The 56,421-nt window shown below is 71.2% G+C and carries 52 protein-coding genes, 1 tRNA gene and 2 pseudogenes (2 of these 55 running past the window's edge); 33 read left to right on the top strand and 22 right to left on the bottom strand.

Going from position 1 to position 56,421, the window contains the following annotated elements; all coding sequences use genetic code 11:
• Window positions 1–602: the 5' portion of an FCD domain-containing protein gene (locus tag AB0H84_RS13875; RefSeq protein WP_357602993.1), read on the bottom strand. 106 nt of this gene lie to the left of the window's left edge; 602 of the gene's 708 nt are visible here — the first part of the coding sequence; it begins with the start codon at window positions 600–602; the stop codon falls past the left edge of the window.
• 201 nt (window positions 603–803) lie between these two features.
• Here AB0H84_RS13875 and AB0H84_RS13870 point away from each other — a divergent pair, with 201 nt between their 5' ends.
• The 5 genes from AB0H84_RS13870 to AB0H84_RS13850 are packed head-to-tail and all read left to right on the top strand — an operon-like array spanning window position 804 to window position 7,176.
• On the top strand, window positions 804–2,408 hold the full coding sequence (locus AB0H84_RS13870; protein ID WP_357602991.1) for an ABC transporter substrate-binding protein: 1,605 nt from the start codon (window positions 804–806) through the stop codon (window positions 2,406–2,408).
• Window positions 2,405–3,364, top strand: coding sequence for an ABC transporter permease (locus AB0H84_RS13865; protein ID WP_357602988.1), 960 nt, complete (start codon window positions 2,405–2,407; stop codon window positions 3,362–3,364). Before AB0H84_RS13870 ends, AB0H84_RS13865 begins: the two co-directional genes overlap by 4 nt.
• Window positions 3,361–5,292 (top strand): dipeptide/oligopeptide/nickel ABC transporter permease/ATP-binding protein, encoded by a 1,932-nt coding sequence (locus AB0H84_RS13860; RefSeq protein WP_357602984.1) that lies wholly within the window; start codon window positions 3,361–3,363, stop codon window positions 5,290–5,292. Before AB0H84_RS13865 ends, AB0H84_RS13860 begins: the two co-directional genes overlap by 4 nt.
• Entirely contained in the window at window positions 5,285–6,274 is a 990-nt protein-coding gene (locus tag AB0H84_RS13855) for an ABC transporter ATP-binding protein (RefSeq protein ID WP_357602981.1), read from the top strand. Before AB0H84_RS13860 ends, AB0H84_RS13855 begins: the two co-directional genes overlap by 8 nt.
• Window positions 6,271–7,176, top strand: a complete 906-nt coding sequence (locus AB0H84_RS13850; protein ID WP_357602979.1) for a dihydrodipicolinate synthase family protein — start codon at window positions 6,271–6,273, stop codon at window positions 7,174–7,176. Before AB0H84_RS13855 ends, AB0H84_RS13850 begins: the two co-directional genes overlap by 4 nt.
• 1 nt (window position 7,177) lies before the next feature.
• Here the strand turns inward: AB0H84_RS13850 and AB0H84_RS13845 are convergent, their stop codons facing one another.
• Window positions 7,178–7,435: a DUF1876 domain-containing protein gene (locus tag AB0H84_RS13845; RefSeq protein ID WP_357602975.1), complete on the bottom strand. Its 258-nt coding sequence runs from the start codon at window positions 7,433–7,435 to the stop codon at window positions 7,178–7,180.
• Between the two features lie 128 nt (window positions 7,436–7,563).
• Between AB0H84_RS13845 and AB0H84_RS13840 the strand changes: the two genes are divergently transcribed.
• The 7 genes and pseudogenes from AB0H84_RS13840 to AB0H84_RS13810 all read left to right on the top strand — a co-directional run.
• Window positions 7,564–8,436 carry a DUF4429 domain-containing protein gene (locus tag AB0H84_RS13840; protein ID WP_357602973.1) on the top strand — a complete coding sequence of 291 codons (873 nt, stop codon included), beginning with the start codon at window positions 7,564–7,566 and terminating at the stop codon, window positions 8,434–8,436.
• A gap of 112 nt (window positions 8,437–8,548) precedes the next feature.
• Entirely contained in the window at window positions 8,549–8,977 is a 429-nt protein-coding gene (locus AB0H84_RS13835; RefSeq protein WP_357602970.1) for a nucleoside deaminase, read from the top strand.
• Window positions 8,978–9,035: 58 nt separating this feature from the next.
• Window positions 9,036–9,752, top strand: coding sequence for an ABC transporter ATP-binding protein (locus tag AB0H84_RS13830; protein WP_357602967.1), 717 nt, complete (start codon window positions 9,036–9,038; stop codon window positions 9,750–9,752).
• A complete protein-coding gene (locus AB0H84_RS13825; protein ID WP_357602964.1) occupies window positions 9,749–10,471 on the top strand; it encodes an ABC transporter permease in 723 nt (240 codons plus the stop codon). Before AB0H84_RS13830 ends, AB0H84_RS13825 begins: the two co-directional genes overlap by 4 nt.
• Window positions 10,468–11,658 carry a sensor histidine kinase gene (locus AB0H84_RS13820; RefSeq protein WP_357602961.1) on the top strand — a complete coding sequence of 397 codons (1,191 nt, stop codon included), beginning with the start codon at window positions 10,468–10,470 and terminating at the stop codon, window positions 11,656–11,658. The genes AB0H84_RS13825 and AB0H84_RS13820 overlap by 4 nt, the downstream gene beginning before the upstream one ends.
• Before the next feature lie 3 nt (window positions 11,659–11,661).
• Window positions 11,662–12,291, top strand: coding sequence for a response regulator transcription factor (locus AB0H84_RS13815; RefSeq protein WP_357602959.1), 630 nt, complete (start codon window positions 11,662–11,664; stop codon window positions 12,289–12,291).
• A gap of 16 nt (window positions 12,292–12,307) precedes the next feature.
• Window positions 12,308–12,589: pseudogene (locus AB0H84_RS13810) on the top strand (Fic family protein); the annotation flags it as partial.
• A 121-nt stretch (window positions 12,590–12,710) separates the two neighbouring features.
• On the opposite strand, the gene AB0H84_RS13805 reads toward AB0H84_RS13810, so the two are convergent.
• A complete protein-coding gene (locus AB0H84_RS13805) occupies window positions 12,711–13,826 on the bottom strand; it encodes a HAMP domain-containing sensor histidine kinase (protein WP_357602956.1) in 1,116 nt (371 codons plus the stop codon).
• The gene (locus tag AB0H84_RS13800; protein ID WP_357602953.1) at window positions 13,823–14,488 is read right to left on the bottom strand and encodes a response regulator transcription factor; all 666 of its coding nucleotides are present in this window, start codon (window positions 14,486–14,488) and stop codon (window positions 13,823–13,825) included. The genes AB0H84_RS13805 and AB0H84_RS13800 overlap by 4 nt, the downstream gene beginning before the upstream one ends.
• Window positions 14,489–14,691: 203 nt before the next feature.
• Here AB0H84_RS13800 and AB0H84_RS13795 point away from each other — a divergent pair, with 203 nt between their 5' ends.
• The gene (locus tag AB0H84_RS13795) at window positions 14,692–15,834 is read left to right on the top strand and encodes a hypothetical protein (protein ID WP_357602951.1); all 1,143 of its coding nucleotides are present in this window, start codon (window positions 14,692–14,694) and stop codon (window positions 15,832–15,834) included.
• Between the two features lie 90 nt (window positions 15,835–15,924).
• On the opposite strand, the gene AB0H84_RS13790 is transcribed toward AB0H84_RS13795, so the two are convergent.
• The gene (locus AB0H84_RS13790) at window positions 15,925–18,798 is read right to left on the bottom strand and encodes a poly(A) polymerase (protein WP_357602948.1); all 2,874 of its coding nucleotides are present in this window, start codon (window positions 18,796–18,798) and stop codon (window positions 15,925–15,927) included.
• Window positions 18,798–19,592 (bottom strand): AAA family ATPase, encoded by a 795-nt coding sequence (locus tag AB0H84_RS13785; protein ID WP_357603061.1) that lies wholly within the window; start codon window positions 19,590–19,592, stop codon window positions 18,798–18,800. The genes AB0H84_RS13790 and AB0H84_RS13785 overlap by 1 nt, the downstream gene beginning before the upstream one ends.
• Between AB0H84_RS13785 and AB0H84_RS13780 the strand changes: the two genes are divergently transcribed.
• Window positions 19,591–20,121: a pentapeptide repeat-containing protein gene (locus AB0H84_RS13780; RefSeq protein ID WP_357603059.1), complete on the top strand. Its 531-nt coding sequence runs from the start codon at window positions 19,591–19,593 to the stop codon at window positions 20,119–20,121. The two genes, AB0H84_RS13785 and AB0H84_RS13780, sit on opposite strands and share 2 nt — an antisense overlap.
• Here the strand turns inward: AB0H84_RS13780 and AB0H84_RS13775 are convergent.
• From AB0H84_RS13775 to AB0H84_RS13760, 4 genes and pseudogenes are all read right to left on the bottom strand, one after another.
• Window positions 20,067–20,600, bottom strand: a pseudogene (locus AB0H84_RS13775) (RNA ligase family protein); the annotation flags it as partial. The gene AB0H84_RS13780 and the pseudogene AB0H84_RS13775 sit on opposite strands and share 55 nt — an antisense overlap.
• 141 nt (window positions 20,601–20,741) lie before the next feature.
• Window positions 20,742–20,815, bottom strand: a tRNA-Lys gene (locus AB0H84_RS13770).
• A gap of 41 nt (window positions 20,816–20,856) precedes the next feature.
• On the bottom strand, window positions 20,857–21,783 hold the full coding sequence (locus AB0H84_RS13765) for a nucleoside hydrolase (protein WP_357602946.1): 927 nt from the start codon (window positions 21,781–21,783) through the stop codon (window positions 20,857–20,859).
• 239 nt (window positions 21,784–22,022) lie between these two features.
• Window positions 22,023–22,415, bottom strand: coding sequence for an OsmC family protein (locus AB0H84_RS13760; protein WP_344991294.1), 393 nt, complete (start codon window positions 22,413–22,415; stop codon window positions 22,023–22,025).
• A 52-nt stretch (window positions 22,416–22,467) separates the two neighbouring features.
• On the opposite strand from AB0H84_RS13760, the gene AB0H84_RS13755 reads away from it, so the two are divergent.
• Both AB0H84_RS13755 and AB0H84_RS13750 read left to right on the top strand, forming a co-directional pair.
• Window positions 22,468–23,169, top strand: a complete 702-nt coding sequence (locus tag AB0H84_RS13755) for a hypothetical protein (protein ID WP_357602943.1) — start codon at window positions 22,468–22,470, stop codon at window positions 23,167–23,169.
• A gap of 50 nt (window positions 23,170–23,219) precedes the next feature.
• A complete protein-coding gene (locus AB0H84_RS13750; RefSeq protein WP_357602940.1) occupies window positions 23,220–23,996 on the top strand; it encodes an FAD:protein FMN transferase in 777 nt (258 codons plus the stop codon).
• An 89-nt stretch (window positions 23,997–24,085) separates the two neighbouring features.
• Here AB0H84_RS13750 and AB0H84_RS13745 read toward each other — a convergent pair whose 3' ends face one another.
• A complete protein-coding gene (locus AB0H84_RS13745; protein WP_344991303.1) occupies window positions 24,086–24,361 on the bottom strand; it encodes a hypothetical protein in 276 nt (91 codons plus the stop codon).
• Between the two features lie 133 nt (window positions 24,362–24,494).
• Here AB0H84_RS13745 and AB0H84_RS13740 point away from each other — a divergent pair, with 133 nt between their 5' ends.
• The 3 genes from AB0H84_RS13740 to AB0H84_RS13730 all read left to right on the top strand — a co-directional run bounded on the left by AB0H84_RS13740 (window position 24,495) and on the right by AB0H84_RS13730 (window position 27,854).
• Window positions 24,495–24,875, top strand: coding sequence for a phage holin family protein (locus AB0H84_RS13740; RefSeq protein ID WP_357602938.1), 381 nt, complete (start codon window positions 24,495–24,497; stop codon window positions 24,873–24,875).
• A gap of 8 nt (window positions 24,876–24,883) precedes the next feature.
• Window positions 24,884–26,212: an aromatic amino acid lyase gene (locus tag AB0H84_RS13735; protein ID WP_357602935.1), complete on the top strand. Its 1,329-nt coding sequence runs from the start codon at window positions 24,884–24,886 to the stop codon at window positions 26,210–26,212.
• Window positions 26,213–26,348: 136 nt separating this feature from the next.
• Window positions 26,349–27,854, top strand: coding sequence for a serine hydrolase domain-containing protein (locus AB0H84_RS13730; RefSeq protein ID WP_357602933.1), 1,506 nt, complete (start codon window positions 26,349–26,351; stop codon window positions 27,852–27,854).
• 32 nt (window positions 27,855–27,886) lie between these two features.
• On the opposite strand, the gene AB0H84_RS13725 is transcribed toward AB0H84_RS13730, so the two are convergent.
• Window positions 27,887–28,876: a LacI family DNA-binding transcriptional regulator gene (locus AB0H84_RS13725; RefSeq protein WP_357602932.1), complete on the bottom strand. Its 990-nt coding sequence runs from the start codon at window positions 28,874–28,876 to the stop codon at window positions 27,887–27,889.
• 201 nt (window positions 28,877–29,077) lie between these two features.
• On the opposite strand from AB0H84_RS13725, the gene AB0H84_RS13720 reads away from it, so the two are divergent.
• Together AB0H84_RS13720 and AB0H84_RS13715 are read left to right on the top strand one after the other, a co-directional pair.
• Complete coding sequence (locus AB0H84_RS13720) at window positions 29,078–29,932, top strand: amidohydrolase (protein WP_357602929.1); 855 nt, start codon at window positions 29,078–29,080, stop codon at window positions 29,930–29,932.
• The gene (locus AB0H84_RS13715) at window positions 29,929–30,462 is read left to right on the top strand and encodes a cysteine dioxygenase family protein (protein WP_357602926.1); all 534 of its coding nucleotides are present in this window, start codon (window positions 29,929–29,931) and stop codon (window positions 30,460–30,462) included. The genes AB0H84_RS13720 and AB0H84_RS13715 overlap by 4 nt, the downstream gene beginning before the upstream one ends.
• 13 nt (window positions 30,463–30,475) lie before the next feature.
• Here the strand turns inward: AB0H84_RS13715 and AB0H84_RS13710 are convergent, their stop codons facing one another.
• Both AB0H84_RS13710 and AB0H84_RS13705 read right to left on the bottom strand, forming a co-directional pair.
• Complete coding sequence (locus tag AB0H84_RS13710; RefSeq protein WP_357602923.1) at window positions 30,476–31,144, bottom strand: hypothetical protein; 669 nt, start codon at window positions 31,142–31,144, stop codon at window positions 30,476–30,478.
• A gap of 12 nt (window positions 31,145–31,156) precedes the next feature.
• Window positions 31,157–32,329, bottom strand: coding sequence for an MFS transporter (locus AB0H84_RS13705; protein WP_357602920.1), 1,173 nt, complete (start codon window positions 32,327–32,329; stop codon window positions 31,157–31,159).
• A gap of 80 nt (window positions 32,330–32,409) precedes the next feature.
• Here AB0H84_RS13705 and AB0H84_RS13700 point away from each other — a divergent pair, with 80 nt between their 5' ends.
• Window positions 32,410–33,384: a LacI family DNA-binding transcriptional regulator gene (locus AB0H84_RS13700; RefSeq protein ID WP_357603056.1), complete on the top strand. Its 975-nt coding sequence runs from the start codon at window positions 32,410–32,412 to the stop codon at window positions 33,382–33,384.
• A gap of 3 nt (window positions 33,385–33,387) precedes the next feature.
• Here the strand turns inward: AB0H84_RS13700 and AB0H84_RS13695 are convergent, their stop codons facing one another.
• Window positions 33,388–33,699 (bottom strand): hypothetical protein, encoded by a 312-nt coding sequence (locus AB0H84_RS13695; protein ID WP_357602917.1) that lies wholly within the window; start codon window positions 33,697–33,699, stop codon window positions 33,388–33,390.
• A 149-nt stretch (window positions 33,700–33,848) separates the two neighbouring features.
• Between AB0H84_RS13695 and AB0H84_RS13690 the strand changes: the two genes are divergently transcribed.
• From AB0H84_RS13690 to AB0H84_RS13655, 8 genes are all read left to right on the top strand, one after another.
• Window positions 33,849–34,814: a sugar-binding domain-containing protein gene (locus tag AB0H84_RS13690; RefSeq protein WP_357602914.1), complete on the top strand. Its 966-nt coding sequence runs from the start codon at window positions 33,849–33,851 to the stop codon at window positions 34,812–34,814.
• A gap of 134 nt (window positions 34,815–34,948) precedes the next feature.
• On the top strand, window positions 34,949–36,043 hold the full coding sequence (locus AB0H84_RS13685) for a sugar ABC transporter substrate-binding protein (protein ID WP_357602911.1): 1,095 nt from the start codon (window positions 34,949–34,951) through the stop codon (window positions 36,041–36,043).
• 10 nt (window positions 36,044–36,053) lie between these two features.
• On the top strand, window positions 36,054–36,815 hold the full coding sequence (locus AB0H84_RS13680; RefSeq protein ID WP_357602909.1) for an ATP-binding cassette domain-containing protein: 762 nt from the start codon (window positions 36,054–36,056) through the stop codon (window positions 36,813–36,815).
• Complete coding sequence (locus AB0H84_RS13675) at window positions 36,812–38,044, top strand: sugar ABC transporter permease (RefSeq protein WP_357602907.1); 1,233 nt, start codon at window positions 36,812–36,814, stop codon at window positions 38,042–38,044. The genes AB0H84_RS13680 and AB0H84_RS13675 overlap by 4 nt, the downstream gene beginning before the upstream one ends.
• On the top strand, window positions 38,044–39,531 hold the full coding sequence (locus tag AB0H84_RS13670; RefSeq protein ID WP_357602904.1) for an FGGY-family carbohydrate kinase: 1,488 nt from the start codon (window positions 38,044–38,046) through the stop codon (window positions 39,529–39,531). Before AB0H84_RS13675 ends, AB0H84_RS13670 begins: the two co-directional genes overlap by 1 nt.
• 67 nt (window positions 39,532–39,598) lie before the next feature.
• The gene (locus AB0H84_RS13665; protein ID WP_357602901.1) at window positions 39,599–41,023 is read left to right on the top strand and encodes an FGGY family carbohydrate kinase; all 1,425 of its coding nucleotides are present in this window, start codon (window positions 39,599–39,601) and stop codon (window positions 41,021–41,023) included.
• Complete coding sequence (locus tag AB0H84_RS13660; RefSeq protein WP_357602898.1) at window positions 41,020–41,637, top strand: histidine phosphatase family protein; 618 nt, start codon at window positions 41,020–41,022, stop codon at window positions 41,635–41,637. The genes AB0H84_RS13665 and AB0H84_RS13660 overlap by 4 nt, the downstream gene beginning before the upstream one ends.
• Entirely contained in the window at window positions 41,634–42,638 is a 1,005-nt protein-coding gene (locus tag AB0H84_RS13655) for a 2-hydroxyacid dehydrogenase (protein ID WP_357602895.1), read from the top strand. The genes AB0H84_RS13660 and AB0H84_RS13655 overlap by 4 nt, the downstream gene beginning before the upstream one ends.
• A gap of 18 nt (window positions 42,639–42,656) precedes the next feature.
• Here the strand turns inward: AB0H84_RS13655 and AB0H84_RS13650 are convergent, their stop codons facing one another.
• From AB0H84_RS13650 to AB0H84_RS13630, 5 genes are all read right to left on the bottom strand, one after another.
• Window positions 42,657–43,430: an AMP-binding protein gene (locus tag AB0H84_RS13650; RefSeq protein ID WP_357602892.1), complete on the bottom strand. Its 774-nt coding sequence runs from the start codon at window positions 43,428–43,430 to the stop codon at window positions 42,657–42,659.
• A 312-nt stretch (window positions 43,431–43,742) separates the two neighbouring features.
• Window positions 43,743–46,109, bottom strand: a complete 2,367-nt coding sequence (locus AB0H84_RS13645) for a LuxR C-terminal-related transcriptional regulator (protein WP_357602890.1) — start codon at window positions 46,107–46,109, stop codon at window positions 43,743–43,745.
• A gap of 75 nt (window positions 46,110–46,184) precedes the next feature.
• Window positions 46,185–47,627 carry a penicillin-binding transpeptidase domain-containing protein gene (locus tag AB0H84_RS13640; protein WP_357602888.1) on the bottom strand — a complete coding sequence of 481 codons (1,443 nt, stop codon included), beginning with the start codon at window positions 47,625–47,627 and terminating at the stop codon, window positions 46,185–46,187.
• 36 nt (window positions 47,628–47,663) lie between these two features.
• Window positions 47,664–48,023, bottom strand: a complete 360-nt coding sequence (locus tag AB0H84_RS13635) for a MerR family transcriptional regulator (RefSeq protein WP_357602885.1) — start codon at window positions 48,021–48,023, stop codon at window positions 47,664–47,666.
• Window positions 48,024–48,115: 92 nt separating this feature from the next.
• Window positions 48,116–48,754 carry a TetR/AcrR family transcriptional regulator gene (locus AB0H84_RS13630; protein ID WP_357602882.1) on the bottom strand — a complete coding sequence of 213 codons (639 nt, stop codon included), beginning with the start codon at window positions 48,752–48,754 and terminating at the stop codon, window positions 48,116–48,118.
• A gap of 68 nt (window positions 48,755–48,822) precedes the next feature.
• Here AB0H84_RS13630 and AB0H84_RS13625 point away from each other — a divergent pair, with 68 nt between their 5' ends.
• Entirely contained in the window at window positions 48,823–50,118 is a 1,296-nt protein-coding gene (locus tag AB0H84_RS13625) for a GH1 family beta-glucosidase (protein ID WP_357602879.1), read from the top strand.
• Here AB0H84_RS13625 and AB0H84_RS13620 read toward each other — a convergent pair.
• Window positions 50,100–50,996, bottom strand: coding sequence for a hypothetical protein (locus tag AB0H84_RS13620; RefSeq protein WP_357602877.1), 897 nt, complete (start codon window positions 50,994–50,996; stop codon window positions 50,100–50,102). The genes AB0H84_RS13625 and AB0H84_RS13620 overlap by 19 nt on opposite strands.
• Window positions 50,997–51,207: 211 nt before the next feature.
• Here AB0H84_RS13620 and AB0H84_RS13615 point away from each other — a divergent pair, with 211 nt between their 5' ends.
• Together AB0H84_RS13615 and AB0H84_RS13610 are read left to right on the top strand one after the other, a co-directional pair.
• Window positions 51,208–54,225: a M14 family zinc carboxypeptidase gene (locus AB0H84_RS13615; RefSeq protein ID WP_357602874.1), complete on the top strand. Its 3,018-nt coding sequence runs from the start codon at window positions 51,208–51,210 to the stop codon at window positions 54,223–54,225.
• Between the two features lie 123 nt (window positions 54,226–54,348).
• On the top strand, window positions 54,349–55,782 hold the full coding sequence (locus tag AB0H84_RS13610) for an aldehyde dehydrogenase (protein ID WP_357602871.1): 1,434 nt from the start codon (window positions 54,349–54,351) through the stop codon (window positions 55,780–55,782).
• Window positions 55,783–55,979: 197 nt separating this feature from the next.
• Here the strand turns inward: AB0H84_RS13610 and AB0H84_RS13605 are convergent, their stop codons facing one another.
• Window positions 55,980–56,421 carry the 3' portion of an alpha/beta fold hydrolase gene (locus AB0H84_RS13605; RefSeq protein ID WP_357602870.1) on the bottom strand. It continues 311 nt past the right edge of the window, so 442 of the gene's 753 nt are visible here — the last part of the coding sequence; its start codon lies off the right edge, out of view — the gene reads right to left on this strand; it ends in the stop codon at window positions 55,980–55,982.

Raw genomic sequence — 56,421 nt, 5'->3', positions numbered from 1 at the left:
TGGCGCCGGACCACGTCGCCCGGCGGCTCGTCCGGCGCGCCCAGCTCGTCGCGGAGCTGGTAGTACACGTCCCAGAACGCGCCCAGCAGCTGGCTCACCAGCGGGTTGCCGAGCGGCCGGTAGAGCAGGTCGTGGAAGAGGCGGTCGGTCTCGGGAGAGACGGGCCCGGCCTGCGCCTCGGCCTCCATCCTGGCGATGACGTCGGCGACCGGCGTCAGGTCGGCCTCCGGCCCCAGCTCGATGAGGCGCGCCACGAGGCCGGACTCCAGGATCTCGCGGATCTCGACGAGGTGCGCCAGGTGGTTCTTGCCGTTCTGCAGCGTGATGCGGCTGTGGAAGGCCAGCTCGTCCACCAGCCCCGCCAGCGACATCCGGCCCACGAACATGCCGAACCCGTGGCGGATCTCCACGATGCCGACCGCCTGCAGGGCCTTGAGCGCCTCCCTGATCGAGTTGCGGCTGACCCGCAGCTCCTCCATGAGCTCCGACTCGGTCGGCAGCGGATCGCCGGCCACCAGCCCGCGCCGGACGATCAGGTCCTTGACGCCCTCCTGGGCCTCGACGGCACGGCTCAGCCGCGCCGGACGCGGGACAGCGGTCATGAGGCCACCTTCGGTGGCCTCATGACCAAGGTGCTGTGCCTATTGATGCCCGAACTACGTTCGGCCATGGAAGATCCTTTCGTCGCAGGTAACAATCCTGAAATCTTCGGTTGACCTCAACCCGTGGCTACGTTTAGCGTCCACCTTACGCAAAAGATAGGACATGGGATGTCCCACGTTCTATATCCCCAGGAGGATTCCGTGAGCTCTGAGTTCAGCCGCCGCGACTTCCTGCGTTACAGCGGAGCGACGGGTGCGGCGGCGTTCATCGCGGCCACTCTCTCCGCCTGTTCCGGAGGCCCGGCCTCGACCGGCTCGGTCGGCGCCGGATCCAACAAGGACCTGATCACCGCCGTCATCGGGTACGGCAACGACCAGAGCTGGGATCCGACGCAGACCGCGTCGGCGTTCGCGATGGCCGGGATCAACCACATCTACGAGGGGCTGCTCGACACCGACCCGATCACGCGCGAGCCGTACCCGGCGCTCGCCACCGCCGTGCCCGCCGACCTGAACGCGACCTCCTGGAAGTTCACGCTCAGGGACGGCGCCAAGTGGCACGACGGCCAGCCTGTCACCGCTGACGACGTGGTCTTCACCTTTGAGCGGATCCTGGGCCCCGACAACGTCCTGACCGGCAACTTCTTCAAGTCCTGGCTCCAGGAGGTGAAGAAGGTCGATGACAGGAGCGTCGAGCTGGTCTTCAAGTTCCCCTTCCCCGACGCCGCGCCCAGGCTGACCATCGCCAAGATCATGCCCAAGCACGTGTTCAGCCAGGCGGGCGCGTGGGACAAGGCCAAGAGCGGCATGACGATGGGCTCGGGGCCGTACAAGCAGACGGCGCACAACCCCAAGTCCAACACCTCCTTCGAGGCGTTCGACGGCTACAACGGCCCGCGCCCGGCCACGGTCAAGAAGATGAACTGGCTGACGATCGTGGACGCCGCCGCCCGCGTGGCCAAGATCTCCGGCGGCTCCGCCGAGGCGCAGATCGCCGACAACATCCCGTACGCCAACGTCGACCAGCTCAAGCAGCAGGGCCTGACGGTCGAGGGCGGCAAGGGCATGAACCACATGTTCCTGATGTTCAACACGGGCGCCAAGCCCTTCGACGACGTACGCGTCCGCCGCGCGCTGCACTACGCGATCGACAAGCAGAAGATGATCGACGTGGCGCTCAAGGGCCACGGCACGGCCTCCAGCTCCTTCCTCAACGAGGGCCACCCCGACCACAAGCGGGCCTCGGTCGTGTACGACTACGACCCGGAGAAGGCCAAGGCGCTGCTGGCGGAGGCCGGGGTGAAGGACCTCACGATCAACCTCATGGCCGTGAACGTGAGCTGGATCGCGGACTGCCTGCCGACCATCGCCGCCTCCTGGGAGGCCGTCGGGGTCAAGACCACGCTGGAGCCGCAGGACACGGCCGCGCTCTTCGCCAAGATGGACCAGTTTCAGGACTATCAGGTGGTCGCCGCCGCCTCGAACCCCAACCAGTTCGGCATGGACGCCGACCTCATCCTGCACTACAACTACGTGCCCGGCGGCCTGTGGATGAAGTACAGCCACTGGGACGGCAGCGCGGACGCCAAGAAGCTGTTCGCGATGATGGACGAGGCCGGCAAGGAGCCCGACAAGGCCAAGCGGACCGAGCTCATCCACAAATATCTGGACTTCGTGGCTGAGCAGGTGATCCTCTACCCCGTCGTCCACAACGAGCTGATGACCGCCTGGGACCCGAAGAAGCTCTCCGGCATCCGCGCCCAGCCGTACCCCGGCATCAACCTGCTGCAGGCCAAGAGGACATGACGCTCGTCGCCAGGATGCTGCTGCGGCGGCTCCTCATGCTGATCCCGCTGCTGCTCGGCGTGGTCGCGTTCGTCTTCATTGTGATGCGCTTCTCCAACAGCAAGCCGGAGTACGCGTACTTCCAGGGCGCGAACCCGACCCCTGAGCAGATCCACCAGTTCCAGCTCGAGAACGGCCTGCTGGACCCGCTGCCCCTGCGCTATGTCCGGTTCGTCGCGGACCTGGCCCAGGGCGACATGGGCACCAGCGTGCTCACCAAGAAGCCGGTGCTGGAGTCGATCACGACCGCGCTGCCGCTGACGCTGCAGCTCACGTTCCTGGGCCTGGCCGTCGCCGTGGTGCTGTCGCTGGTGTTCGGCGTCACCGCGGCGCTGTACCGCGACCGCTGGCCGGACCAGGCGATCCGCGTGGTGTCGCTGATCGGGGTGGCCGCGCCGTCGTTCTGGCTGGCGCTGCTGATGATCCAGTACCTGGCCGTGGGCGAGGGCCTCTTCCCGACCGGCGGCTACATCAACCCGGCCGACTCCACGGCCGGCTGGCTGCAGTCGATGACGCTGCCCGCCCTGTCGCTGTCGCTGCCGATCGCCGCCCAGCTCACCCGCATCATCCGCACGTCGATGGTGGAGGAGCTGGACCGCGACTACGTGCGCACCGCGATCGGCAGCGGCCTGCCGCCCATCGTGGTCGTCGGCAGGAACGTGCTGCGCAACGCCCTGATCACCCCGCTCACCGTGCTCGGCCTGCGCATCGGCTACCTGATCGGCGGCACCGTGGTCATCGAGACCATCTACGGACTGCCCGGCATGGGCCAGCTCATGATCAACGCCGTGCGCGACGGCGACCCGGCCGTCGTCCAGGGCGTGGTGCTGACCATCGCGGTCGGGTTCATGGTGGTCAACCTGGTCGTGGACATCCTCTACCTGCTGGTCAACCCCCGCCTCAGGAGCGCCACATGAGACGTGGACTGACGGAACGGCTCTCCCGACCCGGCGTGGCCTTCCGCCGGCTGAAGCCCCTGTCGTGGGTCGCGGTCGGCATCGTCGCCGTGGTCGTGCTGGCCGCGCTGCTGGCGCCGTGGATCGCGCCCTATTCGCCGTATATCCAGCAGACCACTGGCGGCGGCCCGTCGGCAGCGCACTGGATGGGACTCGACAGCGCCAACCGCGACATCCTCTCCAGGCTCCTGTACGGCTCCCGCTGGTCGCTGATCATCGGCCTCGGCGCGACCGGCCTCGCCCTGGTGGCCGGGGCGGTCGTCGGCGCGGTCGCGGCCACCTCGCGCCGGGCGGTGGACGAGACCATCATGCGGCTGCTCGACGTCGTCATGGCCTTCCCCGGCATCGCGCTGGCGGCCGTGCTGGTGGCGGTGTTCGGCGGCAGCATCCCGGTGCTGGTGATGGCCATGGCCTTCCTCTACATGCCGTCCGTGGCCCGGGTCGTGCGGGCCAACGTGATCGCCCAGTACGGCGAGGACTACGTGGCGGCCGAGCGGATCATCGGGGCGCGCACGCCGTACATCGTCGTCAAGCACGTCGCGATCAACTGCGCGGCACCGGTGCTGGTGTTCTGCACGGTGATGGTGGCCGACGCGATCGTGTTCGAGGCGTCGCTGTCCTTCATCGGCGCCGGCGTACGCCCGCCGAACCCCTCCTGGGGCAGTGTCATCGCCGACGGCAAGAACATGGTGCTGCTCGGCGGCTGGTGGGCCACGGTCTTCCCGGGCCTGCTGATCCTGCTCACCGTGCTCGCGCTCAACATCCTCTCCGAGGGCATCTCCGACGCCTGGGCCGCGCCCGCCGCCCGCAAGGCCGTCACCAAGAAGGACGACGCCTTCGAACAGGCCAGCCCCGGTTCCGGCGAGGTCGTCGAGCTGCCGGGACTGGCCGAGGCCGCCCGCAGGCTCGCCGAACGGGCCCGACCGCTCCCCCAGGGGCAGCCGATCCTCTCGGTGGAGCGGCTCCGGATCGGCTTCGCGGAGGGTGTGGACATCGTGGACGGCATCGGCTTCGAGGTGCGTCCGGGCGAGGTGCTCGGCCTGGTCGGCGAGTCCGGCTGCGGCAAGTCGCTGACCGCGCTGACCATCATGGGCCTGCAGCCCCGCGACGCCCGCGTCAGCGGCCACATCCGCTTCGACCAGCGGGAGCTGCTCTCTGAGTCGCGCCGCGCCCGCCGCCGCCTGCTCGGCCACGAGATGGCGATGATCTACCAGGACGCGCTCTCCTCCCTGAACCCGGCCATGACCATCAAGGCCCAGCTCAAGCAGCTCACCCGCCGCGGCGGCCGGCGCACCCCCGCCGAGCTGCTCGAACTCGTCGGCCTCGACGCCCGCCGCACGCTCTCCTCCTACCCGCACGAGCTCTCCGGCGGGCAGCGGCAACGGGTGCTGATCGCGATGGCGCTGTCGCGCGACCCGAAGCTGATCGTCGCCGACGAGCCCACCACCGCGCTCGACGTGACCGTCCAGGCGCAGGTCATCGAGCTGCTGCTGAAGCTCCGCGACGAGCTGGGGTTCGCGCTGATCCTCGTCTCGCACGACCTGGCGCTGGTCGCCGACGTCACCGACCGCGTGGTCGTCATGTACGGCGGCCAGATCGTCGAGACCGGCGCCACGGCGGCCCTCGTCGGGGCGCCGGCCCACCACTACGCCCGCGGCCTGCTGGGCTCGGTGCTCTCACTGGAGTCGGGCGCCGAGCGGCTCACCCAGATCCGCGGCGTGGTGCCCGCCCCTGCGGACTTCCCGCCCGGCTGCCGGTTCGCCGACCGGTGCCCGATGGCCACGGACGTGTGCCGTACCGAGACCCCGGTGCTGGAGGGGACCGCCACACACGCGGCGGCCTGCCACCATCCCGCGGTGTCGCTCGTGAGGAGTGAGCAGCGTGCTTGAGCTGAAGGACGTGCACGTCGTGCACAAGGCCCGCTCCGGCGGGCTGCTCTCCCGCGACCGCGTGTACGCGCTGACCGGGGCGGACCTCACGGTGGGTCCCGGGGAGACGGTGGGCGTGGTCGGCGAGTCCGGGTGCGGCAAGTCCACGCTGGCCAAGGTGCTGGTCGGCCTGCAGCGGCCGACCCGGGGCACGGTGACGTTCCGCGGCGAGGACCTGTGGTCGCTGAAGGAGCCCGAGCGGCGCGCCCTGATCGGCTCGAGCATCGGGATGATCTTCCAGGACCCGTCCACGGCGCTCAACCGCCGCCTGCCCGTCAGGCAGATCCTGCGCGACCCGCTCAACGTGCACCGCCGCGGCACCCCGGCCGAGCGCGACGCCCGCGTACGCGAGCTGCTCGACCTGGTGGGCCTGCCCTCGAGCGCCGCCGACGCGCTGCCGAGCCAGCTCTCCGGCGGGCAGCGCCAGCGCGTCGCCGTGGCCAGGGCGCTCGCCCTGGAACCCGAGCTGGTCGTCGCCGACGAGCCCACCAGCGCGCTGGACGTGTCGGTCCGCGCCCAGATCCTCAACCTGCTGCTCGACCTCAAGGAACGGCTCGGGCTCGCGCTGGTGTTCGTCTCGCACGACATCCAGACCGTGCGCAGGATGAGCGACCGCGTGATCACCATGTACCTCGGCAGGATCGTCGAGCAGGCGCCCGCGCAGGTCATGCCGCTGGGCGCCCGCCACCCGTACACGCGGGCGCTGTTCTCCGCGACCCCGGGGCTCATCTCGCCGATCAACCCGATCCCCCTCGTGGGCGTCGTGCCCTCGGCCACCAGGCCGCCGAGCGGGTGCCCGTTCCGGACCCGGTGCTGGCGGGCAGACGACCAGTGCGCCGCGCAGTGGCCCGCGACACAGGCCGAGGACCACCACCTCTTCCACTGCCACCACCCGGTGGCGGCGGGAGCGACCGACATAGAGCTGATCCAGGAGCGCGCATGAGTTTGCAGGGTGTCATCCCCCCGGTCTGCACCCCCATGACCCCCGACCACGAGGTGGACGCCGGCTCGCTCGTGCGGCTGGTCGACCACCTGCTGGACGGCGGTGTCGACGGGCTGTTCGTGCTGGGCTCGTCGTCGGAGGTGGCGTACCTGACGGACGCGCAGCGGCGGGTGGTGCTGGACACCGTGGTCGGCCACGTGGGCGGGCAGGTGCCGGTGCTGGCCGGGGTGATCGACATGACGACGCCGCGCGTGCTGGAGCACGTGCGGGTCGCGGTCGAGGCCGGCGCGTCGGGAGTGGTGGCGACCGCGCCGTTCTACACGCGTACGCATCCGGACGAGATCCGCACCCATTTCCGTACCGTCGCCGCGCGCGGCGGGCTGCCGGTCTACGCCTATGACCTGCCGGTCTCCGTGCACACCAAGCTGAGCGCGGACCTGCTGCTCGAGCTGGCCGCCGAGGGGGCACTGGCCGGGCTGAAGGACTCCAGCGGCGACGACGGCGGGTTGCGCGAGGTCATCATGGGCCGCGAGGCGCCGTTCAGCGTGCTCACCGGCTCGGAGGTGACCGTGGACTCGGCCCTGTGGATGGGCGCCGACGGCGTGGTGCCCGGGCTGGGCAACGTGGACCCGCAGGGATACGTGGAGCTGTACCGCTGTGCCGTCCGCGGCGACTGGGAGGCCGCCAGGATCCAGCAGGAGCGCCTGATCAGGCTGTTCGAGATAGTCCGCGTCGGTGGCGCGCGCATGGGCGGCAGCTCGTCCGGACTGGGCGCTTTCAAGGCCGCGCTCCACCTACGCGGTGTCATCGACTGCCCGATCACCGCGCTCCCGCAGATTCCGTTGAACGACGACGAGGTCGGCCGGATCGGCAAGCTCCTGGCAGCCGCGGGGCTGCTCTGAACTAGGCCGTGCCGGCCAGCTGGGCCACGTCCTCGGCACCGTCCTCGATCAACTTCGAGGCCAGGTTCGACAGCGCCCGCCCGGCGGCCAGTTCGTCCCCGATCCCCGGGACCGGCCGGTCGCTCGGATTGCGCCGGGCGTGGGCCACGCTCTCGTGCCGCTTGCCGTCAGCCGTGAACAGCACCGCCGTGGCCGTGGTCACGGCGTCGTTGTCGTCTTCACTGATCCAGATCTGTACATTCCACTGCTTGTAATCCATGGAGGACCACCTCCCTACCTTCGAGGATCTCTCGTGCGAGCCCAAAGGTAAAGGTCAGAGCCCTGCGGTGGCCTCCTGGGCAGGATCTCCGGCGCGCGGCCCGCGGCCGATCGGAGAGACTGGGACCCATGACCGAGATCACCGTGGCCGACGGCTCCTGGGCGTTCAGCGGCGAGTTACTGCGCATCGTCCCGGGCAGCGACAAGGACGTGCACGCGCTGCGCAGGACGCTGGGCGAGGTGGTGATCCCGCTCGAGGCGATCGCGAGCGTGGCGTTCGAGCCGGGGCGCAAGGGCGGCCACCTGCGGCTGCGGCTGCGCAAGGGGGCAGATCCGCTGTCGGACGCGGTGGCGGGGCTGCTCGGACCGCCGGCCGACCCGTACCGGCTGGCCGTCCCCAAGGGCCGGACGGGCGCGGCCGAATACTTCGCCGACGAGGTCCGCGACACCCTGCTCGTCCACCAGGCCCCCACCTCCGCCTGCGAGGACTACCTGCTGCCCGGCCCCTCCGTGCCCATCTCGGCCACCGCCGGGGACGGCACGGCGCTCTTCGACGGGGAGCGGGTGCGCCTGGAGTGGACCGGGTTCGCGAGCTCGGAGAAGGAGAAGGCGGGGCCGCAGGAGTTCCCGCTGTCGGAGGTGGCCGGGGTCGAGTGGGCGCCGCAGTCGGGCATGGGATACGGCACGCTCCGCTTCCGCCTCAAAGGCGGCGGGCCGGCACTTTCGCCGCAGAAGGACGTCCGCTGCGTGTCGTGGGGCATCCAGCGGTACGGCGGCGCCACCGCCCTGGTCGCCGCGGCGGTGCTGGCCCGCCTGCCCCGGGCGTCCGAGCTGCCGCCTCCCCCGCCGCCGCCCGTGCCCGACGTCGTGCACGACGATGTGCACGACGCGGTGCTGCGCCGCCTGGCGGAGCTCGGGGAGCTGCACCGGTCGGGTGTGCTGACCGACGAGGAGTTCGCGGCGGCCAAGCAGGCCATGATCCGCCGGCTCCAGGAGTCGTGACCGCCCGCGAGCCTATGGCGTCACGACTCCAGGAGTCGTGACCGCCCGCGGGCCGGCGGTGTCCCCCGCCGGGGGAGAATGGGCGCGAAGGCCCATGACTTGAGGAGCGAGCGTGACCCGCGACGAAGAGAGACTCCTGCGCCGCGCCATCGAGCTGGCCGCGGAGGCCCGTGCGGGTGGCAACCCGCCGTTCGGCTCCCTGCTGGCGACCTCGGACGGCACGATCCTGGCCGAGGAGCGCAACTCCTCGCTCACCGACCGCGACATCACCGCGCACCCGGAGCTGAAGCTGGCCCGCTGGGCCGCCCGCGAGCTCGACCCGGCAGCGGCGGCCACCACCACGATGTACACGAGCTGCCAGCCGTGCGGCATGTGCGCGGGGGCGATCGCCCGCTCCGGCCTGGGGCGCGTCGTCTACGCGCTCTCCGGCGAGCAGCTCGACGGCCTCAAGCCGCCGGGCAGCGCCTTCGTGGACCCGCCCGCAGAAGGCCCGGCCCTGTACGAGGAGGCCCGCGTGCCGGTGGAGGGCTACTACGGTTGATCCCCCATCAACCGTTCGGAGGATGTTGAAAGCCTCGGCCGCGGACGACTCTCATTACATGACAGTCATCGAGATCGACGGCATGACCAAGAGCTACCGAGGCGACAAGGTCCTGGACGGCGTGTCGCTCACGGTCGAGCGGGGCGAGATCTTCGGCATCGCCGGCCCCAACGGCGCGGGCAAGACCACCACCGTGGAGTGCGCGTCGGGCCTGCGGGACCGCGACGGCGGCGTCCTGCGCGTGCTGGGCCTGGACCCGCGGACCGACCGGCGCCGGCTGCTGCCGCGCATCGGCGTCCAGCTGCAGGAGGCGGCCCTGCCGGACGCGATCAAGGTCGGCGAGGCGCTGAAGCTGTACGCCTCCTTCTACGACAAGCCCGCCGACTGGCGGGCGCTCATGGAGGAGTGGGGGCTGGCGGACCGGCGGCGCTCCAGCTTCTCGAGCCTGTCGGGCGGCTGGAAGCAGCGCCTGTTCATCGCGCTGGCCCTGGTCGGCGACCCCGAGGTCGTCTTCCTCGACGAGCTCACCACCGGCCTCGACCCCTCCGCCCGCCGCACCACGTGGGGCCTGATCCGCGACATCCGCGACCGCGGGGTGACCGTCGTGCTGGTCACCCACTTCATGGACGAGGCCCGGACGCTGTGCGATCGTATGGCGATCATCGATCAAGGCCGGGTCATCACCCAGGGCACCCCGGACGAGCTGATCGCCCAGGGTCGCACCGACTCGCTGGAGGACGCGTACTTCGCACTCACGGGAGGGCAGGCGGCATGAGAGGCATCACTCAGGTCATCGGGGTCGAGCTCAAGCTCATCATGCGGGATCCGATGTCGGCGTTCTTCGCGCTGGCCTTCCCAGCGATCATGCTCTGGGTCAAGTTACGCGGCAACAAGCCCCTGCCCGGCGGGCTGCCGGCGGTGGACGCCACCGTACCGATGCTGAGCGTCTTCGTCATCGGCCTGGCCGCGCTGGTCGTCCTGCCGGCCACCCTGGCGCAGTACCGCGAGCGCCGGGTGCTCAAGCGGATGCGCGCCACCCCCGCCTCGCCCGGCATGCTGTTCGGCGCCCAGTGGGCCGCGCACATGCTGCTGGCCGTGCTCGGCACGGCGCTGCTGATCGCGATCGGCCTCGTGGCCTACGACCTGACGGCCCCCGCTAACGTGGGCGCGGTGGTCGTGGCCTGGCTCCTGGCCGCGCTGAGCCTCAGCGGCATCGGACTGCTGCTCGGGGCCGTCGTCCCCTCCGGCCGTACGGCGACCGTGATCGGGCTGAGCCTGTTCTTCCCGATGGTCTTCACCTCCGGCGCCGTGATCCCCCGCGAGAGCATGGGCGGCGCGATGCGGGCCATCGGCGACCTGACCCCCATGGCCCCCGCGGTCCAGGCGCTCCGCGACGGCTGGGCCGGCCACCCGCTCTCCCCCCTGTCGCTGATCATCATGATCGCGATCTGCCTCGTCGCCGGCGGCGTCGCCGTGAAGGCGTTCCGTTGGTGAGCAGCGGACCCGGTCCCAGCCGCTGGGACCGGGTCTGGCCCGTGCTCCCGTACCTGTTCATCCTGCTCCCTGCCGGCGCCTCGCTGCTGCAGCACTGGCGGGTCGACACGCTCGCTCTGACCCTGTTCGCCGTGGGCTGGCACGGGCTCATGGTCGCCACCGGGTGGGTCAAGAAGCCGGCGGTGGCGATCGTCTACTTCGGCGTCCTGCTCGCCGCCATCGGGGCGCTGGTCAGCATCGACTCGCTGTTCACGGTGGCCGGGCCGGCGGCGTTCATCCAGTCCTTCGCGGTCCTGCCCCGGTGGTGGGCCTACGCGGGGGTGATGGCGACCGCGGGCGTGCTGGTCTCCATGCGGCCCGACCCCGGGCGCTCTCCCGGCCAGCTGCTCTACTCGTTCCTGGCGGCCACGCTGGTCGCCTCCGCGGTCGGCTTCGTCGTCCAGACGATCTCCGACCAGAACGAGAGCCGCAAAGTGCTGATCGCGCAGCTCCAGGAGACCGGCGCCAAGCTGGCCGCGCTCGCAGAGGAGAACGCGAACCTGCAGGCCCAGCTGCTGACCCAGGCCCGCGAGGCCGGGGTGCTGGCTGAGCGGCAGCGGATGGCCAGGGAGATCCACGACACGATCGCGCAGGGGCTGACCGCCATCGTCACCCAGATCGAGGCCGCGGAGGAGGAGCTCGACGACGTGGCCGCGGCCCGCGTCCGCCTCGACACGGTACGCACCCTGGCCAGGGAGAGCCTGAAGGAGGCCCGTCGTTCGGTGCGCGCCCTGCGCCCCGCGCCGCTCGCCGGATCGCAGCTGCCCGACGCCGTCCGGAACGTCGCCGACACATGGACGCGGGCCGGCGGCGTACCGGCCTCGCTCTCGGTCACCGGCGACGTCCGCCCGCTGCACCCGGAGGTGGAGGCCACCCTGCTGCGGGTGGCGCAGGAGGCGCTGGCCAACGTCGCCAAGCACGCCTCGGCCGGACGGGTTGCCCTCACCCTGTCGTACATGGAAGATGTCGTGGTGCTGGACGTACGTGACGACGGGGCCGGTTTCAGCCCGTCCGGGGAGGCGAGCGGCTTCGGCCTCATCTCGATGCGCCAGCGCGTGACCAGGCTGGCCGGCGACTTCCACATCGAGTCGGCCCCTGGCGAGGGCACCGGCCTCTCCGCCACCGTCCCCGCGATCCCGGCTGAGTGAGCCATGCCGATTCGCCTGATCATCGTGGACGATCACCCGGTCGTGCGTGACGGGCTGCGCGGGATCTTCACCGACGACGCGTTCGAGGTGGTCGGCGAGGCGGGCGACGGCCTTGAGGCACTCGCCGTGGTCGGCCGCACCAACCCCGACGTCGTGCTCACCGACCTGCGCATGCCCAGGATGGGCGGCGCCGAGCTCATCCGCCACCTGCGCGAGCAGTCCCCCGGCGTCCGCGTGCTCGTCCTGACCACGTACGACAACGACGCCGACGTGCTCCCCGCCATCGAGGAGGGCGCGACCGGCTACCTGCTCAAGGACACCCCACGCGCCGAACTCCGCCGCGCCGTCCAGGCCGCGGCCCGCGGCGAGACCGTGCTCTCCCCTTCTGTGGCGGGCGTGCTGACCCAGCGCATCCGCGCGCCGCAGCAGCAGTCGCTCAGCCCGCGCGAGCTCGAGGTCCTCTCGCTCATCTCCCGGGGCGCCACGAACCGCGAGGTCGCCAGGAAGCTGTTCATCACGGAGGCCACCGTGAAGACGCACCTGCTGCACATCTTCGGCAAGCTCGAGGTGAACGACCGCGCCGCCGCCGTCGCCGCCGCGTACGAGAGCGGCCTGCTACGGCCGGGCACCTGACGCGCCCGAGGCGCCAGCCGTACCTGAGTTGATGCGCGAGTTCTGCGACTGGCTCAACACCGACGACGGCGAGAACCCGCTCATCAGAGCAGCCATGGCGCACCTGCACCTGGTCTCGATCCACCCCTGGGCCGACGGCATCGCGCTCACTGCAGACCCTGGTCATCGCCGGAGACGGAGTGCTCGCGCCCGAGTTCTCCTCCATCGAGGCATGGCTGGGCAGGCCGGGCAACACCTGGGAGTCGTGCTGGAGGTCGCCCGGACCCCGTCGACCCTGGTGGACCCGTACGGTCCCTGACCGCCTGTGCTCCTTCACCGTCGGAGGGGCCACCGAGCGCGGCTTGAGCGACTCCTCGACGCCCCTGCGCAGCGGTGTCGTCCCCCGGTCGTGAGAGGCAGGAGGCGCCGGCCGGCTGGGATCAGTCGAACAGTATTGTCACGTCCAAGCCGCCCCCGGGGCGTGGGTGGGCCGTCAGCTGCGCGCCGTGCGCTTCGGCGACGGCCTGCACGATGACCAGGCCCAGTCCATGGCCGTCGGCGGTGTGGGTTCGTTGGGTACCCAGTCGCTGGAACGGTTGGAAAAGCCGTCCCAGGTCCTCCGATCGGATGGTTGGGCCGGTGTTGCCGACCGAGAGGCGGGCGCAACCATTGGTGAGTTCGGTGGCGATGGTGACGTGTCCGTCGGGAACGTTGTGGTGGAGCGCGTTGTCGACCAGGTTGCCGATCATGCTGGCGATCAGGTCGACGTCACCGCTGATCGGTGCTGGGTCCAGCGATGCCTGGACCGTGATGGTTCGCCGGGTGGCCTCCGCACGGCGCGACAGCATCACCCCCTTGGTGACATCAGCCAGGTCGACCACTTCCCTGTGCTCGATGCCCTTCTGTCCTTCCGCCAGCGTGAGCAGGGCGTCGATCAACCGTTCCTGCCGTGCTCCGAGACGGAGTGCTTCCTCGCACGCGGCTCGCAGGCTGGCCTCGCTCGCCTCGGGGTCGGCGAGCGCGACCTGGAGTACGGCGCGCTGACCGGCCAGCGGGGTGCGCAGCTCATGCGAGGCGTTGGCCACGAAGTGGCGCTGCGCCGCGAACGAGGAGTCCAGCCGCTCGAACAGGTCGTCGAGGGTGCGCCCCAGCTTGGTCAGCTCGTCGTCCGGGCCGCGCAGGCCGAGCCGCCGATTGAGGTTGGTGGCTGAGATCTCCTGGGCAGTCACGGTCATGGCGCGCAGCGGGCGGAGGAAGCGCCCGGCCAGCCACCACGCGGTCAGCACGGTGAGGACCACGACGATGATCGCGGTGATCGTGAGCGCGGCATCGACGTGCTGGGCGGTCATGTCGGGCGGAGGGACGGCGTCCCCCGCTCGGACGCGGATCTGGTCTCTGCCGAAGAGGAAGCCGGCGAGCAGCAGCATCGGGACGACGACGGCCAGAACCAGGCCGGCGTACAACGTCGTGAGCTGAACGCGCAGGGACGGCCGGCGCAGGTGGTGCCGGGCGCCGCCGGCACGGCCGGTCACCGTCGGGTCCAATGCGGGATTCATCGCGGGACTCCGATCCGGTAGCCGCCCTCACGGACGGTTCCGATCACCGGCGGTTCGCCGAGTTTGGCCCGCAACCGGCGCACCGTCGTCTTGACGGCCGTGGTGAACGGATCAGCGGCCTCGTCCCAGACCCGCTCCAGCAACTCCTCCGTGGACACCACCCGGTCACCGGCAGCGAGCAGGCATTCCAGCAGGGCGAACTCCTTCGGGGTGAGCTCCAAGCGCCGTCCGCCACGAAAGGCCACCCGCCGGCTCGGGTCCAGGGTCAGATCTTCCGCCTGGAGGATCGGAGGCACGGCGGGCGCCGAGCGGCGCCCCAGCGCGCGCACGCGGGCCACGAGTTCGGAGAAGTCGAACGGTTTGGGCAGGTAGTCGTCGGCGCCCAGACTCAGGCCCTCGACCCTGTCTCGCACGGTGCCTGCGGCGGTGAGCATCAGCACCCGCGACCCGGCGCCGCCGGCGGCGATGTCACGGCACACGTCGTCGCCAGGTGTGCCAGGCAGGTCGCGGTCCAGCACCACCACGTCGTATCGGGTGCGGGCCAGGTGGGCCAGAGCGTCGTCGCCGTCGAGAACGACATCCACCGCCATGCCCTCGCGACGCAACCCGGTCCCGATCGTCCTGGCCAGCACCTCGAAGTCTTCGACGACCAGAACTCGCACGAGCGTCCTCCTTCTCACCCGGTGGCGGGGCCGTCCCGTCCACCGCGTTCGGTAGGCGCGACCGTACTGCTCACGATGCCAGGGATCCGGTGTCGGCCGGGTGTCAGCCGCTGACACCCGGCCGACACCGGCCGTGCCGTACAACCATCCCGGAAAGGCGCCCACGAGAGGCACGCGGAATTTCCCTTCAGAAAGGACCAGACGTGAGAGATCCACGGTTGACGCGGCGCAGGTTCCTCGCCGTCACCAGTGCCAGTACGGCAGCCGGCGGACTGCTGACCACCAGCTCGACCGGCAGCTCGACCGGCAGCTCGACCGGCAGCTCGACCGGCAGCTCGACGGGCAGCGCCGGCGGCCGGCTGGCGACCAAGTCGACGGGCAGGGCCGACGCGGTCACACGGGACCTCACTGAGGCGGTGCTCGCGGCGTTCGAGCGCCACCGGCTCGTTGCGATCGGTGAGTCACACGGCCAGCAGGAACACGGTGACGCGCAGCAGATGCTGCTCGCCGATCCGCGGTTGCCGCAGGTGGTCGACGACATCGTCGTTGAGTTCGGCAACGCGCTGTATCAGCCGATCGTCGACCGGTTCGTCGCCGGTGCGGCTGTCGACGACCACGTGCTGCGGCAGGTCTGGCGGAACACCACGCAGTCGCCCGGGGCCACCGGCGACCAGCCGATCCGAGAACAGTTCTTCCGGACGGTCCGCGCCGTCAACTGGACGCTGCCTGCGGAACGCAGGATCCGGGTGCTGCTCGGGGATCCGCCGATCGACTGGTCCCACATCACCACCCAAGACCAAGTGGATGTCTTTCTCGCCCAACGTGACGCCCACATGGCGTCAGTGGTGAAACGGGAAGTGCTCGCCAAGAAACGCCGGGCACTGATCTGCTACGGCAGCGGGCACGTGATGCACTCGCCGCAGCCAGGACAGAACGCCGACCACGCAGTCCCGCTGATCGAGGAACAGACCGGCCGGCACGTCTACGTGATCGTGGCCGGCAGCCATCCCCGCCTGGCGACCTGTCCACGCCGCACCGTGATCCCATGCTCAGGCAGCTGGCTGGAATCCACCGACGCGGGACAGTTCATGAACGCGCCGCGGCTGTGCGGCTTTCCCTTGGGAAGGCTGGCCGACGCCGTGCTGTACCTGGGGCAACTGACGGAACTGACGCAGCCGCTGTGGAACCCCGCGATCTTCCTCGACCCGGTGTACTGGGCGGAACTCCAGAGGCGCAACGCGATCAACGGGGGCCTCATCGACCTGGAACCGTACCGGCAGCAGCAGCCGATCACATTGCCCGCGCCACCTCCCGTGAGCTGCGTCGCCGCCAACCGCGATCATTGACGTGAGTGCAATTGCATGTCAGCAGAGGTCGGCGTTGGTGTACTTGCGGGCCACCTTGTAGATCTTCTCGTCGATCGCGCGCTCCGCGCGTCAAGCCAAGGTCGGTACGGCGTCGCACTCGACCTGGTCGACTGTGACCCCGGACAGGCCCCTCGCCCATCGGCCGATGATCTTGTCGAGCTCCGCGTCCTGCGGAGGCGTGTGACCCAGGCCGATGGCGTAACGCGCCGAAACGGGACCGCTCTCGAACGGGTGCGGCCAGGCGTGGACATCCGGCATCCCGGCCTCTTCCAGGGCGGAGATCAGCTCCAGCATGCGACCTCTCACGCGGCCGAGCATCGCGTCGAGCCCTTCGGGAGTGCCGGAGCGCACGGTCAGCACCGCCCAGGCCGCGTGCCGGCGGTGGAGAGGCGGCGGTGCGAGCAGTTCGGCGGACCGGCCGGTCTCGATGAGGTCCCATGCTTCGTAGAGCCTCTGGGTGAGCCGGTCCAGGCCACCGGGGGTCACCTGGACGGCGCAGTTGCGGATCGGGGCGCTGGGTGTCATCACCGTGATCGGGGCCGGTTCCGGCGGTGCGGGGGTGGGAGTGAGAGCGATCGGGTCCTGCCAGTTCCAGGCTGCCCACGTGCTGAAGAAGCGGCTCAGCAGGTCGTCGGCGGGGACGTCGCCGCTCTCACGTACGGTGCGCGCGGCCATGACCGCCCAGGCCAGGCCGGGAAGTCCGCCGAACGGGGCGGAGTCCAGGCCATGTGCCCGCGCCCACGCCTTCACCTGTCTGGCGAGGCAGGCGAAGCGGGCGTGGTCAGGGCCGACGGCATCGCGGATCGCGTCCGCGTCGCTGACCGCGCTCATGGCGAGCGCGGCCGCGGGGCCGAGTTCGGCGCGGCGAGCCGGAGCGTGCTCGGGGGGAAGCGGTCCGGTGGGGACCACCGTCAGGTCCGTGTCCAGGCCGGCCACGTGGAAGCGCAGGCCCGGCACCCTGGCGCCGATCACGCGGCGCACGCCGGCGGCGTCCGGCAGGGCCGCCCGCACCTGGGCTTCCACCTCGGCGATGCCCGTTTCGCCGGGCAGCGCGGCCACGAGGTCGAGGTCCGCTTCCGGGAGGTCGCAGCCCATGCGCCGGGATCCGGCGACGTACAGGATTCCCGGCCGCAGCGCTTCCGACAGCCGCCGGGTCACCCGCTCGGCCGTGGGCTTCCGGTCCGGCGGACTGCTCGCGGGGGGCATGGGCTTCCGGTCCAGCGGGCTCCTCGCGGCGGGCATGGGCTTCCGGTCCGGCCGGCTGCCTGCGGCGGGAGCGGGCTCGGGGAGCCAGCGGATCTCGCCCGTCCCCAGGGCGATCAGGGCTCGGGGACGCATGGGTTCGTCCGCGCGGCGGGACAGCAGCACCAGCTCCCCGACCTGCGCCGCCATCCCGTCCACGCGGATCGCGGCGACACGTTCGGGATCTTCGACACGTCCGAGCGTCAGGTGCGGGGTGAAGCCTTCCGCCCGTCCCGTGCAGCGGGGAAAGCGCCGTACGAGCGCGTGACGCAGACGGGACCAGGGCGTCGCGCCGCCGGCGGCAGGGTCGAGCCAGACGGTCGCGTCGTGGCGATGCCGGAAGGCACGTACGCCTTCCAGCCGGGCGGTGAAGGGCTCGACCTCGGCCGCCGCCGCGGCCAGCAGCGGCGCCGCCGCCTCGAACTCCGACTCCGCCACGAAGCCGAAGAGCAGGTTGACGTGTGGCGGCCAGCGGTCGATCTGCGGGTCGTGCACGCGGCGGACGTCCTGGATCGGCGGCCACAGCTCCCGCGGCGGTATCCAGGCCACCGCCGTACGCGCCGTCGGCGGGCTGTCGAGCATCCCGCCGCGCTCGTCACCGGCGACGTCGAGAACGGCCTCCACCCCGTAGTGGTCGGAGACGTACAGTCCCTCGGCGGCAGGCGTGTCGCCGTGCAGAGCGGCCGAGACCACCCGGGCCCGTCCCCGGACCAGGACCCTGTCCAGGCGGGCGGGCCGGCCGGATCGTGAGGAGATCGCCGCCAGCGGGTTGGCGCTCGGGTCGAAGGTGGGGGCCTCGTCGGGTCCGTGCGCCTCCGTCCAGGCGTCGCGGAGGCCGAGCGCGGACGCGGGGGTGTCCGTGCCGTCGTTGAAGTCGCCCATCAGGATCAGCTCGCCGTCCACTCCGGCCAGGCCGTCGGCGATCCGGGCCAGCTCGGCCCGCCGCCGGGCCGCGCTGTCGTGGGAATGGTCGCTGGTCAGGTGGGTAGTGGCGACGACGAGGGGGCCGACGGCGGTGTCCACGGTGATGGCGGCCACCGCCTTGTGCGGGCCCAGGTCGTGCCGGGCCGCCTCCCGTACGGGCAGCCGGCTGAGCAGCAGGAGGCCGCCGTCGTCGATGTCCGTGCCGTCCGGGTCGGTGCCGAGGGTGTAGCGGGCGCGTACCCAAGGGGCGGCCATCACCTCCGCGAGCAGCGCGGCCTCCACCTCCTGCAGCGCGATGACGTCCGCATCGGCTTTCTCGAGGGCCGCCAGGAGCAGCGGGCGACGCCGGGCGGTGTCGATGCGGTCGCTGTCGTAGCGGTCCCACAACGTGTTCCACGTCAGCACGCGCGGGGCGGCCGTGGCGGGCCGGCGCCCGGAGTGATCGTGTGCCGGGACAGGGCGCCATCCGCCGGCCGGGTCCCAGGCGTACGGGGTCCTGGCCGTGAAGAACGGCGGGCGCAGGCGGCGTGGGTCCCGCGCCCGGCCCGCCTCGCAGTCGTCGATGCGGTCCACGCCTGTCGCGCGCTCCCAGACCAGCTCGCCGTCCGCTTCGACGAAGAGCACCCGGTGCCACGGGATGTCGCCGCCCGGCGTGAAAGCAGGCAGCGGGACCCGCTTGGGGGCCGCGTCCCGCTGGCCGACTCCCAGGACGAACCGGGACGGGTCGAACCGCGGGTCCCAGCGGACCCGGTGGTAGATCTCCTCGCTGGTACGCATCACGCCTCCTCCCCGTACAAGGCGCCGTCCACGTCCTCGACGGCTCCGGACGCGCCGATGTACCAGGTGCGATGGGCTTGACCAGGATAGGGCGGGACGAACCGGCGCGACTGCGCGGCCAGCACGTGCGACGGAACCGGATGGGCACGCCGGGCGTTGCGCCGGTGCAGTTCGTCCTCCTCCACCAGCACGACCGCGTGCGTCGTCAGCGCGTCGCGCCGGCGAGCCACGGTGTGGACCAGGGAGCGCTGGTGCTGGTTGAGCGAGGTGGCGTCCCACACCACGCTGCCGCCGGCGGCCAGCGCGGCGTCGAGCCGGTCCAGGCCCTCGCCGAGCACCTCCCGGTTGTCCCGCTGGTCCGCCCGCGAGCCCCTGGCCTGGCGCAGGTCGTCCAGCGACAGGTACGTGCCGGTGCCCGGCAGGCCCGCCGCGAACGTGCTCTTCCCGCTGCCCGACGGCCCGGCCAGCTGCACCAGCCTGGGGAACCGCCCGGAGCGCCACCGCCAGGTCGCCGCCACGGCCTCCTCGACCGTGGCGATCCTCCCGCTGGCCCAGGCGTGGCGCGCCTCCGCCCAGCACCGGTCGGCCGCCTCCACGCCGAGACCGGCCAGTGCCTCGCGCAGACCGGCCCGTAACGGCTCCAGCGGTCCCGGCCCGAGGAGCCCGGCGTCCTCGGCGTGCAGGGCCGACCATTCGACCTGCTCGCGCGCCGGACCGGCCTCGCCCTCCTCGCGCCCGGTCAGTACGGCCGCCGCGACGGCGTGCAGCACGCCGAGGTCGGCCGCGAGCGCCATGCGCGCCAGCCCGGCACGCCGCTCCTCGTCCGGGTACGGCCGATGGAGCGCGGCGTGCAGCCCGACCAGATCCGCGACCCGCCGCGCCGGCCGCATGCCCAGCGGCCCGGCCAGCCGCGCCGCCAGCCAGGCGCGCGGCATGGCGTGCAGCGCGGCGGCCAGCACGCCTGCCAGCCGGGCGTCTCCGTACCGCCCGATCAGCTCGAGCCGGCTCGACACCGCGGCAACCGATGCGGCGACACCGGCCAGGCTTCCCGGGGCGAGCCTCTCCGGGGCGAGGTTCCCCGGGGCGACGCTCTCTGCGGCGAGGCTCTCCGGGGCGAGGCCGACCGCGGCCAGGAGTGCGGCCGGATCCGGATCGGCACCGGAACGCACCGACCACAGCGCCGCCGCCGGGCCCAGACCGTTCGGCACGACAGTGGCGTGCATCCAGTGCGTGCCCGTCCGTACGTGCCGCGGCCGCACCCACTTGGCCACCCGCCCCGCGAACTCCTCCCGCCCGAACCCCTCGACGGTCCGTACCACGTAGCCTTCCTGCCGCTCCGTGTCCAGCCGCAGGCCCCGCACCGCCCGCTCGTCGAAGACGCCGCGCCACAGCACCGGCGGCACCGGCACCCCGAGCCCGCGCAGGAACGCGACCGTACGCTCCCAGTCCAGGCACCGATCGCCGTCCCAGACCGAGAACCCGTAGAACCAGCTCTCCAGCGCCTGGTAGGCGATGGAATGCCGGGCGTACATGTTCTCGCCGCACACCCGCCACCCCGCCGGGATCCGCTCCCCGACCCGCCCCTGGAGTCCCTTGACCCAGGCTCGGGAGGGATGGTGCGCGGAGTCCAGCGACCGGGCGTGCATCCCGTCGGAGTACAGCGTGGTGTTCTCGCCGTCGAGTTTCTCGGTGACCACGACCTCCCGGCCGCGCAGCCCCGACAGGTCGTCCGCGCGTACGTCGTCCAGGGCGACCCCGGGCGACCAGGGCAGGTGAGGGGTGCGTGGGTAGTGCACGCGCATGATCCCCTCCCCCATCGGCCTCCGGGCGGCCTCACTGTACAAGCGGCCAGGAAAGCGGATCTATCGAATATCGCCGGACAGGGGTGGCGCGGACATGCAAAAACCCAGGTCACAATCGCGTGACCTGGGCTTTGCGTGGGGTGCGCCGCCAGGGACTCGAACCCCGGACCCGCTGATTAAGAGTCAGCTGCTCTAACCAACTGAGCTAGCGGCGCAACAGATGTAACTGTATCAGCCGCCGAGCACTGCCCGCACATCATCCGAGCCGCCCCGCCAACCCCTCGTACGCTCCCAGAACCAGCTCCCAGAACCCCTTCACGTCCATCGAGGTAGCCACCAGCGCGTTCGCGTCCTGCGCGCTCACCTTGAAGTCCGTCACGGTCATCCCCCGCGTGTAGAGCCCGGCGGTCTCCACGTTCACCACGGCCGGCACGCAGGTGAACAGGGAGGGGTCGAGCACGTACGCCACCGCGCACGCGTCGTGGATGGCCGGGCCACCGTCGGCCGTCACCACCCCGTAGAACTGGGCGGCGGGCGCCAGCAGCAGTTCGCCCAGCCTGCCCAGGGGACGCATCCGGTCGAGCACGTCCGAGGTCACCACGGCGGTCAGCGTCACGTCCAGGCCCAGCATCTTCACCGTCCACCCGGCGCCGAAGACGATCGCGGCCGCCTCGGGGTCGGCCAGGATGTTGAACTCGGCGGCCGGGTTGTGGTTGCCGCGCGTGAACGAGCCGCCCATGATGACCAGGTCGCGGGCCCACTCCACGACGCGGGGCTCGCGGCGTACGGCGAGGGCGATGTTCGTCAGCGGCCCCACGGCCACCAGCGTGATCTCGCCCGGCGCGGCCTTCAGGGTGTCCACGATGAAGTCGACCGCGTGCCCGTCCGACGGGCCCAGGGCCGGGGCGGGCAGCACGACGTCGCCCAGGCCCGTGCTCCCGTGCACGCGGGCGGCGCGCACCGTCTCGCGCAGCAGGGCGCCGGCGCTGCCCGGCGTCACCGGGACGTCCCCCAGCCTCAGGAACTCTCTCAGTGCCAGCGCGTTGGCCGTGGTCAGGGGGAGATCGACGTTGCCGCCCACGGTGGTGATGCCCACCACGTCGAGGGAAGGGGAGCCGGCGGCGAGGGCCAGGGCGAGGGCGTCGTCGATACCGGGGTCGCAGTCAATGAGAACCTTCTTCACGAAACCGGAGGATACGCATAGATCGGGCCGGGCAGTTCCCCCAAAGCTGCCCGGCCCGATCGGCGGCGGTCCAGGCCGGTGTCTTCCCCCAAAAACACCGGCGGTCCCGCACTGGCGAACCGCGGTCCCCCTCCGCGTCCGCTTCGGTGAAGGTTCGCTGGTCTCTTGACCTGCTACAACGCTACCGAGACGAATGCAACGGTCGCGTCATGACGGGGTCGAATATCTGTTTTATCCGACTAGGGAACCTCCAGCCGAACCTCTGTGCCCTCCTGCAACGATCTGCTCACCGTGCAGTACTTCTCGTGCACCCGCTCCGCGACCGCCCTGAAGACCTCGCCGGCCTCCTCCGAGGGCAGCTCCACCTCGTACGTGACGGTGACGGGGCCGAGCTTGCTCGGCTCCACCTTCTCCGCCTGCACGGTCATCGCCAGCCGCACCAGGCGGTGGCCGCGCTTGGCGGTGAGCGGCTCGACGGTCACGATGTTGCACCCGCCCACCGCCGCCAGCAGCAACTCCACGGGGGTGAAGACCCCGTCCTCGTCACCGCCGCCCATCCTTACCTCGGCGCCGCGGGCGTTCGTGGCCCGGAATCCGCCGTCCTCTGTTCGTTCGACACGCACGTTAGCCATGTTTCAGACCCTACTCAGAAAGCTTTAATGTTCATTCAGGATCGTGGGGAGCATGGCTAGCCAGGCGAATGCGAACCCCGGCCCGATCCTCTTCTGGTGCGGCGTCGCGGTGGCCGAGTTCGGCGCGATCCAGCCGGGGTTCGGCTACCCGTGGCGGCCGACGGCCTACGCCGCGGCTGCGCTGCTCGTCGCCCTCGGCTTCCTCATCGTCAAGGCCGCCGACCGCCTGCGTACCGAGGAGGCCAGGCAGCGACTGCGGCTCGGCGGCTACCTGGCCGGCGCACTGCTGGTGGCCCACGAGTTCAACTCCGCGGCGTACGTGACCGAGCTCAGCCGCGCGGGCTCGCTCGCCCTGTACGCGATGGCGGCCGTCATGGCGGTACGCAGCCACCGCGTGCCCGCCACGGCCAGGCCGACCCTGCTGATCGCCACCGGCCTCGACCCGGCCGCCCTGCGGGCCCGGCTGGACGGCGAGCACGACACCGTGGCCGTCTACCGGGTCGAGCGGGCCACCGACGAGCTGCGCGACCTTGAGGCCCGCTACGGCCTCATCCTGGTCGAGGGCGCCGAGCACGACCCCCGCGCCAAGGAGCGCGTGAGCGCCTCGGGCCTGAGCCGCCAGATTCCCGACATCGCCGACCGCGAGGTGGTGGTGGCCGGTCCGCGGCGGTTCAGGAGGTATGTACGCGGGGCGTTGTCACGCCTTGCTGTGCCGAGGTCACAGATTCATTTCAAATCCCGGCAAAAGGTTTAGGCCCACATTACGCCTCATCTGCAACGGTGGGCTGCGGACAAGGAGGCAAGGTGACGACTTTCCCCGGAAGCGCCCGTGTCGAGATGGTCATGGGCATGCCGGTCAGTGTGGACATCCGCACCGCTCTCCCGGCGCGCGAGCTGGTCCCGCTGATGGACGACGCGTTCTCCTGGCTGAGGTGGGTGGACGACACCTTCAGCCCGGTCAAGGAGGACAGCCAGATCGGCCGGCTCAACCGCGGCCAGACGATCAGCCAGGTCCCCGAGATCGTCGAGGTCCTCCACCGCTGCGACGAGCTCAGCCAGGCCACGGAGGGCTACTTCGAGGCGCGCATCAACGGCGTCATCGACCCGTCCGGCTACATCAAGGGCTGGGCGCTCGAGCGGCTGTCCCGCGCACTGGTCAACGCGGGCGCGGGCGACCACCGCATCAGCGCGGGCGAGGACATCAGGGTGCGCGGCTCGGCCGCCCCCGGCAAGCGCTGGCGCGTCGGCATCCGGGACCCGCGCAAGGACGTGGTACGCAAGGTCGTCTTCGCCCATGACCTGGGCATCGCCACCTCAGGCGGCGCTCCCGTGGTCAACCCGCGTACGGGACAGGTCGCGGAGGGCCTCGGCTCGGTCACGGTGATCGGGCCCGATCTCGGGGTGGCCGACGCGTACGCCACCGCCATCTACGCCATGGGACCCATCGTGGCCAGGCGCTTCGCGGCCGACCTGGCGGCGGCGGGGCGGTACCAGACGATGATCATCACGCGGGACGGGCAGGAGATCAGCACGCCCGGCCTCGCCGACTACAGCGGGACGGAAGCACGCCTGGCGGGCTGACCGCCCTCCGGCGGCCCGCCGCGCTCGAGTGGTTACCCAGGGTGGCGCGCGGGGCTGTGCCGCGCCGCCTCCTCAGCCGTCACTCAGCGTCAGGCGTCAGGATGTTTGCGCAGATACTCTATGTAGATCGGGCGCAGCGCCTCGCCCAGCTGCCCCTCGCCGGAGGCGATGGCATCGCTGAGCAGCGCGGAAACCCGGCTGAGGTCGTGGGCGGCCTCCGCGCCGTGACCGCTGGCGGCCTCGGCGGCCGGGATGACCTTCAGCAGGTCCCAGAGGAACCCCAGGTCCCCGTGGCGTACGGCGTAACGCACCGCCCGATCGTGCAACTCGTCGGCCGGCAGCGACTCGAGCCCGTTCGCGTCCATCTCGCTCCCTCCCTTCGTCGCCCCCTGCCCGGGTTGAGCCGACGATAACCGGCGACTACGCAGAGTAGCCGCCGGAAACGCGCAGACTGCGCCACTATCGAATTACCGAGCTCAAGTGGGAGGATCAAGCAGCGTGAGATTCATCATCAGAACCATCGCGGCGGCGGTGGCCCTATGGGTGGCCATCCAGCTCGTCCCCGGCATCGGGGTCAGCGCCCCCGCGAACTCCCCCCAATACTGGGGCGTCCTGCTGATCGTGGCGTTGATCTTCGGCCTCGTGAACGCGATCGTCAAGCCCATCGTCAAGGCGCTCGGGTGCGCCATCGTCGTGCTGACGCTCGGCCTGTTCCTGCTCGTCATCAACGCGGCCATGCTGCTGCTGACGAGCTGGATCGCGGGCCAGCTCGACATCCCCTTCCACGTCTCCAACTTCTACCCGGCCGCGTTCTGGGGCGCGATCATCGTCAGCGTCGTGAGCTGGCTGCTGGGCCTCGTCCTCCCCGACGGCGACTGAACTCGCACGTGGAGCTCGACGGCGCCGGCCTGACCTGCGCGCAGGTGCACGAGGCCGCGTACGGCGGGGCCCGGGTCACGATCGCGTCCCTCGATCGGGCCCGGGCCGCGTGGGCCACCGCCCAGGAGCTCAAGGGCCCCGTGTACGGGCGGAGCACCGGCGTGGGCGCCAACAGGGGCGTACTCGTCGAAGAGCCCGGCCTCGACCTGCTCCGCAGCCACGTGTGCGGCGCCGGCCCGCTGATCCCGCCCGCCCGCGCCAGGGCCATGCTCGTCGTCCGGCTCAACCAGCTCGTCGCGGGCGGCTCCGGCATAGACCCCGCCGTGCTCCCGGTGCTGGCCGACGCGATCAACGGCGGTTTCACCCCGCCGATCCAGACGTACGGCGCCATCGGCACCGGCGACCTCACGGCCCTCGCCACCACCGCCCTGTGCCTGCTGGGCGAGCTCCCCTGGCACCACGAACCCCCGCCCGCCCCCGCCGACCGGCCCCGCTTCCCGCTCGCCTCCGGGGACGCGCTGCCGTTCATCAGCTCGGGGGCCGCCACGCTCGCCGACGCGGCCATCGCCTGCCACCGCCTCCGCCACCTCCTGGAGGCCGCCGTCGACGTGGCCGCGATGTCGTTCGCCGCCGTGCACGCCTCGGCGGAGCCGCTGGCCGCCGCCGTACAGGAGGCCCGGCCCCACCCCGGCCAGGCCGCCGTGGCCGCACGCCTGCGCGGCCTGCTCAACCAGGCTCCGGGGACCCGCGTGCAGGACCCGTACGGCTACCGGGCCTTCGCCCAGGTGCACGGCGCCGCCATGGACACGCTCGACCGGGCGAGCGTCGCCGTCGAGACCGACCTCAACGCCGCCACCGAGAACCCCCTCATCTCCGGCTCCCTGGCCTGGCACAACGGCAACTTCCACTCGGCCCCGGTCTCCCTGGCGCTCGACGCGCTGCGTGCCGCGCTCGTGCAGACGGCCCAGCTCAGCGCCGCTCGCCTGGCCACCCTCATGGACCCGGCCTACACCGGCCGCCACCCCTTCCTCGCCGACCGGCCCGGCTCGTCCGGACTGCTGATCCTGGAGTACGTGGCCCAGGACGCCCTCGCCGAACTCCGCCACCTCGCCCACCCGGTGACGACGGGCACGGCGGTGATCTCCCTCGGCACGGAGGACCACGCGGGCTTCGCCACCCAGGCCGCCCGCCACGCGCTCGGCTGCCTGGAGCCCCTGGAGATCGTCCTGGCCTGCGAGCGTACGGCCGCCACCCGCGCCCTCCACGGCCCCACCCCGGACCGCCCCCTCACCACCGACCTCACCGCCTCCCGCCACGCTCTCCACCCACCTTCCTGACCTGTTTCAGGGACGCGGCGCCGTGTCAGCGGCGGCGTCAGCACGGCAACGGCCCGGTATCAGAGCGGTCGTCGATCGTGGATGCCATGAACGGTTCAGCAACGCCCGTTCACCCGACTTGAAGGAGCGCACCACCATGCCGATCGCCCTGACTGACCAGGACAAGCTCACCCTGCGGATCGCCGCGTGGGGCGCGGTCTCGCTGATGTCCGCCGCCGGCGCCGCCGGCTCGGCCCACAAGGTCGCCACCGAAGGCTCCATCGCCCTGACCTCCGCGACGGGCCTGGTCGGGCACGTGCTGGCCGAGGCGCCCAAGGGCGTCAAGTACGGCAGGTCCGTGGCCGAACTCGCCGACCAGGTGCTGCCCGCCCTGACGGCGGCCATGAGCCTGCTGAAGGAGCGAGACCCGGCAGAGGCCGACAACTTCCGCCGGACCGTCATCGTCGCCGTCGAAGCCGCCGTCCAGGGCCGGAAGGGCGAGCCCAGCCCCACCATGGCTGAGATGGCTCGCAAGATCACCGCGGCCCTCGACGCCGCTTCGGCCACTCCCGGGCAGGATCGCCCGGAACTGCAGAAGGCCATCCAGGAGATGGTCGATTCCGGTTTCGTCGGGGTGACGCTGCGGGTGCACGACGAGCGGGGCGAGTGGGTCGGCAGCGCCGGGGTCGCCGAGCTGGGCGAGAGCGGCACGCCGCCGATCGACGGGCACGTCCGGATCGGCAGCAACACCAAGACCTTCATCGCGACCGTGGTGCTGCAACTGGTGGCCGAGGGCAGGATCGAGCTCGACGCCCCGGTGGCCGACTATCTGCCCGAGTTCGGCCTGGACCGGCGGATCACGGTGCGGATGCTGCTGCAGCACACCAGCGGCGTGTTCAACTTCACCGGCGAGTACTACGACGACGGGACGTTCGTGCCGGGGATCCCCGCCACCACGGCGGGCAAGGAGTGGGTGGACAACCGGTTCACGACCTACCGGCCGGAGGACCTGGTACGGCTGGCGCTGTCCAAGCCGGCGCGGTTCGAGCCGGGGACGGACTGGAGCTACGCCAACACCAACTACGTGCTGGCGAGGCTGCTGATCGAGAAGGTCACCGGCCGCCCGTACGCCGAGGAGATGCGGCGACTGATCCTGGGGCCGCTCGGCCTCTCGGGCACCGTGGCGCCGACCACCGAGACGGAGATCCCCGAGCCGTACGCGCACGCCTACTACCGGTACGAGCAGGACGGCCGGCAGGAGACGGTGGACGTCACCCGCCAGAACCCCTCCTGGATCTCCAGCGGCGGCGACATGATCTCGACCACTCGCGACCTGCACACGTTCATCTCCGCGCTGGTGGGCGGCAGGCTGCTGCCGGCCGGCCTGCTGGCCGAGATGTGCACGCCGGAGCCCAAGGCCGGTTACGGCCTGGGCGTGTTCGTGCAGAAGACCGACGGCGGCGGCACCGTCATCACCCACAACGGCGGCATGGCGGGCCACGCGGCGCTGATGTACAGCACCCCCGACGGCAGCAGGACCATGACCGCCGCGCTGAACTACGTGGACGACGCCGCGCTGTCCATGGCAGCGGCCTTCCAGCAGGCGACGCAGCGGCTCGTCCAGGAGGTGTTCGGCGGCGGGCAGGCCAGCGCGGCTCAGTAGACGGGCCGCACCCCCACGGCGCCGGGCCCGGGTCATCGGACCCGGGCCACCGACCCCCGTTCCCTGAGTGTGGGCGCCTGGACCACGCGGCGGCGTCGGGTGCCGCCGTCGGTCGCCGCCGAGATCAGCCGGACCGCCGCCCGCACGATCCCGTCGATGTCCCAGTCGACGGTCGTGAGCCCCGGTGTGAGCAGCCCCGACATCGGGTGGTCGTCGTATCCCATGACCGACACGTCAGCGGGAACGTCCAACCCCAGCTCCTGAGCCGCCGCGTAGACCCCGTAGGCGATGGAGTCGGCGAAGCAGAACACCGCGCTCGGCCTCCGGGCCGTCAGGAGGTCGCGGGCGGCCGAGGTGGCGCCGGCGAGGCCGTGCGGCGCGGTGGCGACCTCGATGTCGAGGCCCAGCCGGTCGGCCTCGGCCGTGACGTGCAGGTCGGCGGGACGGTCGGGCGTGCTGGCCCGGGTCGGGGTGAGGACGGCGATGCGGCGGTGGCCGAGGTCGCGCAGGTGCTCCAGGGCCATGGTCACGCCGCGCCGGTTGTCGAAGACGACCTCCCCGGCCGTGCCCTTGATCGAGTCGCCGATGGCGACCACCGGCAGCGAGTCGCACAGCTCGCCCCAGAACGCCGCCGCCGGGTCGATCGGCTGGACGATCAGGCCGTCGACGCGCTGGTCGCGGAGCCGCTGGGCGAAGGCGCGCTCGCGGGCGGGATCGCCGACCGCGTCGAGGATCAGGGCGTAACGGTCTTTCTCCCGCAGGCCCCTGCTGATGCCGACCGCCAAGGACTGCTGCCACAGATCCTCCAGCGAGCCGCACAGCAGCCCGATCATGCCCGTGCGCCCGCTGGCCAGGGCCCTGGCGATGGGGTCGGCCTCGTAGCCCAGCTCGGCCGCCGCGGCACGGACCCGCTCCATGGTCTCCTCGGACACCTGCAGCCCGCGCAGGGCATAGGAGACGGCCGCGGGTGACAGGCCCGTGGCCTGGGCCACCTCACGGATCGTGGCTCTCTTGCGAGGCATTAGGCCAGCCTATTCGGTGCCGCCGACAGAACCGCGGTTTCCGCCACGCCGTCTGTCGGTCCGGCCGCCCCCGAAGCCGTTGACAAGCCGTAGGTGAAGCGGTTCACTGAACCGTATCACTGAAACGCTTCACGGTAGCCACGACGCAGCGCAGCGGTTTAACATGTAATGTAAGTAGGAAATAGGGGAAGGAGGGTAGCCGTGAGCGTCGACGTCCATCAGCACGTCTGGACCCACCCGTTCGTCGACGCCCTGCGCGCCCGCACCTCCCCGCCCTACGTGGACGGCTGGACGCTCTTCCTCGACGGCGAGGCCCCGTACGAGATCGACCCCCACGACCGCAGGGACACCACCGGCCTGGAGCTGGCGCTGGTGTCGATGTCGAGCCCGCTCGGCGTCGAGTCCCTGCCGCCCGAGGAGTCGTGGCCGCTGATCGACGCCTACCACGACGGCGCGCTCGCGCTGGGCGAGCCGTTCGGTGCCTGGGCGTCCACGTGCCTCAGCGAGCCCGACCCCGACCGCCTGGCCAAGGACCTCGACCGCGGCCTCTCCGGGCTGCAGATCCCCGCGACGGCGCTCCCGGACGACCGGCTGCTCGAGGTGCTGACGGACAGGGACCTGCCGCTGTTCGTCCACCCGGGCCCCGCCACGCCCACGCCGGGCACGCCGCCGTGGTGGCCCGCCGTGGTGCCGTACGTGCAGCAGTTGCACGCCGCCTGGCACTACTTCCACGCCGTGGTGCGGCCCAGGCACCCCAGGCTGCGCGTCTGCTTCACGGCGCTCGCCGGCCTGGCCCCGCTGCACTCCGAGCGCCTGATCGCCAGGGGCGGCGGCACCCGCGGCCTGGTCGATCCGGACTTCTTCGTGGAGACCTCCTCGTACGGCCCGCGCGCGATCGACGCGATCGTCCGCGAGCTCGGCATCGATGTCGTCGTCAACGGCTCCGACGCCCCCTACGCGAAAGCACCCGAGCCCGGACTCGGCGCGGCCGCCGGCCACGCCATCCGGGTCGTCAACCCCCGTCGCCTCTTGCACAGAAGGGAGACTCGTACGTGAGCACGATCCAGATCCAGGACGGGGGCACCTGTGCCCGGCTGCCGGAGCGCACGCTCGACCGCCGCGAGCTGCGCGAGCTGGTGAACGAGCTGGCCGCCCACCCCGAGGAGTGGCGCGACCAGGTGGCCTTCCCGGAAGAGGGCGGCAGGCACTACGCCTCGCTCTACCGCGACGCGTACGTGGACGTATGGCTCCTGTGCTGGCGCCCCGAGGACGACACGGGCTGGCACGACCACGACATCTCCTCGGGAGCCGTCCACGTGGTGCAGGGCGCGCTGCTGGAGTGCAACCCCCGCATCGGCGGCGAGCACCTGGAGACCGTGGTCTCGGAGGGCCAGTCGTTCTCGTTCGGGCCCGACCACATACACCGGCTCAACGGCGCGGTCGACAAGAGCGTCTCCATCCACGCCTACTCGCCGCCGCTGTGGCGGCTCGGCCAGTACTCGATCGACGACACCGGCGTCATGCGCCGCGTCTCGGTGAGCTACGCCGACGAGCTCAGGCCGCTGGACGACGCCGTCGTGGCCTGAGCACGGAGCAGTCTCAGGCCGCCGGCCGACGCCGCGGCGGCCTCAGCACGCAGCAGCTTCCGCAGGGCTCGACATCGGGCAGTGTGATCCACAGGCAGCAGGTCCTGCGGAAGTAGCCGTCACCGGCGGGCTCGATCAGCCCGTCGACCGGCGGGCCCAGCTCCTTGAGCAGCCGCATGTAGTCGCCGGGCACGACCGACGTCAGCGGGTGGGCGAACGCCTCCGCCGTGGAACCCCACAGGGTGCGCTCGCCCACCTTCGCCACCGCCTCGATCGCCTTCACCAGCGGCCGCTGCGACTCCGCCAGCGCCCCGCCGATCGCCTGGGCGCCCGAGCCCCAGCTCACGCGCGTCGCGGCGACCGTCACCCCCGCCTCCGACACCTTGAAGTACGTGTCGGCCGGCCGCATGACCGGCACGCGCCCGTCCAGCGCCCATCCGAGGGCCATGGGCAGCGTGTGCCAGTAGCTGTAGGTCTTCCAGAACAGCGCCGCCCCGACGTGGCGCGGCGCCTTCCAGCGCGCGGCCGTCTCGTCGATCAACCCGACGAGCAGCTCGTACGGCTCCCGCAGCAGCTCGCTGACCGGCGTCCAGCTCTCGTCAGGCTCGATGACCAGGTCCGGTTCGACCCCGATGATCCCGCCCCGCCCGTCGGCGAGACGCTGGAGCGCCTCGGTCAGCACGCTGGAACCTCCCTATAGGTAAGCCTTACCTAAGGTAGCAGGCCGCCCCGCGAACCACCCAGCCACGATCTGGACCCCGACCACTCCCAGCCCGGCCACCAGCGGCACCGACCAGCCGCCGGAGACCTCCCGGAGGAACCCGAAGAGCAGCGGCCCCAGCGCCGCGATCACGTACCCCACGGACTGCGCCACGGCCGACAGCGCGGTCACGGTGGCCGGATCGGCGGGCCGCAGCGCGATGATCAGCAGCGCCAGCGCGAACGAGGCCCCCTGGCCGATCCCCAGCACGATCATCCATGCCCACGGCGCCGTCGTCGGAGCCAGCAGCACGCCGAGGTAGCCGAGGACGGTCAGCACCCCGGAGCCCACCACGTACGGCACCTGCGAATCCCGCCGGCCGGCCAGCACGGGGACCGCGAGCGCGGTGACCACCTGGACCAGGTTCGTCAGGCTGAGCAGGTAGCCCGCCTGGTCGGCGGCCAGTCCGGCCTCCAGGAAGATCGTCGGCAGCCAGGCCAGCATGACGTAGAAGGTCAGCGACTGCAGGCCCATGAGCGCGGTCACGTACCAGGTCACGCGGCTTCTGATCACCGCGCCGAACGGCCTGGGCCCGTTCTGCGCCTCTGCCCGGCCGCGCAGCGCCTGGGGCAGCCAGAGCAGCGCGGCCAGCACGGCCGGCACGGCGAGCAGCGCGGAGACGCCGCGCCAGCCGTACCCCGTGGCGTGCTCGACGGGGATCACCAGCGCGGAGGCGGTCGCGGCGCCGGCCACCACCGCGGAGACGTAGACGCCGGTCATGAGGTTGACCCGGGTGGGGAAGTGCTGCTTGACGACGGCGGGCATGGAGACGTTCATGACCGCTATCGCGGTGGCGGCGAGGGCGGAGCCGAGGTAGAGCACGGGCGCGCCGTCGAGGCCGCGCAGCGTCACGCCCGCCGCGATGACCAGCAGGCCGGCCAGCAGCGTGCGATCCAGCCCTAAACGGCGCGCGAGCAGCGGCGTGACCAGCCCGAACACGCCCAGGCAGACCACCATGACCGTGGTGACCGCGCCGCCGCCGGCGGGCGAGAGGCCCACGTCTTTCATGATCTCGTCGAGGAGCGGGGAGATGCCCGCGATGGCCGGGCGCAGGTTGAGCGCGGCGAGCACGAACCCCGCCACCAGCACGGCAGATCTCAACGACATAGGGCACCACTCTCGCATAACGCGCTGACAACGTTGTCTGCCGGGTCGTGGTGAGACATGATCCTGGCGTGAGACCGACGATGAAGGACGTCGCCTCGGCCGCCGGTGTGGCGCTCAAGACCGTCTCGCGCGTCGTGAACGGCGAGCCCGGCGTCCATCCGGCCACGGCCGAGCGGGTGCGCGCGGCCATCGACCGGCTGGGTTACCGCCGCAACGAGAGCGCGCGGGTGCTGCGCAGGGGCAGGACCGCCACGGTCGGGCTGGTCATCGAGGACGTGGCGGACCCGTTCTACGCCGGTCTCAGCCGGGCCGTCGAGGACGTCGTCATCGGGCACGGCTGCCTGCTGCTGAGCGGCTCGTCCGGCGAGGAGCCCGGCAGGGAGCGGGAGCTGGTCGAGACGTTCTGCGCGCGCCGGGTGGACGGGCTGATCGTGGTGCCCGCCGGCGAGGACCACACCTACCTCCGTCCCGAGCTGGAGGCCGGCACGCCGGTGGTCTTCGCGGACCGGCCGCCGGGGGCGGGGATCGACGTGGACACGGTGCTCGCCGACAACGCGGGTGGCGCCGGGGAGGCGATCCGCCATCTCATGGGCCACGGCCACCGCAGGATCGCCTTCCTCGGTGACGACCCGGGGATCTTCACCGCCGCCGAACGGCTCAAGGGCTACCGCGAGGCGCTCGGGGGGCTGTTCGACGAGCGGCTGGTGTCGATGCGGCCACCCTCGCTGGAGGCGGTACGCGCGGACCTGGCCCGCATGCTCGCGCTGGACGATCCGCCGTCCGCGCTGTTCACCGGCAACGGCCGCTACACCGTGACCGCCCTGCGCGCGCTCGACGGGCGGCGGATGGCGCTCGTGGGCTTCGACGACTTCGAGCTGGCCGACCTGCTGACCCCGCGGGTGAGCGTGGTGGCGCAGGACCCGGCGTGGATGGGGCGGGTGGCGGCCGAGCTGCTCTTCCGTCGCCTGCGCGGCGACTCGGGCCCGCCGGAGCACATCGAGCTTCCGGTACGGCTCATCGCCCGCGGCTCCGGCGAGCTGCTCGCGCCCGGGTGACTCTCAGCCGAGCTTCTCCTCCACGCCCACGGTGCCGGCCCCGGCACTGTCGCAGGCGCCCCGGGACTGCCCGTAGGCGCCGGGCGGCAGCGTCACCCACTCGCCCAGGACGTCGAGCGCCCGCCGGCAGACCACCACGGCGCGGAACATCCACGTCTCCCCCGTGGGATTGCTGCACGCGGCGACGCCGAGGTCACTGCCCTGCTCCTGCACGACCGTGTCGCACTTGAGGACCTTGGCCACCGCGGGGGCAGGCGGCGCCATGCCCGCGGCCACGAGACCGATGGCCGCCGCGACGAACATCCCTTTGGACACTGCCCCTCCCCGCCGTGACCGTCACTTTATGCAGTCGATCGTAAGCGAAGAGTGTGCACCATGCCCAGTGGACCGCTGAACGCGGCCCACCATATAGTCGTTTGCGCATCAGTTCAGAAAATTTTTTCACGCAACGTACAGGAGCGCGCATGAATGCCGCCGACGTCGCACCCGAGACGCAGGCCAGGTTCCCCCTAGAGCTGATGTACGCCGCGGCCCAGCAGTACTACATGGAGGAAGCCACCCAGGGCGACATCGCCAAGCGGCTCGGCGTCTCCAGGGCGACGGTGAGCCGGCTGCTCACCGAGGCCCGCAGGCAGGGCATCGTCGAGATCAAGGTGCACCGGCCGGCCACGCTCGGGGACGGCCCGCTGGCCGCCGAGGTGGCCGAGGCGCTCCGGTTGCAGCGCGTCTACCTGGTCCCCAAGGTCAGCGGCCCCACCCTGGGCCCGTGGCTGGCCCCCGCCGTGGCCCGCGCGCTGTCGGCGGTCGGGCTGGAGTCCGGCGACGTCGTGCTCGTCTCGTCGGGCACCACGGTCTACGAGTGCGCCCGCGAGGGGCTCGGCCACTACCCAGGGGTCACGATCGCCCCCGCGGTGGGCGGCCAGGAGGAGCCGCAGCCCTGGTTCCAGACCAACGAGACCACCCGCATCCTGGCCGAACGCGTCGGGGGCGTGCCCGCCTACCTCTACGCGCCCGCGCTGCCCGGCCCCGAGCTGTTCTACTCGCTCCAGCACGAGCCGTCCGTGCGCCGGGTCATGGACCTGTGGGCGCATGCCAAGTGCGCCATCGTCGGCGTCGGCTCGGCCCCGCTGATGCGGCAGATGATGCCCGCCCTCATGCCGCGCGACGCCGACAGCCTGCGCGAGGCCGTGGGCGACGTGTGCATGCGCGTCTACGACCGCGACGGCGAGCCGATCACGTACCCCGGCAGCGAGCGCCTGGTCGCCACCCGGCTGGAGGAGCTGCGCCGCATCCCGACCACCATCGCGGTCGCGGTGGGCGCGGAGAAGGTGCTGTCCATCGTCGCGGGAGCCAAGGGCGGCTACTTCAACCAGCTCGTGACGGATGTCCCTACGGCAGAGGGCCTGGTGGCGGCCGCCCGAAACGTCTGAACATCTTTGCTGGACAAAGTTTCAGAAGGCGCGCTACCGTGAGCCGCACCACAGGATGTGTCCCTTTGTGAGGGCCATGTCCTGTTTCGGGGGCAGTGCGTCATGAATCCCGGTAGCAAGTGAGGAACAAACCCGTGAACAGAGCGAAGATGCGGACCTCCACGTTCGCCGCAGTGGCAGTGCTCGCAGGCTCGGTGCTGGCCGCGTGCGGCTCCGGCTCCGGCTCCGGATCCACCGGCGGGAGCACCAGTGGTGGCGGCGCCGTGGAGAACGCCAAGGTGGCCTTCCTCATGCCCGACCTGGCCTCCACCCGGTACGAGCTGCAGGACAAGCCGCTGTTCGAGGCCAAGATGAAGCAGCTCTGCCCGACCTGCCAGGTCATCTACCAGAACGCCGACTCCGACGCCGCCAAGCAGCAGCAGCAGGCCAACTCGGCGCTCGCCCAGGGCGTCAAGGCCATCGTGATCGACCCGGTCGACTCCGCCGCCGCGGCCACCATCGTCAAGTCGGCCCAGTCGCAGCAGGTCCCGGTCATCGCCTACGACCGGCCGGTCCCGGCCACGCCCGCCGACTACTACATCTCGTTCGACAACGAGAAGATCGGCCAGATGATCGCCCAGTCCCTGGTCGACCACCTCAAGAAGGAGAACGCCAAGGGCGGCATCCTCGAGGTCAACGGCTCCCCCACGGACGCGGCGGCCGGCCTGATCAAGAAGGGCATCCACAGCGCGGTGGACCCGAGCGGCTTCAAGCTGCTGGCCGAGTACGACACCCCCGACTGGCAGCCGGAGAAGGCGCAGACCTGGGTCAGCGGCCAGATCACGCAGTTCAAGGACCAGATCGTGGGCGTCGTCGCGGCCAACGACGGCACCGGCGGCGGCGCGATCGCCGCGTTCAAGGCCGCGGGCGTGAAGGTGCCCCCGGTCACCGGCAACGACGCCGAGGTCGCCGCCGCGCAGCGCATCATCGCGGGCGACCAGTACAACACCATCTCCAAGCCGATCAAGATCGTGGCCGAGGCCGCGGCGAACACGGCCTGGGAGTTCATGCAGGGCAAGAAGCCCGCAGGAAAGACCACGCTCTACAACACCCCCTCCGAGCTGTTCGTCCCCACGGTCGTGACCAAGGAGAACATCAAGGAGGTGCTGTTCGACAGCGGCATCATGAAGGCCGCCGACGTCTGCACCGGCGAGTACGCCAAGGGCTGCGAAGAGCTCGGCATCAAGTAGGAGAGCGCCGATGACCGTCCTGTCCCTGCGCGGGATCAGCAAGACCTTCGGCGCGGTGGCCGCGCTCACCGACATCGAACTCGACGTCGCGGCCGGCCAGGTCGTCGCCGTCGTGGGCGACAACGGCGCGGGCAAGTCGACGCTGGTCAAGATCCTGTCCGGCGTGCACCCGCCGGACGGGGGCACGATCACGTTCGAGGGGAACGAGGTCGAGATCCCCACGCCGTCCGCCGCGCACAAGCTCGGCATCGCCACGGTCTTCCAGGACCTGGCGCTCTGCGAGAACCTCAACGTGATCCAGAACCTGTTCCTCGGCCAGGAGATCCGCCCGCTGCGCCTCAACGACGTGGCCATGGAGACCCGCTCGTGGGAGCTGCTCCGCCAGCTCTCCGCCAAGATCCCGAGCGTACGGGTGCCGGTCGCGGCGCTGTCGGGCGGGCAGCGGCAGACGGTGGCCATCGCCAGGTCGCTGCTCGGCGACCCGAAGGTCATCATCCTCGACGAGCCCACCGCCGCGCTCGGCGTGGCACAGACGGCCGAGGTGCTCAACCTGGTCGAGCGGCTGCGCGAGAACGGCCTGGGCGTCATCATGATCAGCCACAACATGGCGGACGTGAAGGCCGTCGCCGACACCGTCGCGGTGCTGCGGCTCGGCCGCAACAACGGGGTGTTCGCCGTGGACGAGGTCTCCACCGAGGACATCATCGCCGCCATCACCGGCGCCACGGACAATGTGGTGTCCCGGCGGGCGCAGAAGGGACTCAAGTCGTGAGCACATTGACGACAGACCGCCAGGACGAGCGGCTCCAGGACCGCGACGGGCTGCGCGGCGCACTCGCCGACGTGCTCGATCGCGCCCGAGGCGGCGACCTGGGCGTCATCCCCGTCGTGGTCGGGCTCGTGGTCATCTGGACGGTGCTGCAGATCCTCAACCCGATCTTCCTGTCCAGCGCGAACCTGGTGAACCTCACGCTGGAGTCCGCCGCCGTCGGCATCATCTCGCTCGGCATCGTGTGCGTGCTGCTCGTGGGCCAGATCGACCTGTCCGTCGGCTCGGTCAGCGGACTGTCGGGCGCGGTGCTCGCGGTGCTGTTCGTGGGCCAGGGACTGCCGGTCTGGCTGGCCATCGCAGCCGCGGTGATCATGGGTGCGGTCATCGGCTGGGTGTACGGGCAGCTGTTCAACCGGTTCGGCGTGCCGAGCTTCGTGATCACGCTGGCCGGCCTGCTGGCCTTCCTCGGGCTCCAGCTGTACGTGCTGGGCACCAAGGGCTCGATCAACCTGCCGTTCGACTCGGGCCTGGTGAACTTCGCCCAGCTCGACTTCGTGCCGGCCTGGCTGTCGTACACGTTCGCGGTCGTCGCGGCCGTGTGGCTGTTCGCCAGCGGATACCTGCACGCGCAGCAGCGGCGCAAGGCCGGCCTGTCGGCCAGGAGCGTGTCGGTGCTGGCCATCAGGAGCGTGGCGCTGCTGGTGGTGCTGGCGTTCGTGGTCTGGTACCTGGGCCAGACCCGCGGCGTCGGCTGGATGTTCGTCTTCTTCGTGGCGCTCGTGCTGATCATGCACTACCTGCTGTCGCGGACGAAGTGGGGCAGGGCCGTCTACGCCGTGGGCGGCAACGTGGAGGCCGCCCGCCGGGCCGGCATCAACGTCAAGGCCATCTACACCTCGGTGTTCGTGCTCTGCTCGACGTTCGCGGCGGTCGGCGGCATCCTGGCCGCGGCCAGGCTCGCGGCGGCCAACCAGTCCAGCGGCACGGGCGACGTCAACCTCAACGCCATCGCGGCGGCCGTGATCGGCGGGACGAGCCTGTTCGGCGGTCGCGGCACGGCGTTCGGCGCGCTGCTCGGCATCATCGTGATCCAGTCGATCTCCAGCGGACTGACCCTGCTCAACCTCGACTCCTCGATCCGGTTCGTGGTCACCGGCGCGGTGCTGCTGCTCGCGGTGATCGTCGACTCCGTGTCGCGGCGGTCGAGGACCTCTCACGGCAGGGCCTGATGGCGATCATCTGCGTGGACGCCGGCACCACGGTCATCAAGGCGGTCGGGTACGACGCCGAGGGCGCGGAGGCGTTCGTCGCCCGCAGGGAGACCACGGTCTCCAGGCCCGCGCCCGGCCACGCCGAGCAGGACATGGGCGCCGTCTGGGAGGCGGTCGCCGCCACCGTGCGCGAGGTGGCCGCCCAGGTGGACCGGAATGGCGACAGGGTCGACTTCGTGGCCGTGACGGCGCAGGGCGACGGCTGCTGGCTGGTCGACGCGGAGGGCGAGCCGACCGGGCCCGCCATCCTGTGGAACGACGCCAGGGCCGCCTCGACCGTGGACGCCTGGACCCGCTCCGGGGTCGCGGCCGACGCCTTCCGCCTGAACGGCTCGTCGGCCGCCTCCGGGCTGCCGCACGCGATCCTGACCTGGCTGCGCGCGAACGATCCCGACCGGCTCGACCGCTCGAGCGCGATGCTGACCTGCGGCGGCTGGATCTTCGCCAGGCTGACCGGGGAGCTCGTGGCCGACGAGTCCGACGCGTCCGCGCCGTTCATGGACCTGCGGGCGCGGGCGTACTCCCCTGCGCTGCTCGCCATGTTCGGCCTGGAGTGGGCGGAGCGGCTGCTGCCCCCGATCCGCTCCGGCCACGTCGCCGAGCTGACCCCGGAGGCCGCCTCGGCGCTGGGCCTCCCCGCCGGGACGCCGGTCGCGATGGCCCCGTACGACATCGCCGCCACGGCCCTGGGCGCGGGCTCCGTACGGGCCGGTCAGGCGTGCGGCATCCTCGGCACCACGCTGTGCACCGAGGTCATCGTCGACTCCGCCGATCTGGAGGGCGATCCGATCGGGATCACGATCGCGATCCCCGGCGGCTATCTGCGGGCCTTCCCCACCTTCGCAGGCACGGAAGTGGTGCAGTGGGCGTGCCGCATGCTGGGCCTGCACGGGCCGGCCGAGCTGGGCGACCTGGCGCTGCTGAGCCAGCCGGGCGCGCGCGGGCTGACGCTCCTGCCGTACCTGTCGCCGGCCGGTGAGCGGGCGCCGTTCTCCGACCCGCTGGCCAGGGGCTCGCTGCTGGGCATGTCGTTCGAGCACGGCCGCGAGGACGTGGCGCGGGCGACGCTCGAAGGTCTGACGATGGTCATCCGCGACTGCCTGGCCGCCACCGGCGCCGAGCCCACGGAGCTGCGCGTGTGCGGCGGCGGCTCGAACAGCACCGTCTGGCTCCAGCTGATCTCCGACGTCACCGGGCTGCCCGTGCGCCGCCCGGCCGACTCCGAGGTGGGGGCGCGGGGCGCGTACCTGGTGGGGCTGGCCGCCACCGGCGCCGCCCCGTCCATCGCCGCGGCGGCCTCGACGCACGTACGCATGCGCGACGCGGTAGAGCCCTCCCCCGCCCGCCAGGCGCTGTACACGCGGCTGTTCGACGACTTCCTGACCCTGCGCGGGACGAACGCGGCCTCCTGGCCGCTGCTGGCCGAGATGAGGGGCCGTAGATGAGCGAGCGCAGCGAGCGAACAATCAGACGCAGCCGTGCCACGTTCATGCGACCGACGAAGGAGGGCGCATGAACGTGTGGATCGGCGTCGATCTAGGGACGCAGAGCGTACGGGTCATGGCCGTGACCGGCGACGGACAGGTGGTCGGGACGGCGAGCCGGGCGCTGTCGAGCCACCGCGACGGGCCCCGCCACGAGCAGGACCCCGAGCAGTGGTGGCGCGAGCTGTCCGTCGCCGCCCGCGAGGCGCTGCGGTACGTGCCCGCGTCGGAGGTGGCCGGCGTGGCCGTCGACGCGACCTCTGGAACGATCCTGCTCACGGACCCCTCCGGCAGGGCTGTGACCCCCGCGCTGATGTACGACGACCGGCGCGCCGACGCCGGGCGCGCCAACGAGGTGGGCGCGGCCGTCTGGGAGCGGCTGGGCTACCGGCGCATGCAGCCCAACTGGGCGCTGCCGAAGCTCCTCTGGCTGCTCGAGAACGCGCCCGAAGGGGCCCGGCTCGCCCACCAGAGCGATTTCGTCAACCGGCGACTGGTCGGCCACGAGGTGGCCACGGACCTGAGCAACGCGCTGAAGACCGGCGTCGATCTCATCGAGGAGCGCTGGCCCCTCGAGGTGATGGACGCGCTGGGGGTGCCCGCGCAGCTCCTCCCCGAGGTCGTACGGCCCGGCACCCGGCTCGGCGTGGTCTGCGCCGAGGCCGCCCAGGAGACCGGCATCCCCGCGGGCACGCCCGTGTTCGCCGGGACCACCGACGGCTGCGCGGCCCAGCTCGGCGCGGGCGCCGACCGGGTGGGCAGCTGGAACTCGGTGCTGGGCACGACGCTGGTGCTCAAGGGCGTGACGAAGGAGCTGATCCACGACCCGCTCGGCGTCGTCTACTCGCACCGCGCGCCGGACGGCTCGTGGCTGCCCGGGGGCGCGTCGAGCACCGGCGCGGGTGTCCTGACGCGCGACCTGCCGGGCCGCGACCTCGACGCCCTGAGCGCCCAGGCGGCCGCCCGCCCCGGGCCGCCGGCCGGCGTCACGTACCCGCTGGTGTCGCGTGGCGAGCGCTTCCCGTTCGACGCCCCGGCGGCCGAGGGGTTCACGCTCGGGAGCCCGGCCGACGACGTCGAGCGCTATGCGGCGATCCTGCTCGGCGCGGCCTTCGTCGAGCGTCTCTGCTTCGACTACCTCGACCTGCTCGGCGCCCCCGTGGACGGCGAGATCATCCTGACCGGCGGCGCCACGCGCAGCGCGTACTGGACGCAGCTCCGGGCGGACGTCCTGGAACGTCCGGTGACGCTGCGGGAGAACGCCGAACCCGCCCTGGGCATGGCCGTCCTGGCGTCCGGCGACTCCAGCGGGATGATCAGGACCCGCGCGGTCGTCGACCCGTCGGGAGCCGACCTCACCGAGGCGTACCTGCGCTTCGTCACCGAACTGGAGCGGCGCGGCTGGCTCGACACGGCCGCCGCCGAACACGCGCGCGAGAGGACCGACCGATGACCGACCTCGTCGTCGTCCGCCACGGCGAGACCGTCTGGCACGCCGAGAACCGCTACGCCGGAATCAGCGACATCGAGCTGACCCCCCGCGGCCACGCCCAGGCCGCCCAGCTCGCCGAGTGGGCCGGGCAGGCGGGCCTGTCGGCCGTGTGGGCCTCCACGCTCAGCCGGGCCCAGATCACGGCCGCCGCCGCCGCGGCCAAGGCCGGCGTCGCCCTCCAGATCGACGCCCGGCTGCGCGAGCTGGACTTCGGCGAGGGCGAGGGCCTGACCTCCGCCGAGATGGCGGCCCGGTTCCCCGAGGCGCGGGCCGCGTTCGAATCCGACCCCGCCGAGCACCCGCTGCCCGGTGGCGAGGACCCGCGCGCGGCCGCCGACCGGTTCGTCGCCGCGCTGAACGACATCGCCGCCGCCCACGCCGACGGGCGCGTCCTGGTGGTGGCGCACACCACCGCCATCAGGCTCGCCCTGTGCCGCCTGATCGGCGTGCCGCTGGGCGAGTACCGGCGGCTCTTCCCCCGCCTGGACAACTGCGCCCGCACCGAGCTGCGCCTCCGCGCTGGGCGGCGCGCCGCGCTGCTGCAGTACAACTCCCCGATTGGAGCCGTTCGTTGACCATCCGAGTCCTTGCCGCAGGCGACCACTTCGTCCGGAACAGCCTGCTCATCGACGCGCTCAGGCGCGAGGTCCCCGGCGAGGTGGACGTCCGTGAGCTGACGCTGCCGTGGCCGGTCGAACCGTTCGGCCGGGTGGGCGAGGTGGACGAGGCGTCGGACGTGGAGGACGAGCTGATCGAGGCGCTGCGCGGCGTCGAGGTCTGCGTGACCCAGATGGCCCCCCTGACCAAGCGCGTCCTGGACGCCTCCCCCGACCTGCGGCTGTTCTGCGTGAGCCGGGGCGGCCCCGTGAACGCCAACCTGGAGGCGGCCAAGGCGGCGGGCGTGGCGGTGACGTACGCGCCCGGCCGCAACGCGGTGGCCACCGCCGAGCACACCCTGGCCATGCTGCTCGCCGCCACCCGCAGGATCCCCCAGACGCACAACGACCTGGCGGGCGGCGTGTGGCGGGGCGACTACTACATGTACGACAACGTCGGCCCGGAGCTGGACGGCAACACGGTCGGCCTGGTCGGCTACGGCGCCATCGGCCGCCGCGTGGCGCGCATGCTCGAGGGCTTCGGCGCCGACGTGCTGGTCTACGACCCGTACGTGGACGTGCCGGGCAAGGTGGAGCTGGACGAGCTGCTCCGCCGCTCCCACTTCGTCTCCCTGCACGCCCGCGCCACCCCCGAGACCATCGGCATGATCGGCGCGGCCGAGATCGCCGCCATGCCCCGCGGCTCGGTCCTGGTCAACTGCGCCAGAGGTGCGCTGCTCGACTACGACGCCGTGTGTGACGCGCTGGAGTCGGGCCACCTGTTCGGCGCCGCGATGGACGTCTTCCCCGAGGAGCCCATCCCGCCCGGCTCGCGCCTGCTCACCACCCCCAACCTGATCATGACTCCGCACCTGGCCGGGGCCAGCAAGCAGACGGCCATGAAGGCCGCCTCGATCGTGGCCGCGGACGTGGCCCGCTATGTGCGCGGCGAGCCGCTGGCCCACGTGGCCACCGTCTGATCGCCGCCTCGGGCGCGGTCAGCGGATGCGCTCCAGCGTGCCCTCCGGGCTGGTCACCACCGTGACGCTGAAGTCGTAGCTGGTGCCTGGCACGTCGCCGCCGCCTGCGGCGACCACCAGCGCGCCCTTGGACATGCCGAGCCCGACCAGGGCGACGAGGTCGCCGCCGCCGTCGGGCAGCCAGGTGGTGAGCACGACGTCGGACTCGGCCAGGCGTACGGGCAGGTCGAGCTCGGCCATCCTGCTCAGCAGGTCGGCGTGGGAGAGCCGGCGGCCGTCCGCCGTCAGCAGCGCCTGCTGGCGCTTGGCGTCGAGCACGGGCAGCGCGGTGGGCTCCAGGGTGAGCAGCCCGCGGAAGTCGATCGTGTCGAGCGCCGCGCCCAGCGAGATGACCTGCCGCACCCGGGACTCGTCGGCCGCACGGACCGCCGTCTCCGCCAGGTCCGGAGTGGTGATCAGGGTGCGGGCGTCGCACTCCCGCAGCCGCGCGGCCATCTCTCCGGCGCCGAGCGAGGGGTCGATCGGCGCCGCCACCCCGCCCGCGGCCAGCACGGTGTGCACGGCCAGCGTCTGGGCGCCGGCCGTCGAGACGAGCACGCCCACCACCTGGTCGCGCCGCGCGCCCCTGCGTACGAGCCCGGAGGCCGCCCTGGTCACCTCGGTCACCAGCCTCCGGTAGCCGTAGACGTGGCCGCCGCGCAGGTCGACGAGCGCCCGCCGCTCGCCATGCTCGTAGGCCTGGCGGAACACCTCGTGGATCACAGTGCCGGTGGTCGAGGCGCTGGGCTTCATGCCCGCCAACGTACGGCTGGGCGGCCAGACCAGCATCCCCCGATGTATGTAGGCCGATGTGCATTCCAGCGGGGCGGGCCCGAGCCCTGCGCGACTCGAGCCCGCAGTCACACGCCCGGAGCCGGGCCCCCACCCCTCCGAGGAGGCCCAGCCCCGTGCGGGCGCGTGACGTCCGCGATCGATCGGCCACTCCCGGAGTGGCCGATCACACTTAGCAACGTTAGGTGTGCAGACGGCGGCAGCACATGCGCTGACATCGCCATTAGAGGATGTAACCGGTCCTGCACCGTGATGTGTAGAGAGGTGCACGGGTCAGCGGCTCTCGATGACCCATGCGGCGATCTGTGTACGTGTGGAGAAGCCCAGCTTGGACAGGATGTTGGCCACGTGGCGGGCGGCTGTCGCGGGGCTGATGACGAGTTCGTCGGCTATGGCCCGATTACTGAGCCCTCTGGCGATCAGCTCGGCGATCTCGCGCTCCCTTGCCGTGAGCCTGCTGTCCTGGTGGACCGAGATCACGGGCTTGGGAGGCCGCTCGGGCAGCGCGCCGTCGAGAGCGCACGCCACGGCCTGCTCGGCGGTCATGCCCGTGCCCTCGGCCCACAGCATGCCGACCACGGCCTCGCCGAGCTCCGCCCGCGCGGGGCGCAGCACGTCCTCCGTACGCGCGTCCGGCTGCCGGCCCCGCAGCGCCACCGAGGCGGCGGCCAGCAGGACGGCGCGCCGGGGGTCGCCCTCGGCGCTGACCAGGACCGCCCATTCCTCCAGCCGCCTGGCGATGCCGGAACGCAGCCCCGCGTCGCGGCTGAGCACCAGCGCCTCGGTGAGCCTGGCCCTGGCCTCCACCAGGTCGCCCTCGTCCAGCGCCACCTTGCCGAGCCCGGCCAGGCAGCTCACGATCTGCTGCCTGGCGTCGACGTGCCGCAGCAGCCGCAGCCCCGACTCGTAGTGCCGCTTGGCCGCCCCGGAGTCGCCCGCGCGCCTGGTCACCTGGGCGAGCCCGATGTGGGCGAAGGCCTGGCCGACGTGGTTGTCGAGGTCCTCGCTGATCGCCAGGACCTCCTCGAACGCGCGCTGCGCCTCGTGCAGGCGGCCGTGGTGCAGGCCGATCTGTGCCTTGGTGCCCTGCGCCAGCGACTCCAGGACCAGGTCGCCTGACTGCGCGGCGTGCTCCAGCGCGCGGGACAGGGTGTCGGGCTGGCCGGTGAGCTGGGCCAGCACGATCAGGCCGATGGCCTCGCCGTACCCGTCCTTGACCGATCTGCACAGGTCGAGGCCCGCACGCGTGCACCGCGTGGCCGGCTCCAGATCGCCCGCCGCCAGCGCCAGCTCGCCGCGCAGGATCGTGGCCTGGCCGCGCAGCTCCCGCCGCACCTGCGGGGCGCCGAGCGCCAGCAGGCGGTCGAGCCGCTCTGTCACGTCGAGCTTCCTGCCGCTGCCGACCAGCAGGTAGCGGAGGTCGGTCAGCAGGCCGAGCCCGGTCTCCGGCTGCCCGTTGGCGATCGACCAGTCGCAGGCCGAGCCGAGCTCGGCCTTGAGCGCGTCGAAGAGATTCACGTACCGCTCGATCACCGGCCACGACGTGCGCGCCCCCGGCGCGATCGCCTCCTTGAACCGGGCCGCCATCGCGGCCAGCGCCGTCAGGTGCCTCTGCCGCAGCTCCGCCTCCTCGCCGGACTCGGCGAGCTGCTCCAGCGCGTAGTCGCGTACGGTCTCCAGCAGCCGGTAACGGGCCTGGCCGGCGATCTCCCCGTCCAGGGCGACCAGCGACTTGTCCACCAGGTCGCAGAGCCGGAGCAGGACGTCCTCCTCGGCCAGCCCCGGGCCCGAGCAGACGGCTTCGGCCAGGTCGAGCGTCCACGAGGAGCGGAAGGCGGCCGTGCGGCGCAGCAGCAGCCGCTCCTGCGGGGTGAGCAGCCGGTAGCTCCAGTCCACGGCGGCCCTGAGCGTGCGGTGCCGGGCCGGAGCCGTACGCGCGCCGCCCGCCAGCAGCCTGAACCGGTCGTCGAGCCGCTCGACGAGCTGGCCGACCGACACCACCCTGACCATGGCGGCGGCCAGCTCGATCGCCAGCGGCAGGCCGTCGAGCGCCTGGCACAGCTCCACGACCAGCGGCCGGTTCTCGTCGGTCAGCGTGAAGTCGGGCCTGGCGGCGGTGGCCCTGGCCACGAAGAGCCGGACGGCCTCGCTCTCCTCCCCGTCCACCGACAGCTCCACCGACAGGGGCGGCACCCGCCACACCGTCTCGCCCGGCACGCGCAGCGGCTCCCTGCTGGTGGCCAGCACGGTGAGCCCGGGGCAGGCGCCGAGCAGGTCACGGCAGAGCTCCGCGCACTCGCCGATCACGGGCTCGCAGTTGTCGAGCAGCAGGAGCGCGCGCCGCCCGCCGATCGTCTCGGCCAGGTCGCCCACGATGCCGAGCGCGGCGGCGACGTAGCCTCTCAGCTCGCCCTTCTCCAGGTCGGCCAGCTCGATCAGCCACACGCCGCCCGGGTGGTCCGAGGCGATCCTGTCGGCCAGCCGCACGGCCAGCCGGGTCTTCCCGATGCCTCCCGCGCCGCACAGGGTCACGGCCCGCGACACGCGCATCAGATGGACGAGCTCGTCGAGGTCGGACTCACGACCCACGAACGCGTTCGGCTCGGCCGGCAGGTTGCTGAAGTCAGCAGATCGCAGCATCACTGTGAGTGTGTCACCAACTACGCCATGCGCCCAGACGTAATCGTGAAGAACTGTCAGTGCCCGCGGGCACATTCACTCCATCGCGGCCTCGATGACATCCTGGACGATCGTGGTCACCGCGTCGGCCCGCGACCCCGGATGCTCCAGCACGACCCCCACCGCCACCTCGGGCGCGTTCGCGGGCGCGAAGGCGGTGATGACCGCGTGGTCGTCCGTCCCCGGGATGACCTTCGAGGCGGAAAATCCTGGCGCTCCCACTCCCGATCCCCTGGAAGCCCGGGCGCGGGGCGCCATCGTCATCATGGCCACCAGGTTCTTCGCCACCGCGGGCGACACGGCCCGCCGGTAGACCGCGGGTCCGGCACGGTCGACGACCGAGCCGTCCGGCAGCCGCACCTCCTCCACCAGGTACGGCCGCATCAGCACCCCGTCGTTCGCGACGGCCGCCGAGAGCATGGCGACCATCAGCGGCGTCACCCGGCTGTCGTGGTGCCCGATCGCCGACAGGGCGGTCTGGGACCTGTCCATGCCGAGCGGGTACCGGCTCGCGTCCGCGGCCAGCGGGATGCTCAGGCCCGGCGCGTTGAACCCGAACGCCTCGGCCTGGTCCCTGAGCAGGTCCTGCCCGAGTTGGAGCCCGATGTTGGCGAACGCGGTGTTGCAGGACACCTGGAACGCGTACGTCAGCGTCGGCCGGGCGTCCCCGCACCCGCCGCCACCGGCGTTCTCCAGGAACGTCGAGGTGCCGGGGAGCCGCAGCCGGGCGGGGGCGTCCACCAGCGCGTACGGGGTGTACTCGCCGGAGGCCAGCGCCGCCGCGGCCGTGACCAGCTTGAACGTGGACCCGGGCGGATAGAGCCGGTTCAGCGCCCGGTTCAGCAGGGGGTGCGACGGATCCGCCACGAGCCGGCGCGCGGTCTCGGACAGGCGCGCCGGGTCCAACGTGGCGAGGGCGTTCGGGTCGTACGTCGGATAGCTGGCCAGGGCCAGGACCGCCCCGGTCGCCGGGTCGATGGCCACCACCGCCCCCGGCAGCCCCGTCGCCTTGAGCCCCTCGTACGCGGCCCGCTGCACCCGCTCCCTGATCGTCAGCCGGACGTCCGCCCCCTCCACGACCCCGTCCCTGACCAGCGACCGCACCTTGACCTGGGGGTCGTCCCCCGACAGCACGCCGTCGCGCGCCTGCTCGATCCCGGTGGAGCGGTAGAGCGACATGTGCCCGGTGACCGCGGCGTACAGCTCTCCGTCCCGGTAGGTCCTCCGGTAGAGGTACGGGCCGGCGCCGGTCGGGCGGCTCGTGGCGATCGGCGTGCCCTCATAGGTGAGGATGTCGCCGCGCGGATGGTCGAACCTGGCGATCAGCGGCCGCTCGTTCCTGCGGTCGGAGTTGAGCACGCGCGAGCCGAACGCCTGGACCAGCGTTATGTGCGCCAGCACGAGGAAGAGCATTGCCGAGCAGCACCTGGCGACGCGGCGCAGCGGCTCGTTGATCCGCTCCGCCCTCGATCCGGCCATGGATCTTGGTTTAACAGCCGGAACGCAAAGGCGGAGCTAGAGGATGCTGCGGTAGTAGGAGATCTTGTTGTGGATGTAGCGCTGCCGCTCGGTGAGGTTGTCGATCTGCGCCCGGACCTGCCGGTCGTGCTCCTCCAGGAGCTTGATCCGGTCGGGGATCGTGTGGTCCCCCGCGCGGACGAGCTCGGCGAAGCGCTGCATCTGGCGGATGGGCATGCCCGTGTCACGCAGGCACCGGAGGGTGCCGAGCCAGCCGATGTCCTCCTGGCTGAACCTGCGCTGCCCGGCCGCGTTGCGGCCGACACGCTCCAGCAGGCCGATCTTCTCGTAGTAACGCAGGGTGTCGAGGCTGAAGCCGGTCTCCTCGACCACTTCCGCTGGTGTGTAGACACTCACGGCCCTTAGCATCCCACCTGGAGTGCACTCCAGGTCAACGCCTTGACATAGAGCGCGGCACGATGCTCCGGCCCACGGTTCCGCCGGTGGGGTCAGGGGAGGTGGTCGGCCAGGTAGCGGCGGACGAGCTGCTTGCACTCGGCGATCAGCAGCGCGTCGCCCCGGGGATCCGCCCGGAACGCCAGCTTGAGCACCGCGTCCGAGGCCTCCACCGCCACCAGCAGCGCGCGGTCCAGCCCCGGCCCCGCCGGGGCGCCCAGGAGCTCCCGGCTGAGGGAGCGCAGCCGTTCGGCCACCACCATGTTGTTGTCCAGCGTCCCGTCCAGCGTCCGCCGGCTCCCCTCCACCGAGGGGCCGCCGGGCGCGAGGAAGACCTCGCCGAAGTCCATCACCCCGAACCCCGGCGTGGTGCGCTTCATGTCGACGAACTCGTCCACGGCCAGGTCCACCAGGTCCGTCCAGTGCCCGAGGTCGGCCTGGGGGATGCGTTCGGTGATCCGGGCGAGAAACGCCTCGAGGTTGCGCCGCGCCAGTGCCCGCACCAGCCCCTGCTTGTCGGGGAAGAACTGGTAGAACGTGCCGATCGGGACCTCGGCCCGGCGCGCCACCTCCTTCGTGGTCAGCGCCTCGTAGCCGACCTCGTCGAGCAGCAGCGCGCACTCGTCGAGCATCCGCTCCACCCGCTCCGCGCTCCGGCGCTGGGCGGGACGGCGGCGCAAGGTACTCGTCATGACCCCATCCTGACCTATGCCGAAGGGTAAAGTTCGCCACGAAAGCCTAGGCCAGGGAGGAGTCCGGGATGTTCCTGTGGGGTACGGCCACGGCCGCGTACCAGATCGAGGGCGCCGTCGAGGAGGACGGCAGGGGCGTCTCCATCTGGGACACCTTCGCCCATGAGCCGGGCCGCACCAGGGACGGGCACACCGGCGACGTGGCGTGCGACCACTACCACCGGTGGCCCGAGGACGTCGAGCTCATGTCCGGTCTGGGAGTGAACGCCTACCGGTTCTCGATCGCCTGGCCGCGCGTCCAGCCCCAAGGAGACGGACCTGTCAACGCCAAGGGGCTCGACTTCTACGAGCGCCTGGTGGACGCGCTGCTCGAGCGCGGCATCCAGCCGGTGCCGACGCTGTTCCATTGGGATCTGCCGCAGGCGCTGGAAGACCGCGGCGGGTGGTTAAATCGGGAAATTCCGGAAAAGTTTGCCTGCTACGCCGCCGCGGTCGCCGACCGCCTGGCCGACCGCATCCCTCTCTGGATCACCCTGAACGAGCCGTTCGTCCACATGGCCTACGGATACGCCATGGGCATCCACGCCCCCGGCCAGGCCCTCCTCACGGACGCGCTCCCGGCCGCCCACCACCAGCTCCTGGCCCATGGGCTGGCCACGCGGGCGCTGCGGGCCGCAGGCGCCCGCCAGGTCGCCATCACCAACAACTGCACCCCGGTCTGGCCCGCCTCCCAGCAGGAGGCCGACCTCAAGGCGGCGGACGCGTACGACATCCTCCACAACCGCCTGTTCAACGACCCCGTACTTCTCGGCAAATATCCAGATTTGTCGGCATACACCCCCACCCTGGACTTCCTCCAGGACGGCGACCTCGACATCATCGCCACCCCGCTGGACGCCCTCGGCATCAACTACTACAACCCCACCCGCATAGCCGCCCCCACGGACGAGGGACTCCCCTTCTCGGACGCGGGCATCACCGGCCACCCCACCACCGCGTTCGGCTGGCCGGTCGTCCCCGACGGCCTGCGCGAGCTCCTGACCGGCCTCAAGAAGAGGTACGGCGCCGCGCTCCCGCCCGTCCTCATCACGGAGAACGGCTGCTCCACCGAGGACACGCTCGAGGACGACGCCCGCATCGAGTTCCTGGACGGCCACCTCGCGGCGATGCGCCGGGCCATGGCCGAGGGTGTGGACGTGCGGGGCTACTTCGTCTGGTCCCTGCTGGACAACTTCGAGTGGGCCGAGGGCTACCACCAGCGCTTCGGCCTCGTACGCGTGGACTTCGAGACCCAGCGCCGCACCCCGAAGGCGTCCTACCGGTGGTTGCGCGACTTCCTGAAGGCTCAGAACACCGACACGTGAACGTGGTCGTAGTGGTTGGCCGTGATCCCGCCCCGGTCCGACATCGGATCCCAGCCGCCCCCTGACCGGATGTCGTAGTACCGCTGCTTCCAGATGATGTACATGACGCCGATCCGGGCGCCGTTCTTGATCAGGTAATCCGCCAGGGCGTCACCGCGGGCCTCGTCGGCCCCGGTGGCCCTGGTGCCGCCTGTCGACATCATGAAGTCGCAGGCCCGGCCCTTCCCGTGCTCGCCGGGGTCGCCGGGGCGCAGGCAGCCGACGCCGTACTTCATGGGGAAGTTCTGCATGATGTCGGCGCGCACCGCGATCATGCGCTGGGTCAGCCCCTCCGAGCCGCCCGGCTGCTGGAAGCCGAACTTGGCGAGCAGCTTCTCCACGTCGCGCTGCTTGTCCTGCAGGTCCTTGATCTCTTTGCGGAGCTTCTCGATCTTGTCGTTGGCGGCGATCTTCGCCTCTTTGGACTTGTCGATCAGCTTCTGGACGTTCTCGATGCGCTTGACGCGCTCTTCGGCCATGTACGTCATGTTGGCCGCCTGCCCCAGCAGCGCGTACGGGTCGCCGTTGGGAGCGAGGAGCTGGAAGGTGTCGATCGGGCCCACCATGTACGCGCTCTGCGCGATGCGCGTGACGTCCGCCTGGGCCGCCTTGAGCTGGGCCTGCAGGGAGCCGGAGGTGGTGGTGGCCTTCTTCACCTGGAGCTTGATCTCCTCCAGGCTCTGGATCTGGCCGCGGTAGCGCTTCTCCAGCTGCGCGGCCTGTTTGGTGAGTTTCCTCAGGTCAGCAGGGCTGGGATCGGCCACGGCGGGCGACGGCGCGGGGAGCCCGAGCAGCCCGGCGAGGACGGCGACAAGACCGGCGACCCGCCAGATTCTCACACCCGTCCCCTCCCTCATAGACGGACCGAAACTATAGAAGATGATCTTGATGCCTGTCACCCGAACGACCGAACTCCCGCACCTTTGGCGAAATTTATGGCGATTTAAGGCGATTTGTCGGATTTAAGGAGAAGCTAAAGATTGGGCCTTGTATAGACCGCTCCAACGGTCTGAGATGGCGATCGAACTCGTCTCTGCGAAGGGGCAGACCGTGTCTCGATCATTGACCCTCGCCACCGCCGTCATCCTCGGCTTAGGCACGTCCATCGTGGCCACGACCGCGGAAGCGTCCGTGGACCCCCTACCGGCCCGCGACCGCATCGAGCTCTACCAGCTCGACAGCCCGCCGGGCACCGCCCAGGCACTCAGGGAGAAAGGCTTCGACGTCGTCCAGCAGGAGATCAAGGGCGGCAAGGAGCACATCGAGCTGACCGCGGCCCAGACGGACCTGGCCGCGCTGCGCAAGCTCGGCCACAAGCCCGAACCCGTACGCAACCCGCAGGGCCAGACCCAGCTGGAGGCCGCCAAGGCGCAGGCGGCGGGCGGCTACACCGTCTGGAAGTCCTACTCAGAGCCGGGCGGCATCGCCGACCAGCTCAAGGCCATCGCGAACGCCAACAAGGACCTCGTCAAGCTCCAGTCGATCGGCAAGTCGCTGAAGGGGCAGGACATCCTGGCCGTCAAGGTCACCACGGGCGCCCGGCTGCTGCCCGACGGCCTCAAGCCCTCGACGCTCTACTCCGCCACGCAGCACGCCCGCGAGTGGATCGCCACTGAGGTGGACATGCGGCTGCTCAAGTACGTGCTCGCGAACAAGGCCACGCTCAAGGACCTGCTCAACAGAACCGAGCTCTGGTTCGTCCCGGTGGCCAACCCCGACGGGTACGACTTCACGTTCACCGAGGGCAACCGCCTGTGGCGCAAGAACCTGCGCGACAACGACGGGGACGGCAAGATCGCGATCGGCGACGGCGTCGACCCGAACCGGAACTTCCCCACGAACTTCCACTACGACGAGGAAGGCTCGTCGAGCATCCCGAGCAGCGAGACCTACCGCGGCACAGGGCCCGCCAGCGAGCCCGAGACCAAGGCCATGGACGGCCTGCTCAGGCGCGTCGGGTTCGAGATGCAGCTGAACTACCACTCCTACGGCCCGCTGCTGCTCTACCCGAGCGGCTTCCAGATCGCCACGGAGACCGCCGACAACCCGATCTACGAGGCCATCACCGGCAACGACGCCAAGCCCGCGGTCCCGGGGTTCGACCCCGACCTCGGCGCCGAGCTGTACACCACCAACGGCGACACCAACGACCACGCCCACCGCCAGTACGGCACGCTGTCGTGGACGCCCGAGCTGGACGAGGGCTGTGACGGCTGCGGCTTCGTCTTCCCCGACGACGAGGCGCTGGTGCAGGGCGAGTTCGAGAAGGGCCTGCCGTTCGCGCTGGACGTGGCCAAGTCCGCGGTCAACCCCGTCGAGCCGGTGAACCACCTGGGCAACACGACCCCCGACTTCGAGCTCGACCCGTTCGAGGTCAGCTACGGCAGGGACCAGGTCGTCCAGGTCGACGCCAAGCGCAAGCTCGGCCCGGTGCTCCTGAACTACCAGGTCAACGGCGGCCGCACCAGGACGGCCCTGACCTCCGAGTGGAAGGGCGGCGAGCGCTACGGCAAGGGCTACGACCGCTACTACCACCGGCTGCGCGGCAGGATCACCGGCACGAAACCCGGTGACAAGGTGAAGGTCTGGTTCAGCTCGATCGGCAGGAAGAGCGCCGACTTCACCTACACCGTGGCGTCCGACATCGGCGGCAAGGTGCTGATCCTGGCCACCGAGGACGTCACCGGCCTCAGCCCCGCGCAGGGCGCGACCGAGGCCAAGTACGCCGACGAGTACGCCGCCGCGCTCCAGGCGGCCGGCTACACCTCGGACGTGTACGACATGGACAAGATGGGCCGCAAGGCCCCGCACCCGCTCGGCGTGCTCAGCCACTACCAGGCCGTGGTGTGGGAGACCGGCGACGACATCATCCCGAGATCGCCCGGCCAGGTGGCGGGCACGACCTCCAAGGGCGGCGTGGACACCGAGCTGGCGGTCCGCGACTACCTGAACGAGGGCGGCAAGCTGCTGCACGCCGGCAAGTACCCGTCGTACGCGGCCAACGCCAACGGCAGTTACTACTACCAGCCCGACCAGCCGGCGCAGCCCGAGTGCACGGTCCCGAACGACCCGCCGTGCATCCCGGTGTTCAACGACTTCCAGCAGTACTGGCTCGGCGCGTACGTCTTCTTCGACGACGCGGGCACCGACCAGAACACTGGTCAGCCGTACGCGCTGCGGGGCCAGGGAGGCGCGTTCGAGGGCTTCGACGCCACGATCGAGCCGAGCCACACCAACTCGTTCGTGGCCACCTCGGCGATCCTGCCCGCCAAGCAGTTCCCGCTGTTCGCGAGCTCGGCCCAGATCAAGTGGGTACGCCCGGGCGGCCCGTTCGACCCGCACACCGGCTCCTGGGACGTCTACAGCGGCATCGCCGACGTCTCCTGGAAGCGGCTGACCAAGACGATCGACCTGACCGGGAAGAGCGCGGGCGAGCTGTCGTTCTGGACCTCGTACGACACCGAGAACGGCTGGGACTTCCTGACGGTCGAGGCGCACACGGCGGGCGGCGACGACTGGACCACGCTGCCGGACGCCAACGGGCACACCGCCCAGGACGCCGGCAGCAGCTGCGATCCGCCCAGCGGCGGCGAGGGCTGGCGGGCGATCCACCCGTTCACCCAGCGCTACCAGGGCCCGAACTGCGAGCCGACCGGCACCTCCGGCTCGTGGAACGCGGCCACCGGCAACTCGGGCGGCTGGCAGCAGTGGAAGATCGACCTGACCCCGTACGCGGGCAAGAAGGTCGAGCTCTCCATCTCCTACATCAGCGACTGGAGCACCCAGGGCGCGGGCGTCTTCCTGGACGACTTCGCGCTCACCCTGGACGGCGCGACGGCGGAGCAGACCTCGTTCGAGTCGGACCTGGGTGGCTGGGCGGTCGGGGCGCCTCCCGAGGGCACCTCACCGTCGATCAACAACTGGTTCCGCACCGACCAGGTCTTCGAGGAAGGTGGCGGCATCGTCACCAAGGACACCGTCTACCTGGGATTCGGCGCTGAAAGCGTGACCGACCAGGCCACGCGGACCGACCTGGTGAAGCGGTCGCTCAAGCATCTGCTCGGCTAGGGCCCGGGAGGGGTGCGGCACGCCAGGCCGCACCCCTCTTGCGTGTCCGCACAGAACATGGTTCGGTCGCCTTGAGGCATCCCGAAAGCAAGCAAGCATTCGGTCAAGCAGGAGGCTCACGACATGCGCCAGCACGACACGCTGTTCATCGGGGGCGAATGGGTGGCCCCAGCGGGCACCGGAACGATCGAGGTGGTCTCCCCGCACACGGAGGAGGTCGTCGGCCGGGCGCCCGACGGCACCGCCGAGGACATGGAGCGGGCGGTCGCGGCCGCCAGGGAGGCGTTCGACCACGGGCCGTGGCCGCGGATGACGTTCGCCGAGCGGGCCGAGGCGATCGGCCGGCTGGCCGCGATCTACGACGAGCGGCAGGGCGAGATGGCCGCGCTCATCACCGAGGAGATGGGCTCGCCCATCACGTTCTCGAACCTGGCCCAGGCGCCCCAGCCGCTGGGCATGCTGCAGTACTACGCCGAGCTGGGCAGGACGTTCGAGCAGGAGGAGCAGCGGCCGGGGCTGTTCGGCCCGACCACCGTGCGCAGGGAGCCCGTGGGCGTCGTGGCGGCCGTGGTCCCGTGGAACGTGCCCCAGTTCGTCACGATGACCAAGGTCGCGCCCGCGCTGCTGGCCGGCTGCACCATCGTGCTCAAGCCGGCGCCGGAGACACCGCTGGACGCGTACCTGCTGGCCGAGTGGGCGCTCGAGGCGGGCATCCCGGCGGGCGTGCTCAACATCGTGCCCGCGGGCCGCGAGGTCGGCGAGCACCTGATCTCCCACCCCGGCGTGGACAAGGTGGCCTTCACCGGCTCGACGGCGGCCGGCCGGCGCATCGCCGCCATCTGCGGCGAGCAGCTCAAGCGGGTCAGCCTGGAGCTGGGCGGCAAGTCCGCCGCGATCATCCTGGACGACGCCGACCTGGCCGCCAGCATGGGCTTCCTCTCGCTGGCCTCGCTCATGAACAACGGCCAGGCATGCGTGGCCCAGACCCGTATCCTCGCCTCGCGCAACCGCTACGACGAGGTCGTCGAGGCCATCGCCGGCATGACCACGTCCCAGCCCGTCGGCGACCCCGCCGACCCGGCGACCGGCATCGGCCCGCTGGTGGCCAAGCGCCAGCAGGACCGGGTGGAGGGGTACATCAGGATCGGCATGGAGGAGGGCGCCAAGGTCGTCGTCGGCGGCCTCGACCGGCCCTACGACCGCGGCTGGTACGTCTCCCCCACCGTTTTCGCCGGCGTCAGCAACGACATGCGCATCGCCCGCGAGGAGATCTTCGGCCCGGTCCTGGTCGTGATCCCTTACGAGGACGAGGCGGACGCCGTACGCATCGCCAACGACAGCGACTACGGCCTGGCCGGCACGGTCTGGACGGGCGACACCGAGCACGGCATGGACGTGGCCCGCCAGATCCGCGCCGGCACGTACGGCGTCAACTGCTTCATGCTGGAGACCAACGCGCCCTTCGGCGGCTTCAAGGCCAGCGGCATCGGCCGCGAACTCGGGCCCGAGGGCCTGAACGGCTACCTGGAGTACAAGACGATCGCGCGGCTCGGCTGAGCACACATGCGAAGGGCCTCGTGGCACTGCCACGAGGCCCTTCTGATGCGAAATGTGCACCCAGCGCGCCCCCGCAACGCTAGGTACAGATCCCGCTACCGGAAGTATGTCCCACGTCCACCGCGACGGCGGTTTCCTTCCCCAGGGACTTTCTCCCGGCGGTTTCCTTCTGTACGTCCTAGATAGACGCGTTTAACTCACGAAAGGTTCGAGGCAATCCATTTGCCGATTCTGCGGATGAGGTCGGGGGTCGCGGCGGACTCGGCGTGCCCGTACCCGGGCTCGATCCAGAGCTCCTTCGGCTCGCGCGCGCCTGCGTAGAGCTGGCGTGGGTGGTCGAGCGGGAAGAACGCGTCGGCGTCGCCGTGCACGATCAGCAGCGGCGCCGGCGAGATGAGCGCGGCGGCCTCGTGCGGCGGCATCGGGATCGGGTCCCACTCGCCGCGGGCGATCCTCGTGCGCTTGGCCATCCTGGCCGCCCAGCGGCCGAGCGGCCGCTCGATGGCCCAGTGGACCTGCCGCATCGGCTTGGTCCCCCGGTAGTACCAGCGGGCCGGTCCGCTCACCGCCACCACCGCGTCCACGCCCCCGTGCAGCGCCGCGTGCCGTACGGCCACCGCCGCGCCCATGGAGAAGCCC

Source organism: Nonomuraea sp. NPDC050786 (genome assembly GCF_040654115.1).
Taxonomy (GTDB): Bacteria; Actinomycetota; Actinomycetes; order Streptosporangiales; family Streptosporangiaceae; genus Nonomuraea.
Note: the sequence above shows the minus strand (reverse complement) of the source record. Positions and strands in the feature narration are given on the sequence as shown.

Coding starts and splice junctions, on each gene's coding strand:
- AB0H84_RS13865 (WP_357602988.1), top strand. CDS start 2,405: ATGACGCTCGTCGCCAGGATGCTGCTGCGGCGGCTCCTCATGCTGATC.
- AB0H84_RS13860 (WP_357602984.1), top strand. CDS start 3,361: ATGAGACGTGGACTGACGGAACGGCTCTCCCGACCCGGCGTGGCCTTC.
- AB0H84_RS13850 (WP_357602979.1), top strand. CDS start 6,271: ATGAGTTTGCAGGGTGTCATCCCCCCGGTCTGCACCCCCATGACCCCC.
- AB0H84_RS13845 (WP_357602975.1), bottom strand. CDS start 7,435: ATGGATTACAAGCAGTGGAATGTACAGATCTGGATCAGTGAAGACGAC.
- AB0H84_RS13840 (WP_357602973.1), top strand. CDS start 7,564: ATGACCGAGATCACCGTGGCCGACGGCTCCTGGGCGTTCAGCGGCGAG.
- AB0H84_RS13830 (WP_357602967.1), top strand. CDS start 9,036: ATGACAGTCATCGAGATCGACGGCATGACCAAGAGCTACCGAGGCGAC.
- AB0H84_RS13825 (WP_357602964.1), top strand. CDS start 9,749: ATGAGAGGCATCACTCAGGTCATCGGGGTCGAGCTCAAGCTCATCATG.
- AB0H84_RS13815 (WP_357602959.1), top strand. CDS start 11,662: ATGCCGATTCGCCTGATCATCGTGGACGATCACCCGGTCGTGCGTGAC.
- AB0H84_RS13805 (WP_357602956.1), bottom strand. CDS start 13,826: ATGAATCCCGCATTGGACCCGACGGTGACCGGCCGTGCCGGCGGCGCC.
- AB0H84_RS13790 (WP_357602948.1), bottom strand. CDS start 18,798: ATGCGTACCAGCGAGGAGATCTACCACCGGGTCCGCTGGGACCCGCGG.
- AB0H84_RS13780 (WP_357603059.1), top strand. CDS start 19,591: ATGCGCGCCAGCCCGGCACGCCGCTCCTCGTCCGGGTACGGCCGATGG.
- AB0H84_RS13785 (WP_357603061.1), bottom strand. CDS start 19,592: ATGGCGCTCGCGGCCGACCTCGGCGTGCTGCACGCCGTCGCGGCGGCC.
- AB0H84_RS13760 (WP_344991294.1), bottom strand. CDS start 22,415: ATGGCTAACGTGCGTGTCGAACGAACAGAGGACGGCGGATTCCGGGCC.
- AB0H84_RS13755 (WP_357602943.1), top strand. CDS start 22,468: ATGGCTAGCCAGGCGAATGCGAACCCCGGCCCGATCCTCTTCTGGTGC.
- AB0H84_RS13745 (WP_344991303.1), bottom strand. CDS start 24,361: ATGGACGCGAACGGGCTCGAGTCGCTGCCGGCCGACGAGTTGCACGAT.
- AB0H84_RS13730 (WP_357602933.1), top strand. CDS start 26,349: ATGCCGATCGCCCTGACTGACCAGGACAAGCTCACCCTGCGGATCGCC.
- AB0H84_RS13725 (WP_357602932.1), bottom strand. CDS start 28,876: ATGCCTCGCAAGAGAGCCACGATCCGTGAGGTGGCCCAGGCCACGGGC.
- AB0H84_RS13705 (WP_357602920.1), bottom strand. CDS start 32,329: ATGTCGTTGAGATCTGCCGTGCTGGTGGCGGGGTTCGTGCTCGCCGCG.
- AB0H84_RS13700 (WP_357603056.1), top strand. CDS start 32,410: ATGAAGGACGTCGCCTCGGCCGCCGGTGTGGCGCTCAAGACCGTCTCG.
- AB0H84_RS13690 (WP_357602914.1), top strand. CDS start 33,849: ATGAATGCCGCCGACGTCGCACCCGAGACGCAGGCCAGGTTCCCCCTA.
- AB0H84_RS13680 (WP_357602909.1), top strand. CDS start 36,054: ATGACCGTCCTGTCCCTGCGCGGGATCAGCAAGACCTTCGGCGCGGTG.
- AB0H84_RS13670 (WP_357602904.1), top strand. CDS start 38,044: ATGGCGATCATCTGCGTGGACGCCGGCACCACGGTCATCAAGGCGGTC.
- AB0H84_RS13665 (WP_357602901.1), top strand. CDS start 39,599: ATGAACGTGTGGATCGGCGTCGATCTAGGGACGCAGAGCGTACGGGTC.
- AB0H84_RS13660 (WP_357602898.1), top strand. CDS start 41,020: ATGACCGACCTCGTCGTCGTCCGCCACGGCGAGACCGTCTGGCACGCC.
- AB0H84_RS13650 (WP_357602892.1), bottom strand. CDS start 43,430: ATGAAGCCCAGCGCCTCGACCACCGGCACTGTGATCCACGAGGTGTTC.
- AB0H84_RS13645 (WP_357602890.1), bottom strand. CDS start 46,109: ATGCTGCGATCTGCTGACTTCAGCAACCTGCCGGCCGAGCCGAACGCG.
- AB0H84_RS13640 (WP_357602888.1), bottom strand. CDS start 47,627: ATGGCCGGATCGAGGGCGGAGCGGATCAACGAGCCGCTGCGCCGCGTC.
- AB0H84_RS13630 (WP_357602882.1), bottom strand. CDS start 48,754: ATGACGAGTACCTTGCGCCGCCGTCCCGCCCAGCGCCGGAGCGCGGAG.
- AB0H84_RS13625 (WP_357602879.1), top strand. CDS start 48,823: ATGTTCCTGTGGGGTACGGCCACGGCCGCGTACCAGATCGAGGGCGCC.
- AB0H84_RS13610 (WP_357602871.1), top strand. CDS start 54,349: ATGCGCCAGCACGACACGCTGTTCATCGGGGGCGAATGGGTGGCCCCA.